Annotated in this window: 40 protein-coding genes, 1 tRNA gene and 3 rRNA genes (2 of these 44 cut by a window edge); 10 read left to right on the top strand and 34 right to left on the bottom strand. The window is 68.7% G+C overall.

Translation table 11 applies throughout. The features are described 5' to 3' along the window. The 4 genes from AB5J50_RS36410 to recA form a co-directional block, all read right to left on the bottom strand. Nucleotides 1-174, bottom strand: partial view of an FtsX-like permease family protein gene (locus tag AB5J50_RS36410; protein WP_369262763.1) — the 5' end (the start) only. Its footprint begins 2,361 nt before the window's first position; only the first 174 of its 2,535 coding nucleotides appear in the window; the start codon lies at nucleotides 172-174; its stop codon lies beyond the left edge, outside the window. Continuing rightward, complete coding sequence (locus AB5J50_RS36405; protein WP_327432178.1) at nucleotides 171-857, bottom strand: helix-turn-helix domain-containing protein; 687 nt, start codon at nucleotides 855-857, stop codon at nucleotides 171-173. Before AB5J50_RS36405 ends, AB5J50_RS36410 begins: the two co-directional genes overlap by 4 nt. 325 nt (nucleotides 858-1,182) lie before the next feature. After that, the gene (recX, locus tag AB5J50_RS36400) at nucleotides 1,183-2,142 is read right to left on the bottom strand and encodes a recombination regulator RecX (protein WP_369262762.1); all 960 of its coding nucleotides are present in this window, start codon (nucleotides 2,140-2,142) and stop codon (nucleotides 1,183-1,185) included. Nucleotides 2,143-2,145: 3 nt separating this feature from the next. Continuing rightward, complete coding sequence (recA, locus tag AB5J50_RS36395) at nucleotides 2,146-3,270, bottom strand: recombinase RecA (RefSeq protein WP_369262761.1); 1,125 nt, start codon at nucleotides 3,268-3,270, stop codon at nucleotides 2,146-2,148. 345 nt (nucleotides 3,271-3,615) lie between these two features. On the opposite strand from recA, the gene AB5J50_RS36390 reads away from it, so the two are divergent. Next, nucleotides 3,616-4,416 carry a hypothetical protein gene (locus AB5J50_RS36390; protein ID WP_369262760.1) on the top strand — a complete coding sequence of 267 codons (801 nt, stop codon included), beginning with the start codon at nucleotides 3,616-3,618 and terminating at the stop codon, nucleotides 4,414-4,416. Here the strand turns inward: AB5J50_RS36390 and AB5J50_RS36385 are convergent. Together AB5J50_RS36385 and AB5J50_RS36380 are read right to left on the bottom strand one after the other, a co-directional pair. After that, a complete protein-coding gene (locus AB5J50_RS36385) occupies nucleotides 4,406-5,620 on the bottom strand; it encodes an AI-2E family transporter (protein WP_369262759.1) in 1,215 nt (404 codons plus the stop codon). The two genes, AB5J50_RS36390 and AB5J50_RS36385, sit on opposite strands and share 11 nt — an antisense overlap. Before the next feature lie 60 nt (nucleotides 5,621-5,680). Further along, the gene (locus tag AB5J50_RS36380) at nucleotides 5,681-5,875 is read right to left on the bottom strand and encodes a DUF3046 domain-containing protein (protein ID WP_327432173.1); all 195 of its coding nucleotides are present in this window, start codon (nucleotides 5,873-5,875) and stop codon (nucleotides 5,681-5,683) included. A gap of 80 nt (nucleotides 5,876-5,955) precedes the next feature. Here AB5J50_RS36380 and AB5J50_RS36375 point away from each other — a divergent pair, with 80 nt between their 5' ends. Then, entirely contained in the window at nucleotides 5,956-6,900 is a 945-nt protein-coding gene (locus AB5J50_RS36375; protein WP_369262757.1) for a hypothetical protein, read from the top strand. A gap of 2 nt (nucleotides 6,901-6,902) precedes the next feature. Here AB5J50_RS36375 and AB5J50_RS36370 read toward each other — a convergent pair whose 3' ends face one another. From AB5J50_RS36370 to AB5J50_RS36355, 4 genes are all read right to left on the bottom strand, one after another. After that, nucleotides 6,903-8,105 (bottom strand): PucR family transcriptional regulator, encoded by a 1,203-nt coding sequence (locus AB5J50_RS36370; protein ID WP_369262755.1) that lies wholly within the window; start codon nucleotides 8,103-8,105, stop codon nucleotides 6,903-6,905. Nucleotides 8,106-8,276: 171 nt separating this feature from the next. Continuing rightward, the gene (locus tag AB5J50_RS36365) at nucleotides 8,277-8,585 is read right to left on the bottom strand and encodes an AzlD domain-containing protein (protein ID WP_369262754.1); all 309 of its coding nucleotides are present in this window, start codon (nucleotides 8,583-8,585) and stop codon (nucleotides 8,277-8,279) included. Beyond that, complete coding sequence (locus AB5J50_RS36360) at nucleotides 8,582-9,328, bottom strand: AzlC family ABC transporter permease (RefSeq protein WP_369262753.1); 747 nt, start codon at nucleotides 9,326-9,328, stop codon at nucleotides 8,582-8,584. Before AB5J50_RS36360 ends, AB5J50_RS36365 begins: the two co-directional genes overlap by 4 nt. Continuing rightward, a complete protein-coding gene (locus AB5J50_RS36355) occupies nucleotides 9,247-10,194 on the bottom strand; it encodes an AraC family transcriptional regulator (RefSeq protein WP_369262751.1) in 948 nt (315 codons plus the stop codon). The genes AB5J50_RS36360 and AB5J50_RS36355 overlap by 82 nt, the downstream gene beginning before the upstream one ends. Nucleotides 10,195-10,533: 339 nt before the next feature. Here AB5J50_RS36355 and AB5J50_RS36350 point away from each other — a divergent pair, with 339 nt between their 5' ends. From AB5J50_RS36350 to AB5J50_RS36340, 3 genes are all read left to right on the top strand, one after another. Beyond that, nucleotides 10,534-15,603, top strand: a complete 5,070-nt coding sequence (locus AB5J50_RS36350; protein WP_369262750.1) for an ATP-dependent helicase — start codon at nucleotides 10,534-10,536, stop codon at nucleotides 15,601-15,603. 105 nt (nucleotides 15,604-15,708) lie between these two features. Continuing rightward, nucleotides 15,709-16,551, top strand: a complete 843-nt coding sequence (locus AB5J50_RS36345) for an Fpg/Nei family DNA glycosylase (RefSeq protein WP_369262748.1) — start codon at nucleotides 15,709-15,711, stop codon at nucleotides 16,549-16,551. A 32-nt stretch (nucleotides 16,552-16,583) separates the two neighbouring features. Next, a complete protein-coding gene (locus AB5J50_RS36340) occupies nucleotides 16,584-17,345 on the top strand; it encodes an SDR family NAD(P)-dependent oxidoreductase (RefSeq protein WP_327432165.1) in 762 nt (253 codons plus the stop codon). A 221-nt stretch (nucleotides 17,346-17,566) separates the two neighbouring features. Here AB5J50_RS36340 and AB5J50_RS36335 read toward each other — a convergent pair whose 3' ends face one another. The 10 genes from AB5J50_RS36335 to AB5J50_RS36290 form a co-directional block, all read right to left on the bottom strand. After that, entirely contained in the window at nucleotides 17,567-17,839 is a 273-nt protein-coding gene (locus tag AB5J50_RS36335) for a hypothetical protein (RefSeq protein WP_369262746.1), read from the bottom strand. 98 nt (nucleotides 17,840-17,937) lie between these two features. Further along, complete coding sequence (locus AB5J50_RS36330; RefSeq protein WP_327432163.1) at nucleotides 17,938-18,408, bottom strand: DNA starvation/stationary phase protection protein; 471 nt, start codon at nucleotides 18,406-18,408, stop codon at nucleotides 17,938-17,940. Nucleotides 18,409-18,696: 288 nt separating this feature from the next. Beyond that, entirely contained in the window at nucleotides 18,697-19,074 is a 378-nt protein-coding gene (locus tag AB5J50_RS36325; protein WP_028802355.1) for a helix-turn-helix domain-containing protein, read from the bottom strand. Between the two features lie 109 nt (nucleotides 19,075-19,183). Then, the gene (locus AB5J50_RS36320; RefSeq protein WP_369262745.1) at nucleotides 19,184-19,729 is read right to left on the bottom strand and encodes a CinA family protein; all 546 of its coding nucleotides are present in this window, start codon (nucleotides 19,727-19,729) and stop codon (nucleotides 19,184-19,186) included. Then, entirely contained in the window at nucleotides 19,726-20,448 is a 723-nt protein-coding gene (gene pgsA / locus AB5J50_RS36315; RefSeq protein ID WP_369262743.1) for a CDP-diacylglycerol--glycerol-3-phosphate 3-phosphatidyltransferase, read from the bottom strand. Before pgsA ends, AB5J50_RS36320 begins: the two co-directional genes overlap by 4 nt. Continuing rightward, nucleotides 20,445-21,920: a 30S ribosomal protein S12 methylthiotransferase RimO gene (gene rimO, locus AB5J50_RS36310; protein WP_327432160.1), complete on the bottom strand. Its 1,476-nt coding sequence runs from the start codon at nucleotides 21,918-21,920 to the stop codon at nucleotides 20,445-20,447. Before rimO ends, pgsA begins: the two co-directional genes overlap by 4 nt. A gap of 127 nt (nucleotides 21,921-22,047) precedes the next feature. Further along, the gene (locus AB5J50_RS36305; RefSeq protein ID WP_369262742.1) at nucleotides 22,048-22,902 is read right to left on the bottom strand and encodes a helix-turn-helix domain-containing protein; all 855 of its coding nucleotides are present in this window, start codon (nucleotides 22,900-22,902) and stop codon (nucleotides 22,048-22,050) included. Nucleotides 22,903-23,213: 311 nt separating this feature from the next. Further along, complete coding sequence (locus tag AB5J50_RS36300; protein ID WP_327432158.1) at nucleotides 23,214-25,952, bottom strand: DNA translocase FtsK; 2,739 nt, start codon at nucleotides 25,950-25,952, stop codon at nucleotides 23,214-23,216. A 124-nt stretch (nucleotides 25,953-26,076) separates the two neighbouring features. Next, nucleotides 26,077-26,760, bottom strand: coding sequence for a two-component system response regulator (locus AB5J50_RS36295; protein ID WP_028802361.1), 684 nt, complete (start codon nucleotides 26,758-26,760; stop codon nucleotides 26,077-26,079). A gap of 343 nt (nucleotides 26,761-27,103) precedes the next feature. After that, the gene (locus tag AB5J50_RS36290) at nucleotides 27,104-32,605 is read right to left on the bottom strand and encodes a HAMP domain-containing protein (protein ID WP_369262741.1); all 5,502 of its coding nucleotides are present in this window, start codon (nucleotides 32,603-32,605) and stop codon (nucleotides 27,104-27,106) included. 317 nt (nucleotides 32,606-32,922) lie between these two features. Here AB5J50_RS36290 and AB5J50_RS36285 point away from each other — a divergent pair, with 317 nt between their 5' ends. Continuing rightward, the gene (locus AB5J50_RS36285) at nucleotides 32,923-35,670 is read left to right on the top strand and encodes a SpoIIE family protein phosphatase (RefSeq protein WP_369262739.1); all 2,748 of its coding nucleotides are present in this window, start codon (nucleotides 32,923-32,925) and stop codon (nucleotides 35,668-35,670) included. 66 nt (nucleotides 35,671-35,736) lie between these two features. Here the strand turns inward: AB5J50_RS36285 and AB5J50_RS36280 are convergent. The 8 genes from AB5J50_RS36280 to thyX all read right to left on the bottom strand — a co-directional run bounded on the left by AB5J50_RS36280 (nucleotide 35,737) and on the right by thyX (nucleotide 46,054). Further along, a tRNA-Thr gene (locus AB5J50_RS36280) sits at nucleotides 35,737-35,809 on the bottom strand. Between the two features lie 94 nt (nucleotides 35,810-35,903). Beyond that, on the bottom strand, nucleotides 35,904-36,566 hold the full coding sequence (locus AB5J50_RS36275; protein WP_369265606.1) for a DegT/DnrJ/EryC1/StrS family aminotransferase: 663 nt from the start codon (nucleotides 36,564-36,566) through the stop codon (nucleotides 35,904-35,906). 114 nt (nucleotides 36,567-36,680) lie between these two features. After that, nucleotides 36,681-36,797: ribosomal RNA gene (gene rrf, locus AB5J50_RS36270) — 5S ribosomal RNA — on the bottom strand. Between the two features lie 86 nt (nucleotides 36,798-36,883). Continuing rightward, a 23S ribosomal RNA gene (locus AB5J50_RS36265) occupies nucleotides 36,884-40,003 on the bottom strand. Nucleotides 40,004-40,317: 314 nt separating this feature from the next. Beyond that, nucleotides 40,318-41,843 (bottom strand): 16S ribosomal RNA (locus tag AB5J50_RS36260). Together the 16S, 23S and 5S rRNA genes form the textbook arrangement of a ribosomal RNA operon. Before the next feature lie 537 nt (nucleotides 41,844-42,380). Beyond that, a complete protein-coding gene (locus tag AB5J50_RS36255; RefSeq protein ID WP_330307688.1) occupies nucleotides 42,381-44,066 on the bottom strand; it encodes a ribonuclease J in 1,686 nt (561 codons plus the stop codon). Between the two features lie 137 nt (nucleotides 44,067-44,203). Beyond that, a complete protein-coding gene (gene dapA / locus AB5J50_RS36250; protein ID WP_327432154.1) occupies nucleotides 44,204-45,103 on the bottom strand; it encodes a 4-hydroxy-tetrahydrodipicolinate synthase in 900 nt (299 codons plus the stop codon). A gap of 210 nt (nucleotides 45,104-45,313) precedes the next feature. After that, the gene (thyX, locus tag AB5J50_RS36245) at nucleotides 45,314-46,054 is read right to left on the bottom strand and encodes an FAD-dependent thymidylate synthase (protein WP_327432153.1); all 741 of its coding nucleotides are present in this window, start codon (nucleotides 46,052-46,054) and stop codon (nucleotides 45,314-45,316) included. Between the two features lie 262 nt (nucleotides 46,055-46,316). Between thyX and AB5J50_RS36240 the strand changes: the two genes are divergently transcribed. Together AB5J50_RS36240 and AB5J50_RS36235 are read left to right on the top strand one after the other, a co-directional pair. Beyond that, on the top strand, nucleotides 46,317-46,556 hold the full coding sequence (locus AB5J50_RS36240; RefSeq protein ID WP_327432152.1) for a hypothetical protein: 240 nt from the start codon (nucleotides 46,317-46,319) through the stop codon (nucleotides 46,554-46,556). Nucleotides 46,557-46,646: 90 nt separating this feature from the next. Beyond that, nucleotides 46,647-47,204, top strand: a complete 558-nt coding sequence (locus tag AB5J50_RS36235) for a hypothetical protein (RefSeq protein ID WP_369262737.1) — start codon at nucleotides 46,647-46,649, stop codon at nucleotides 47,202-47,204. A gap of 100 nt (nucleotides 47,205-47,304) precedes the next feature. Here AB5J50_RS36235 and AB5J50_RS36230 read toward each other — a convergent pair whose 3' ends face one another. The 5 genes from AB5J50_RS36230 to rpsO all read right to left on the bottom strand — a co-directional run bounded on the left by AB5J50_RS36230 (nucleotide 47,305) and on the right by rpsO (nucleotide 52,833). Further along, the gene (locus AB5J50_RS36230) at nucleotides 47,305-47,757 is read right to left on the bottom strand and encodes a hypothetical protein (RefSeq protein WP_327432150.1); all 453 of its coding nucleotides are present in this window, start codon (nucleotides 47,755-47,757) and stop codon (nucleotides 47,305-47,307) included. Between the two features lie 31 nt (nucleotides 47,758-47,788). Continuing rightward, nucleotides 47,789-48,541, bottom strand: coding sequence for a 4-hydroxy-tetrahydrodipicolinate reductase (gene dapB, locus AB5J50_RS36225; protein WP_327432149.1), 753 nt, complete (start codon nucleotides 48,539-48,541; stop codon nucleotides 47,789-47,791). Nucleotides 48,542-48,589: 48 nt separating this feature from the next. After that, on the bottom strand, nucleotides 48,590-49,969 hold the full coding sequence (locus AB5J50_RS36220) for a M16 family metallopeptidase (RefSeq protein ID WP_369262735.1): 1,380 nt from the start codon (nucleotides 49,967-49,969) through the stop codon (nucleotides 48,590-48,592). After that, entirely contained in the window at nucleotides 49,966-52,182 is a 2,217-nt protein-coding gene (locus AB5J50_RS36215; protein WP_369262734.1) for a polyribonucleotide nucleotidyltransferase, read from the bottom strand. The genes AB5J50_RS36220 and AB5J50_RS36215 overlap by 4 nt, the downstream gene beginning before the upstream one ends. Nucleotides 52,183-52,545: 363 nt before the next feature. Then, entirely contained in the window at nucleotides 52,546-52,833 is a 288-nt protein-coding gene (gene rpsO / locus AB5J50_RS36210; protein ID WP_037741887.1) for a 30S ribosomal protein S15, read from the bottom strand. Nucleotides 52,834-53,098: 265 nt separating this feature from the next. On the opposite strand from rpsO, the gene AB5J50_RS36205 reads away from it, so the two are divergent. Beyond that, nucleotides 53,099-53,395 (top strand): DUF397 domain-containing protein, encoded by a 297-nt coding sequence (locus AB5J50_RS36205; RefSeq protein WP_330307680.1) that lies wholly within the window; start codon nucleotides 53,099-53,101, stop codon nucleotides 53,393-53,395. A gap of 98 nt (nucleotides 53,396-53,493) precedes the next feature. Here AB5J50_RS36205 and AB5J50_RS36200 read toward each other — a convergent pair whose 3' ends face one another. Then, on the bottom strand, nucleotides 53,494-54,900 hold the full coding sequence (locus AB5J50_RS36200; RefSeq protein WP_369262733.1) for a PQQ-binding-like beta-propeller repeat protein: 1,407 nt from the start codon (nucleotides 54,898-54,900) through the stop codon (nucleotides 53,494-53,496). 477 nt (nucleotides 54,901-55,377) lie between these two features. On the opposite strand from AB5J50_RS36200, the gene AB5J50_RS36195 reads away from it, so the two are divergent. Further along, nucleotides 55,378-57,671: the 5' portion of an SCO5717 family growth-regulating ATPase gene (locus AB5J50_RS36195; protein WP_369262732.1), read on the top strand. 1,231 nt of this gene lie beyond the right edge of the window; 2,294 of the gene's 3,525 nt are visible here — the first part of the coding sequence; it begins with the start codon at nucleotides 55,378-55,380; its stop codon lies beyond the right edge, outside the window.

The raw sequence follows: 57,671 nt of genomic DNA, 5'->3' as shown, positions 1-57,671 counted from the left end.
GACCACGACGGGGGCCGCGGCATAGCGTTCGCTGCGGATCGTGCCGCGCAGGCCCGTTTCCAGGAGGGTGCCGCAGGCGGTGATGAGAGCGGCCGCGCACATCAGGGCGAGAAAGGCGCCGAGAAAGCCGCCTTTGCGTGCTCGGACGCTCTGCAGGGCATAGCGCAGCATCATGAGGGGTCGCTCTCTTCTCTGTTGTGGTGCGCGTCGTGGTCCGTACCGTGGGGCGCCGGGCAGCTCTCTGGCGCTCCGTCAGGGGTCGGGAAGGCGAGGAAACGGGTGAGTACTGTGCGCGCGTCGGGCGGGGTGTCGGCTTCCGGGCGCTTGTAGCGGTTGAGGAGCGCGATGTACTCCTCGAAGAACGCGCGGAGTTCGGGCAGCGTCAGCCGGATGCTGCCGCGCGAGTAGGGGAACGCGTCGGCCCAGGGATCCTCGCCCGCGCCTGGCTGGAGCTGCATCTGCTCGAAGAGTTCGAGGTCGGCGGCGTACGCGTGATGGTTCAACTCGTCCATGACGAGCCGCATCTCGGGACTCTGGCGGCTGCGCGGCGGGAAGCGCCGGTCACCGGGGACGGCCCGCCACCAGCGCTCCCGGCCGTGGCCGTTCGCCTCGGCCTGCTCTTCCACGAAGCCGTATCGGGCGAGTTCGCGCAGGTGGTAGCTGGTGGTTCCGGTGTTGAGTCCCAGCGCTCGGGCGAGCGTCGCCGACGTGGCGGGGCCGTGCACGGTGAGGTGCTGGAGCATGCGCTGCCGCCGGGGCTGCGCGAGGGCCTTGAGCGTGGCGAGGTCGGAGAGCTCGGTGGAGGCGTGCGGCGCCTTCGGGGGTGTTTCCTCTTCTGCGCCGGGTTCCTGTGCCATGCGTACACAGTCGTCTGTGCACAGGTGTCTGTGCATTGCGGCGGCCCGGCGTCTTCAGCCGGGGGTTAACCCCACCCCGGCCACCGGGAGTTGACCGGCTCAGCCCATGCGTCCGGGCACGCGTCCGGCAGGCGACCAGGCAGGCATCCGGGCATGGGTCCAGGCATACGTCCGGGCCCTGAACGCGATCGGCGCCCCCGCGCGTCCACCGTGTTCAAGGCCCGGGATTGGGTCATGTATTTGGGATCGGATTACGGTGCAGCCGGTCAGGGCTCCGGGCCACCCCCGGGCACTCTGGGCCAACGCTCTCAGAGCCCTCATGGGGTCAGAACCCCTCGTCCCCGAGCCCCTCCGTGTCCTCGCCCTCCTCCTCCAGCGCCTGGCGGACCACGCGCAGGGCCATGCCTTCGGAATAGCCCTTGCGGGCGAGCATGCCCGCGAGGCGCCGCAACCGCTTGTCGCGGTCGAGGCCGCGCGTGGAGCGCAGCTTGCGGGCGACCAGCTCGCGCGCGGTCGCCTCCTCCTGCTCGGAGTCGAGCTGCCCGACGGCCTCGTCGATCAGCGTCGAGTCCACGCCTTTGGTCCGCAGCTCCTGGGCGAGAGCCCGCCTGGCCAGACCCCGGCCGTGGTGCCGGGACTCCACCCAGGCGTCCGCGAAGGCACTGTCGTTGATCAGGCCGACCTCCTCGAACCGTGACAGCACCTCGTCCGCCACGTCGTCCGGGATCTCGCGCTTGCGCAGTGCGTCCGCGAGCTGCTTGCGGGTGCGCGGGGTCCCGGTGAGCAGGCGCAGACAGATTGCCCGCGCCCGCTCAGCCGGGTCCCCTGGGGGCTCCCCCTTCTCGGCCCTCGACGAGGAAGGGGTGCCTCCGTCCTGTGGGTCGCCGGACGGCTCACCGAAACCGCCACGCCTGCGACGCCCTCGTCCACCACGCGCTCCACCGTCACCACGCGAGCCGCCGTCGCCAAGCCGACCGCCGCCTCGGCGTGAGGCGCCGCCCGGCGAACCGTGGCCGCCCGGCTGGCGTTCACCGCGCCGCGAGCCTCCGTCCGGCGAGGCTTCGCCGTCCGGATCACCGTCCGCACCGGCGCCCGGATCGCCGCCGTAGAACCCCTCGGCGCCGCCCTCGCCGCCGTAGAGCCCGTCGTCGGGGCCGTACGTCCCGCCGCCGTACCCCCCGTCACCGTTTCCGGCCGAGCCACTGTCGCCCCCGTGGTACCCCTGCCCTGGCCCCTCCGGGGCGACAGGGTAGGCGTACTCGGCCCAGTCGGTTCGTCGCGTCATGGACTAGCTCTTGGCCGCCGCGGTCTTGGGCTTGGTGGCCTTGGCCGCCGGAGCGGGCACCGTCTTCGCGGCCTCGCCCGGGGCGGCCGAGACCGCCGCGTCCGCGCCCGGCTCGGCGGTGGGCTCCTGCGGCCTCACACCGACGCCCAGCTTCTCCAGGATCTTCTTCTCGATCTCGTTGGCGAGGTCGGGGTTGTCCTTCAGGAAGTTGCGCGCGTTCTCCTTGCCCTGACCGAGCTGGTCACCCTCGTACGTGTACCAGGCGCCGGCCTTGCGGACGAAGCCGTGCTCCACGCCCATGTCGATCAGGCCGCCCTCGCGGCTGATGCCGTGCCCGTAGAGGATGTCGAACTCGGCCTGCTTGAAGGGCGGCGCGACCTTGTTCTTGACGACCTTGACGCGGGTGCGGTTGCCGACCGCGTCGGTGCCGTCCTTCAGCGTCTCGATGCGACGGATGTCGAGCCGCACCGAGGCGTAGAACTTCAGGGCCCGGCCACCGGTCGTCGTCTCCGGGGAGCCGAACATGACGCCGATCTTCTCGCGGAGCTGGTTGATGAAGATCGCGGTGGTCTTCGACTGGTTGAGCGCGCTGGTGATCTTCCGGAGTGCCTGGCTCATCAGACGGGCCTGCAGACCCACGTGCGAGTCGCCCATCTCGCCCTCGATCTCCGCGCGCGGCACCAGGGCGGCGACGGAGTCGATGACGATGAGGTCGAGCGCGCCGGAGCGGACCAGCATGTCCACGATCTCCAGAGCCTGCTCGCCGTTGTCCGGCTGCGACAGGATCAGGTTGTCGATGTCGACGCCGAGCTTCTTCGCGTACTCGGGGTCGAGGGCGTGCTCGGCGTCCACGAAGGCCACCTGACCGCCGGCCTTCTGCGCGTTCGCCACCGCGTGCAGAGTCAGGGTCGTCTTACCGGAGGACTCCGGGCCGTACACCTCCACTACTCGGCCGCGCGGCAGGCCGCCGACACCGAGGGCGACGTCGAGCGCGGTCGACCCGGTGGGGATGACCTCGATGGGCTCATTCGGCCGCTCGCCCAGGCGCATCACTGCGCCCTTGCCGAATTGCCGTTCAATTTGTGCGAGCGCGGCGTCCAACGCCTTCTCGCGGTCGGTTCCTGCCATGGGTTCCACCCGATTTGCTTGAGTCGATCGCTTCACGTCAAAGACGCTAACGCCTGCCACTGACAATGCGCCCCGACGCCCGTCCGGCCTGTGGATAACTCGGGCACATCTCCATGAAAACCCTGCCGAAATCCCCGTCGAGAGCTCCGCCGGAGCCTCCATCAGAATGGATGTTCGATTTTCGTGTCAAGCGCACCACGCGACACCTCCGAGAGTACGTTCGCGGTCCGACAGTGCCCCGGATTTCCCGCAGGCACGGTCGGTACCGGGCTACTCCCCCGGGCGTACGGCGGGCGCCTTCGGCCGTACGACGACGCCGTGAGGCCTGCTCGCGAGGCTTGGGGCATGGAAACCACGAGGTCCCGGTCCCGGACACCCCTGAAGTTCACGCTGACGCCCTTGAAGCTCACGCTCCGCCCGGCCGAGCGGTTCTGCTATGCGACCGGTGCCCTGCTCGTCCTCTCGGGATGCGTGCATCTGGTGGTCTTCGCCGTCGACGGTGGCCCCTGGGACGGGCCCGTCTCCTGGCGCAAGCCCGTCACCTTCGGACTCTCCTTCGGGCTGACGCTGATCGCGATCACGTGGGTCACGTCGTATCTGCGCGTCGGGCCGCGGCTGCGCACCACGCTGCTCGTGGTGTTCGCCGCCGACTGTGTCGTGGAAGTGGGCGGGATCACCCTGCAGGCGTGGCGTCGGGTGCCCTCGCATCTCAACATGGAGACCGGCTTCGACACGGCGGTGTCCATGACGCTCGCGGTGGGCGGCGGGGTTCTCGTGGTGCTGCTCACCGTGTTCGCGGTGGCCTCGTTCCGGAACCGCCCCGCAGGCCCCAAGGGGATGCCGCTCGCGCTGCGCTCCGGGTTCGCGATCCTGCTCGTCGCCCTGCTGACGGGCGCCGCGATGATCGCGCGCGGGGTCGTCCTCACCCGGACCGGCCACCAGGAGGCGGCGTACCACTCGACGGCCCCGCTCAAGCCGCTGCACGGGGTGAGCCTGCACGCCGTGCTGGTGCTGCCCGCACTGGCCTGGCTGCTGTCGCGCGCCGCCTGGAGCGACAGGACCAAGCAGCGGGTGATGTACGCGGCGGTCGGCGGCTACGCGGCGGCCGTCGTCGGCGCCGGTGTGTGGGCGGTCCTCACCTGGTGAACAGCCGCCGCACGCGCGCGAGGAAGGTGCCCGAGCCCCGTGTGCGGTGGCCGTGCACTCGGGGGTCGTCCGTGACGTCGTAGCGCTTCACGTACGCCCCCAGGAAGGCCTGCAGCGTGGCGACGGCGGGGATGGCGATCAGCGCGCCGACGGCGCCGAGGAGCGCGGTGCCCGCGACGACCGACCCGAAGGCGACCGCGGGGTGGATGTCGACGGTCTTGGCGGTCAGCTTGGGCTGCAGCACATAGTTCTCGAACTGCTGGTAGATCACAACGAAGATGAGCACCCACAGCGCGTACCAGGGGTCGATCGTGAAGGCGATCAGCATCGGCAGGGCGCCCGCGAGATAGGTGCCGATCGTAGGGATGAACTGCGAGACGAGGCCCACCCAGACGCCGAGCACGGGCGCGTAGGGCACGCCCAGGGACTCCAACAGGATGTAGTGCGCTACGCCGGAGATCAGCGCCATCAGACCGCGTGAGTACAGATAGCCGCCGGTCTTGTCGACGGCGATCTCCCACGCGCGCAGCACCTCGGCCTGCCGGGCGGGCGGCAGCACCGAGCACAGCGCGCGCCGCAGCCGCGGTCCGTCGGCGGCGAAATAGAACGAGAACAGCGCGATCGTCAGCAGCTTGAAGAGGCCGCCCAGCACCTGCGCGGACACGTCCAGGACGCCGGTGGCGCTGTTCTGTACGTACTTCCGCAGCCAGTCGGAGTGGACCAGGCTGTCCTGGATGTCCACCCGTCTCAGGTCCGTGTGGAAGTGCGTATTGATCCAGTTGATGACCGAGTCGAGGTAGTCGGGAAAGCCCTCGATCATCTTGATGATCTGGCCCGCGAGCATCGAGCCGAGCAGCGTGATGAATCCGGCGATCGCGATCGTCGCGCCGAAGAAGACGAGGAAGGTGGCCAGTCCCCTGCGCATGCCGCGCGAGGCCATCCAGCTCACCGCGGGTTCTATCGCGAGTGCCAGGAAGAACGCGATGAGAATGTTGATCAGCAGGCTGGTGAGCTGGTGGAACGCCCAACTGCCCAGCTGGAAGACAGCGACGAGCGCGAGCGCGAGCACCATGGCGCGCGGCAGCCAGCGCGGCATGCGCCCGCCGGGCGCGGCTGCGTCCCCGGCCGGGGGGCCGGTGGGCGGCGTCGTGCCGAACGGTGATGCCTGCTGGGCGACCTGTGCGGTCTCGTCTGTCGGGGCCACGGTGCAAGTCTCGCCCACGCCACCGACAATCGGCCCCCGCCCCCGGATCTTCCCGGTCCGTCAGCGGCTTTCGTACGGAACGTTCATGGTCGCGCACACCACGCGCCACACGTCCTTGGCCTCCCAGCCGGCGTTCAGCGCCTCGTGCACGGTGCGCCCGCCGAGTTCCGTCATCACATGATCGCGCGCGAAGGTATCGGCGTACCCCGCACCGAAGTGATCCGCCATCCGCTGCCAGAAGACCGTCAACCGCATGACTCCAGTATCCCGCCCCTGAGAGTGGGCCCGAGCCGGGACCGCTTGCCGAGACCGCTTTCCGTCCTACGGTCTGACGCATGGCCGAAACAGGAGCATCCCCACTCCCCCCGACGCCCCCGGCGCGCTCCCCGCTCGCACGCGCCGAGCACTTCATCTGGCTCACCGCACGCGTACTGGAGCAGCGCCGCTTCGCGTACCACTTCCTCGGCGGCGGCGCCGACGCGGTGGAGACCGCGCTGGCCGCCTACCGCAACGAGGACGAAGGGTACGGTCACGCGCTCGAACCCGATCTGCGCGGCCCGGTCAGCCAGCCGCTGCACACCGGGCACGCGCTGCGTGTGCTGGACTCGATCGGGCGCTGCGGCGGACAGCGCGTGGAGCGCGTGTGCCGCTATCTGACCTCCGTGTCGACGGCGGACGGCGCACTGCCGGCGATCCATCCCAGCCAACGCGGCTATCCGACGGCTCCCTTCGTCCCGATCGTCGACGACCCGCCGAGCGAACTCCTGGCCACCGGTCCCGTGGTCGGCCTGTTGCACCGCAACGAGGTGTGGCACGCCTGGCTGTTCCGTGCCACCGACTTCTGCTGGCAGGCGGTCGATTCGCTGGAGAAGTCCCATCCGTACGAGATCGAGGCCGCCGTCGTCTTCCTGGACTCCGCGCCCGACCGCCCGCGCGCGGAGGCGTCCGCCGACCGTCTTGGCCGCCTGGTGCGCGAGCAGCGGCTGGCGGCGCTGGACCCGGAGCACCTTGATTCGTTTCCGGTCGCCCCCGGGTACGCGCCGGGCGAGCACCACTTCCCGCACGACTACGCGAAGACGCCCGAGTCCCTCGCGCGCGCGTGGTTCACCGACGAGGAGATGACGCGCTCGCTCGACCACCTGGCGGACGAACAGGAGGAGGACGGAGGCTGGCCGATCCGCTGGCGTCAGTGGGCGCCGAGCACCGCCCTGGAGTGCCGCCCCATGGTGACGATCGAGGCGTTGCGCACGCTGCGGGCGTACGGACGGTCCATCGGTTGATGTCAGGGGCGCGTGTACGGGCCGTAGGGCGGCGTTTCCTGGGTGTCCCTGAGAAGCAGTGCCGCGATCGCCAGGGCCGCCCCTCGGGGCGACGAGAGGTCGATGCCGGACTGTTCCCCGATCTTGGCGAGCCGGTTGTCGACGGTGTTCGGGTGCAGTCCCAGCGCGGTGGCGGTGGCCCTGCGGTCCTGCTGATGCGCGAGGTGGGTGCGCAGGGTCTCCAGGAGCTCGGGGCGGTCGGCGACCGGGTCGAGCAGGGCGGCGATCTTGTGGCTGCTGGGGTCGGGCCGGGAGAGATGGAACTCCAGAAGGACGTCCTCCAGGCGGTGCAGTTCGGGCGGCAGTCCGCACGCGCGCGTGACACGCAGGATCTCCGTCGCGGTGCGGGCCGCCTCCGGGATGTCCGCGGGCCCCGCGGCCGGCACATGCGCGACCCTGACCGGTGTCCCCAGGGCCTTGCTCAGCCGCCGGGCGAGGTCGTCCGGCGGCTCGCACTCCTTGGGGACGACGGCACGGCCCAGGCCTGTGTCCAGGAGCGCCGCCACCTCCGTACCGAAGGCGTGGTCCAGGACGGTCTGCGCCCTGCGCTGCCGCCGCCGTTCGCCCACGGGACCCTCGGCCGACACTCCGAGGTCGAGGGCGAGCACCAGGGCGGGCCCTTCCAGGCGCAGCTCGTCCAGGAGCATGTGTCCGGGCTTGAGTACGCCGTCCAGTAGCCCGCGGATCAGCGAGCGGCGCTGGGCGCGGGCGTCGGCCTCCAGAGCGGTGCGCTCGTCGACGTACGTCTCGGCGACCGCGCCCACAACCTTGTGGTGCGACTCCAGGAGGAGGTCGACCAGTTCCACGAGGGCGGCCTCCTCCCCGGGCCGGGCCGTCTCGCGCAGCGCCCGCCACAGCACGTACGCGCCCAGGGAGTGCGTGCGCAGCAGCAGGTGCAGCGGCATGCCCTCCTCGGCGCGCTGAGCGGCCCGCTCGCGGAACAGACGCAGGTCCGCGCGCGCGAGATCCGGATCGCCCACGCGGCGCAGGAACAGCCGGATGCCGTGCCGGGCCGTCGCCGCGATCTCCAGATCCTTCAGATCGTCCGGGAGCTCCGCGTAGCCGGGGAGCTCCTCGAAGGACTCGCGGGTCATCCGCCGGGCCAGTTCGTTGACCCGGGGCTCGCAGCGCAGCGCGAGCGCCCTGGCGGCTGCGGAGAGGGGCACGGCGGGCTCCTGCGGGCGGGCGGCTTGTGACGCGTCACAGTACCCAGGCGGCCTGTGACGTATCGACCGCATCGCTCCGGAGGTCCCGGCCGACTGTGCTGCCTTCAACGCCTTGGAGGGGCCTTCGGCCCACACGCACGCGTGAAGGCCGACAGCGCTGTACGCCGGACGTCAGCCGGTCACCGCCCGCACCCCCGCCGTCACCACCACCGCCGCGGCGACCACGAGCAGGAAGGGGGCGCGCAGGATCAGCGCGACGGCCGCCGCGGCAAGTCCCGCGGCCTTCGCGTCCATGACCAGGACGCGCCCGTCGGCGAAGGTCTGCTGGGCCGTGAGAGCGGCGAGAAGGGCGACGGGCAGCAGGGCGGCGAGGCGCCGGACGAGGGGACGTTCCAGTACGCCGGCGGGGATCAGCAGCCCGATGAGTTTGACGGCGTAGCAGCCGACGGCGGTCGCGCCGATGGCGATCCAGATGTTCAACGATCTTCCCTTGGCACGTCATTGGCGGTCTTCGAACTGCGGCGCCCCTCTACGTAGAGGACGGCGGGAGCGGCCAGCGCGGCCACCAGTACGGGAACTCCGGCGGGCAGCACGGGCAGCAGACCGAGCCCCAGAAGGACCGCGATACCCGCGACCGTGCGCTCCGTGGTGGTCTTCAGCATCGGCGAGAGCAGCGCCAGGAAGACGGCGGGTCCGGCGGCATCCAGCCCCCACGCGTCGGTGTCGCCGATGGCTTCGGCCCCGACGGCGCCGAGCAGGGTGGTGAGGTTCCACAGCACGTAGAGGGAGAGCCCGGTGACGGTGAAGCCGATGCGTACGCTGCGGCGGGTGGGCTGGGCGAGCGCGACCGCGGTGGTCTCGTCGATGACCCACTGCGCGGCGAACGGTCGCACCGCGCGCGGGAGGGCGAGCAGTTGCGACAGGCGCAGTCCGTAGAAGGCGTTGCGCACCCCGAGAAAGAAGGCGCCCGCGGCTGCCGTGAGCGGGTTGCCTCCGGCCGCGAGCGCGCCCACGAGCGCGAACTGCGAGGCGCCGGTGAACACCAGGAGGCTGAGCGCGCAGGTCTGCAGCAGCGTGAGCCCGCTGCCCGCCGAGGTCACCCCGAAGGCGAACCCGGACAGTCCGACGGCGACCCCGACCCCTAGGGCGTCCCGGACGACGGCGGCGTCGGGTTTTCCGCCTTCTTCACTGCGTATGTCTGCGAGAGCTGTCTGTTCTGCCACGCCCTGGACGGTAGGAGCAGTGGACCGTCACCGTCTTGTACGTTCTTGCGCTCGCGCTGGTAGGCGCCCGGGGGCACGCCCACGATCCGGGTGAAGTGCCGATTGAGATGCGGCTGGTCGGTGAAGCCGACGGCGACGGCCGCCTCGGCGGGCGCGGAACCGGCGTCCAGGAGGTGGCGGGCCCGGCGTACGCGGGCGTCGGTCAGCCAGGTGTGGGGCGGCATGCCGTAGGTGTCCCGGAACGCGCGCAGCAGCGCGAACGGGCTGGTGCCGAGGTCGGCGGCGAGCCGCTCCAGGGAAGGGGGCTCGACCATCCGCTCCTCCAGCACCGCACGCGCGCGTGCTGCGACGCGGGCGCCCGCGGTGTGCACGGCCCGCTGCGGCAGCGGGCCTCCGTTCAGGCGCAGCAGCCGGGTCACGGCGGCGCGCAGCAGAGTGTCGGCGGCGAGCGCGTTGCCCTCCTCGGCGGCCCGCAGCACCTGGTGGACCAGGCCCGCCGCGTACGGGTCGTCGAGCACCGGACTGGTGAATCCGGGGGTGCCGCGGATGGTGGTGGTCTCCGCGGCGATCTCGGCCACCAGCTCCGGCGACGGATACACCGCCCCGTACCGCCAGCCCTCGGGGACGCCCGCCCGGCCCGTGTGCGGGGTGTCGGGGTTGACCAGCGCGAGGGCGCCCGGACCCGCGTACTGGTCGCCACCGCCATGGTGGAAGACCTCGACACCGTCGGTGATGGCAGCGATGACGAAGTTCTCGTGGGTATGCCGCACGAAGATCTTTTCGACATAGCTGGCACGCAGCAGATCGACACCGGGCAGTTCCGCGTACTGCCAGTGCCGCGCCCGCTCCCGTCCCGAATCCGCCACACCATCATTCTCCGCGACCACCACAACGACAGCCGCCCGATGACGCCGCACCGGACAGCTGCCACTGCCGCCCACCAGCCGACAGCCGCTGCACGCACCCCTCCCCCCACCAGCCGACAGCCGCCCACCAGCGGAAGGGGCCGGGGCGGGGGTGTCCGCCCGCAGCGGCTGGCCGTCAACACCGGCTCCTTCAAAACGCAACCGATTCCGCGCCAGACCGAGGACGGATACCCCCGCCCCGGCCGCCCCGACCCACCACCCACCGCACGCGAAATGAGCCCGCCGGCCGCGTTCCCGCAGGTCAGACGGATTGTCAGTGGCCGGGTGCAGGATGGACGCATGGTCAGCTCCGCACACCGAGCCCTCGACGGCTTCTCCCCCGCGACCCGCGGCTGGTTCACGGGGGCCTTCTCCGCGCCCACCGCGGCCCAGGCCGGGGCATGGGCGGCCATCGGCGAGGGCTCGGACGTGCTCGTGGTCGCCCCGACCGGCTCCGGCAAGACCCTGGCCGCGTTCCTCGCCGCGCTCGACCAGCTGGCCTCGACCCCACCGCCGGCGGACCCCAAGAAGCGCTGCCGCGTGCTGTACGTATCACCGCTCAAGGCCCTCGCGGTCGACGTGGAGCGGAATCTGCGCAGCCCACTGACCGGCATCCGACAGGAAGCCGTGCGGCTCGGGCAGCCCGAACCCGAGGTGAAGGTCGGCATCCGTTCCGGCGACACCCCGCCCGCAGAGCGCCGCGCGCTGGCCACACGCCCGCCGGACATTCTGATCACGACCCCCGAGTCACTGTTCCTGATGCTGACATCGGCCACGCGCGACGCGTTGACGGGCATCGAGACCGTGATCCTGGACGAGGTGCACGCGGTCGCGGGCACCAAGCGCGGCGCCCATCTCGCGCTCACCCTGGAGCGCCTCGACGAGCTGCTGCCCAAGCCCGCCCGCCGCATCGGCCTCTCCGCGACGGTCCGTCCGGTGGACGAGGTCGCGCGTTATCTCTCGCCCCAGCGCAAGGTGGAGATCGTCCAGCCGCCGTCCGGCAAGGAGTTCGACCTCTCCGTGGTCGTCCCGGTGGAGGACCTGGGCGAGTTGGGCGGCTCCCCGGTCGCCGATGGCAAGGAGGGCGCCGAGAAGCCCTCCATCTGGCCGCATGTCGAGGAGCGGATCACCGACCTCGTCCAGTCCCACCGCTCGACGATCGTGTTCGCCAACTCCCGCCGTCTGGCGGAGCGCCTCTGCAACCGGCTCAACGAGATCGCGTACGAGAGGGCGACCGGCGAGCCCCTTGAGGAGGCTCACGCCCCGGCCCAGCTGATGGGCGGCTCGGGCGCGGCGCAGGGAGCTCCGCCCGTCATCGCCCGCGCCCACCACGGCTCCGTCTCCAAGGAGCAGCGGGCGCTGGTCGAGGAGGACCTGAAGGCGGGCCGCCTGCCCGCAGTGGTCGCCACCTCCAGCCTCGAACTGGGCATCGACATGGGAGCGGTGGACCTCGTCATCCAGGTCGAGTCACCGCCGTCCGTGGCCTCCGGTCTCCAGCGCGTGGGGCGCGCGGGTCACCAGGTGGGCGCGGTCTCCACCGGCGTCGTCTTCCCCAAGTACCGCGGCGACCTCGTCCAGGCCGCGGTGGTCACCGAGCGGATGCGCACGGGCTCCATCGAGTCCCTCCGGGTGCCCGCCAATCCCCTGGACGTGCTGGCCCAGCAGCTCGTCGCCATGACCGCGCTCGACACCTGGCAGGTCGACGACCTGCTCGCCACGGTCCGCCGGGCGGCCCCCTTCGCCTCGCTCCCGGAGTCGGCGTTCACCGCCGTGCTCGACATGCTCGCGGGCCGCTATCCGTCCGACGCCTTCGCGGAGCTCAGGCCCCGCGTGGTGTGGGACCGCGTCGCCGGTACGGTCACCGGGCGCCCCGGCGCGCAGCGCCTCGCCGTCACCTCAGGTGGCACCATCCCCGACCGCGGGCTCTTCGGGGTCTTCCTCGCGGGAGCCGACCCCAAGAAGGGCGGCGGCCGGGTCGGCGAGCTCGACGAGGAGATGGTCTACGAGTCCCGTGTGGGCGACGTCTTCACGCTCGGTACCAGCTCCTGGCGCATCGAGGACATCACCCGCGACCGCGTTCTGGTCTCCCCGGCACCCGGTGTCCCGGGCAGGCTGCCGTTCTGGAAGGGCGACCAGCTCGGCCGCCCGCTCGAACTGGGCCGCGCGGTCGGCGCGTTCCTCCGCGAGGTCGGCTCACTCCCCAAGGACGACGCCCGGCTCCGACTTCTCGCCGCGGGCCTGGACGCCTGGGCAGCCGACAACGTGCTCTCGTACCTCGCCGAACAGCGCGAGGCATGCGGGCACATCCCGGACGACCGGACCATCGTCGTCGAGCGCTTCCGCGACGAGCTGGGCGACTGGCGAGTCGTCGTGCATTCCCCCTTCGGCGCCCAGGTCCACGCCCCCTGGGCCCTCGCTCTGGGCGCCAAGCTCTCCGAGCGGTACGGCATGGACGCCCAGGTGATGCACGCCGACGACGGCATCGTGCTGCGGCTGCCCGACGCCGACATCATGGGCCTCGACCTCCTCGACCAGGCACCCATGAAGGCGGGTACGGAGTACGACGCGGAGCAGGCGCCGGTCGGCGCGGCGGACGTCGCCTTCGACAAGGGTGAGGTCAACCAGATCGTCACCGACCAGGTCGGCAGTTCCGCGCTCTTCGCGTCCCGCTTCCGCGAGTGCGCCGCCCGCGCGCTGCTGCTGCCGCGCCGTAACCCCGGCAAGCGCACCCCGCTGTGGCAGCAGCGCCAGCGTGCCGCCCAACTCCTCCAGGTGGCCAGCGAGTTCGGCTCGTTCCCGATCGTCCTGGAGGCGGTCCGTGAATGCCTCCAGGACGTCTTCGACGTCCCCGGACTCACGGAACTGATGGGCGACATCGAGTCCCGCAAGGTGCGGCTCGTCGAAGTCACCACGCCCGAACCTTCCCCCTTCGCCCGCTCCCTCCTCTTCGGATACGTCGCCCAGTTCCTGTACGAGGGTGACTCACCGCTCGCCGAGCGGCGCGCCGCCGCCCTGTCGCTGGACTCGCGGCTGCTGGCCGAGCTCCTGGGTCAGGCCGAGCTGCGCGAGCTCCTCGACGCCGATGTCCTGGCCGAGCTGGAGCGGGAGCTCCAGTGGCTCACGGAGGACCGTCGCGCCAAGGACGCCGAAAGTGTCGCCGACCTGCTGCGTCTGCTGGGCCCGCTCACCGACGCCGAGCTCGCCGAGCGGGGCGCCGAGCCGCAGTGGGCCCAGGAGTTGGCCGCCGCCCGCCGCGCCATCCGGGTCCGCGTCGCCGGGGCCGACCACTGGGCGGCGATCGAGGACGCCGGCCGACTGCGCGACGCACTCGGTACGGCGCTGCCCGTCGGCGTTCCGGAGGCCTTCACCGAGCCGGTCAAGGACCCGCTCGGCGACCTCCTCGCCCGGTACGCACGCACCCACGGCCCGTTCACCTCGACGACGGCCGCCGCCCGCTTCGGTCTCGGTCCGGCCGTCACGGACGGGGCGCTGCAGCGACTCGCCGCGAGCGGCCGTGTCGTACAAGGGGAGTTCCATCCGGCGGGTATCGGCCAGGAGTGGTGCGACGCGACGGTGCTCCGCCGGCTGCGGCGCCGTTCGCTCGCGGCCCTGCGCCACGAGCTGGAGCCGGTGCCGCCCGCCGCGCTCGCGCAGTTCCTGCCGCAGTGGCAGCACGTGGGCAGCGGGCACGGGCTGCGCGGAATCGACGGACTGGTGCGCGCCATCGAGCAGTTGCAGGGCGCGTCCGTGCCCGCGTCCGCGCTGGAGAAACTCGTCCTGCCCTCCCGGGTCGCCGGGTACGCCCCCGCGATGCTCGACGAGCTCACGGCCGCAGGAGAGGTGGTCTGGGCGGGGGCAGGGTCGCTGCCGGGCAAGGACGGCTGGGTCTCGCTGTATCTGGCGGACGCGGCGCCGCTACTCCTGCCGGCCCCGCACCCCCTGGAGCCGACCGCGCTCCACCAGTCGATCCTGGACGCCCTCTCCGGGGGCTACGGCCTCTTCTTCCGCCAGATCGCCGACCAAGTGCGCGCCACCACGCATCCCGACGCCACCGATCCCCAACTGGCCGACGCCGTCTGGGACCTGGCCTGGTCAGGACGGCTCACGAACGACACGCTCGCGCCGATGCGCTCCCTCCTGGGCTCGGGACGCACCGCCGGGTCCACGGCCCACCGCGCCAAGCGCTCGGTCCCGCGCGGACGCTACGGCTCCCTGACCGGCGCCGCGCGCCCCCAGTCCCGTACGGGCCCGCCGACCGTGGCGGGCCGCTGGTCGCTGCTGCCCGAGCGTGAGCCCGATCCGACGGTGCGCGCCCACGCCCTGGCCCGCACCCTGCTCGACCGGCACGGCGTGGTGACCCGGGGCGCCGTCGCCGCGGAGGGCGTCGAGGGCGGCTTCTCGGCGGTGTACCGCATCCTGTCCGCATTCGAGGACAGCGGCCAGGCACGCCGCGGCTATGTGGTCGAAGGTCTCGGCGCCGCCCAGTTCGCGATGGACGGCGCGGTGGACCGGCTGCGCGCGGCGGCGAACGCGCGGGACCGGGGCGAAGCCCTGTCCGACCCGAACCCCCCGGACGGTTTCCCGGGCGCCTACGGATTCCCTGGCGACCGAACCCCCACGAACCCTGCCGGCTTCCCCGGCGACCGCGCCTCGGCGCACACCTCAGGTTTCCCCGGCGGCCAAGCCCCCAAGGACACCTTCGGCTACGCACCCGACCTCGACCCGGCGAACACCTCCGGCGTCCCGGACGGTTCCGCCTTGCCTGACGACTCCGGTTTCCCCGACGGTTCCGCGTACCCGGACGCCTCCGGCTTCCCGGACGAACCCGGCTTCACCGACGACCACAGCTTCTCGGCCGACTCGGCCATCTCGGCCTTCCCGGCCCGCTCCACCCACCCCAACGCCTCCACCCACCCTCACATCGCCGCCTACCCCAACACCCCAGCCTTCTCGAACAGTCGCTCCCGCCCCCGCTCAAGCTCGTCAGCCGTTGTCCTGGCCGCCGCCGACCCCGCCAACGCCTACGGCGCGGCCCTTCCCTGGCCCGAGCCCCCGACCGACGCCGGGCACAAGCCGGGCCGAAAGGCGGGCTCCTTGGTCGTGCTCGTCGACGGCGAGCTGACCCTGTACATGGAGCGCGGCGGCAAGACCCTGCTGGCCTGGCCCGCCGACCCGGACAGCTCGGTCGCCGAGGACGCGCGGCTGCACACCGCCGCCGAGACCCTCGCCGCAGCGGCCCGCGCGGGCTCCCTCGGCACGGTCACGGTGGAGCGCGTCAACGGCGCCTCCGCGCTGACCTCCCCCTTCGGCACCCTCCTGGAAGGAGCAGGCTTCATCGCGACCCCCCGCGGACTGCGCCTCCGCGCCTGAGTCCCGTACAGACGCCCCGCGCACCCTGCACCCCGCAGACCCCACCTCGACGCCCCCGACAACACCCCGACCCATGCCACGCCCCACCCATGCCACCCTGGATCCATGCCCGAAGGAGACACCGTCTGGCAGGCCGCGAGGCGGCTGCACATCGCCCTCGCGGGCAAGGTGCTGACCCGCTCCGACCTGAGGGTGCCCAAGTACGCCACAGCCGACCTCACCGGTCGCACCGTCCTGGATGTCACCCCGCGCGGCAAGCACCTCCTCGCCCGGATCGAGGGCGGAGTGACCCTGCACTCACATCTGCGGATGGACGGCTCATGGAAGGTGTACGCGAACGGCCAGCGCTGGAGCGGCGGCCCCACGCATCAGATCCGGGCCATCCTGGGCACCGCGGACCGCACGGCCGTCGGGTACCGCCTCCCCGTACTGGAGCTGCTCCGCACCACCGACGAAGGCCGAGCGGTCGGCCATCTCGGTCCCGACCTCCTGGGCCCGGACTGGAACCCGGACAAGGCTCTGGAGAACCTCCTGCGCGACCCGGCCCGCCCGCTCGGCGAGGCCTTGCTCGACCAGCGCAATCTCGCCGGCATCGGCAACGTCTACAAGAGCGAGCTGTGCTTCCTCCTGGGGGTCACTCCCTGGCTCCCCATCGGCGATGTCCCGGCCGACCGCGCCGCCCAGCTGCCCGCCCTCGCCAAGAGGCTCCTCAAGGTCAACCGCGACCGGCCCGCCCGCAGCACCACGGGCCGCCGCGACCAGAACCTCTTCGTGTACGGCCGGACACCCCGCCCCTGCCTGCGCTGCCGCACCCCGATCCGTTCGGCGAACCAGGGCGACGGTGCCCGTGAGCGCCCCACCTACTGGTGTCCGACGTGCCAGACGGGGCCCACGCCATCGCCGGGCGCCGCCCAACCCCGTACGGGTCCCCGACGTACGACTAATTGACGATCCGTCAGAAACCCTCGTACCGTCCTTTCATGCCCCTCACGGCGTACGACCTCACCGGACGCACCGCATTCGTCACCGGCGCCGCCAGCGGCATCGGCCGCGCCTCCGCCGTCCTGCTCGCTGAGGCGGGAGCCACCGTCCACTGCGCGGACCGCGACGCGCAGGGCCTGCACGAGACGGCCACCCTGATCAAGAGTCAGGGCGGTACCGCCCACACCCACCCGCTCGACGTCAGCGACCGTGCCCAGCTCCAGCAGGCCGTCGCATCCTGCGAACGCCTCGACGTCATGGCGGCGGTCGCCGGGATCATGCACAGCAGCCCGGTCCTGGAGACCCGGGACGAGGACCTCGACCGGGTGCTGAGCATCAACTTCAAGGGCGTGCTGTACGCCTGCCAGGAAGCCGCCCGCCTCATGATCGCGAAGGGCGTCCGCGGCAGCATCATCACCATGGCGTCAGGTGCCATAGACACCGGTGGCCCCGGCCTGCTCTGCTACGGCGCGGCGAAGGCGGCCGTCGTGCAGCTGACGAAGACCCTGGCGACCGAGATCGGCCCGCACGGCATCCGTGTCAACGCGGTCGCGCCCGGCTGGATCCGTACGCCGATGACCGACCGTCACGGGGAGGCGCAGGCACAGACAGAGGCGTTCATGGCGCGGCTTTCACCGTTGGGCCGGGTCGGCGAACCGGAGGACATCGCCCACGCCGTACTACACCTGGCCTCGGACGCCTCGACGTTCACCACAGGCCAGATCCTCCGCCCCAACGGCGGCGTCGCGATGCCCTGGTAGCCCCCTTCACCCGCGCACTACCGCTCCCACCGGCACACGCCGGCGCCCGCACACACCCACGCGCCCCCCTTCAGTCCTTGCACGCCCCCGGCACCCGGACACGCCCCCTGTCACACCCGAGGGGGCGCCTTCCCCTCCCCGAGCGCCCCACCCTCCAGCGCTCCACTTCCGCACACCCGCCTCGCCACACGCCCCCAACCCCTGAAGCGCGCCCCCACTCCCTAGCGCACGCCCCGCGCACGCCCCACACCAGTACCCCGCCGCCGCGACCACGCCTCCTGCCAGGACTCCCGCCACCGATCCGACCCCACGGCGCCCACCGCCCGGGCCTTCGGTACGCAGTGCACCGGCAGCAGGCTCAGCCCCCATCCCCCGGCAGCGACCGCCCCCTCCAGCACCCCGGCGTCTGGCACCAGCGCGAGCCGCAGCACGCTCCACCACCACACCGCACCGAGCGCCAGTGCAGCCCCCCAGCGCACTATTCGCCCCGCCATGGTGCCCACCTCCAGCCCGACGCTAGACCGCCGCTCTCACTCCCCGGCAGGGCGCACCAACGGCACACGGGCGCACCTAGGGCAGCACCAGCGGGCGGTCACCCGTTCTCCGCCTGGAACATCCAGTGATGCTTCTCCAGGTCGGCCGTGATCCCGATGAGGATGTCCTGGCTCACCGGATCCGCGTCCCCGGTCGCCGCCACCCGCTCGCGCATCCGTGTGATCACCGCGCCCAGCGCGTCCACGAGTGTCTTCACGGCATCGGTGTCCTTGACCCAGCCCTCGGGCGTCGGGCCGATGCCGCTGCTGACGGCCACGGTCGCGGCCCGGCCGTCCGGCGGGACACCCAGCGTCGAGGCGCGTTCCGCCACGGTGTCGGAGTGCAGTCGTGCGGTGTCCACGACCTCGTCGAGCTGGAGATGGATGGAGCGGAAGCGCGGTCCCACCACGTTCCAGTGGACCTGCTTGGCCACAAGGGAGAGGTCCAGCAGGTCGACCAGGGCACCCTGCAGTGCCTCGGCCACGGTCTTCAGGTCCGCGTCGGACAACGGGCTCTTCACGACATACATCCGCATCCTCCGATAACGACGACTACGACGATCGATCACAACGCCTGCAACGCCTGCAACGCCTGCAACGATCACGATGATCAAGGCGCACAACCGGCGTCCGTCCACCGGTCGGCCCCCGCCGCACCCCTCCACCATGGCCGCCACACCGGATACCGGCAAATGGACGCATAGAGGACACCCGTACAACGCAAAAACCCCGGCCGCACTCCTCCAGGTCTCCCTGGAGAAGCCCCGGCCGGGGCTTCTAACGAGCATCTTCAGCTCATGAGCGCGAACTCGTGAGCGTCAGGCGGCGACGACGTCGACCGCCTCGGTAGGCGCCTTGATCGTGACCCGTTCCGGTGGCACACCGGTCACCGACACGGAATTGAGCATCGGGCGACGCACCGGTGCGGGCACCGGTTCGGTGGCCGCAGCCGACTGTGCCAGCTCCGCGAGGGCGAGCTCGTCGCTCACTTCCCGCATGAGCTCGGACATCCGTACGTCCAGCGCGTCGCAGATCGCGGAGAGCAGCTCGGAGGATGCCTCCTTCTGCCCCCGCTCCACCTCGGAGAGATAGCCGAGTGAAACTCGGGCGGACGAGGAGACTTCGCGCAGAGTACGGCCCTGGCGCTGGCGCTGCCGACGCAGCACGTCACCCAGCAGGCGACGGAGCAGAATCATCGGTGGCTCCCTCCTCGGACCGCGTAGCCGCATCCTTCACGCCCCACCGTACCGCCTTGCGCCGCGGCCGTGCGGGGAGCGATGTCGTGTTCACTCAGGGCTGCAAACATCAAAACCCCCCGTTCTGTTCCGTATCCTGTGCCCGCTCATTCCCGGTCTGTTCGCCCGCAAGCTCCTTCAGGAGCAGTGCGAGTACGCTCCGTACACTCTCCATACGGATTTCCGCCCGATCGCCGTTCAACCGCAGCGGTATCACTTTCCCGCCACCAGCAGCATGAAAAGATGCTTCGGACGGCCCGTCGACGGCCACGAAAACCGTGCCGACCGGGTGTCCGTCCTGGGGATCGGGACCGGCGACGCCCGTGGTCGCGATCCCCCAGTCGGCACCGAGCGCCTTGCGCACACCCACCGCCATCTGGGCCGCGACCTGCGGATCCACCGCGCCGCGCTCGGCCAGCAGAGTGGCGTCGACGCCCAGCAGCTCGTGCTTGAGTTCGGTGGCGTACGCGGTCACGGAACCCCGGAAGGCCTTGGAGGCACCCGGCGTCGCGGTGATCTCCGCCGCCACCAGACCGCCGGTGAGCGACTCGGCGACGGCGAGTGTCTCGCCCCTCACCGTGAGTAGTCGCAGCACTTCGGCGGCCGTGGAACTCACCGCTCCGCCTCCTCGGCGGCTGCCTGCCGCTCGGCGATTCCACGCCTGCGCAGCACAATGGCCTGTCTCACATAGTCGAGCCCGGTGACGACCGTCAGGACGACCGCCACGGCCATCACCCAGAACCTCAGGGTGGCCAGCGCCCCCGTCAGCGCCAGGATGTACATCCCGACCGCCGTGCCCTGGGCCAGCGTCTTCAGCTTGCCGCCGCGGCTCGCCGGGATGACCCCGTAACGGATCACCACGAAGCGCAGCAGGGTGATCCCGAGCTCACGCCCGAGGATCACTCCCGTCACCCACCACGGCAGATCGCCGAGCGAGGACAGACAGATCAGCGCCGCGCCCATGATCGCCTTGTCGGCGATGGGGTCGGCGATCTTCCCGAAGTCGGTGACCAGGTTGTACGTGCGCGCCAGATGGCCGTCGAAGATGTCGGTGATCATGGCGACGGCGAAGGCCGCCCAGGCCCACGCGCGCATGGCGGGGTCGTACCCGCCGTCGCCCAGCATCAGCGCCACGAAGCCCGGCACGAGGACGAGCCGGATCATGGTCAGGATGTTGGCGATGTTCCAGAGGCTGGCCTGATTGACGGCCGCAGCGCCCAGCTTCCCGGCCCGCGCCGGCTTCGAGCCCCCCGGAGCACCGGATGCGCCGGGAGCGCCCGCCGCACCTTTCGCGCTGGGGGAGCCGCCCGCCGCGGATGCCGGGACTCCGGTCATCTGCCCGCCTCCTCAGTACACGGGAGCGAGCCCAGGAGCGGCTCGGCCACCAGGTCGACACCTTCCGTGCCGACCACCTTGGCCTCGACGATACGGCCCACGGTGAGACCCTCGCTGCTCGTGAAGATCACCTGGCCGTCCGTCTCGGGCGCCTGGTGGGCGGCGCGGCCGATCGCGCCCTCCTCGTCGTCGATCGACTCGACGAGCACCTGCACGGTCTCGCCGACGCGCTCCTCGGCGCGCTGCGCGACCAGTTCCTCGGCGAGCCGGGACACGCGCGCGAGGCGCTCGTCGACCACGTCCTGGTCGAGCTTGTTCTCGTACGTCGCCGCCTCGGTGCCGTCCTCGTCGGAGTACCCGAAGACGCCGATCGCGTCGAGGCGCGCGCCCGTGAGGAACCGCTCCAGCTCAGCGAGGTCGGCCTCGGTCTCGCCGGGGAAGCCCACGATGAAGTTGGACCGCACACCGGCCTGCGGAGCCTTGGAGCGGATCGTGTCGAGCAGCTCCAGGAAGCGGTCGGTGTCGCCGAAGCGCCGCATCGAGCGCAGCACGTCGGGTGCGGAGTGCTGGAAAGACAGGTCGAAGTAGGGCGCGATGTCCGGCGTGGAGGTCAGGACGTCGATGAGTCCGGGGCGCATCTCGGCGGGCTGCAGGTAGCTGACCCGCACGCGCTCGATGCCGTCGATCTCGGCCAGCTCGGGCAGCAGGGTCTCCAGGAGGCGGATGTCGCCCAGGTCCTTGCCGTACGAGGTGTTGTTCTCGGAGACCAGCATGACCTCCTTGACGCCCTGCTCGGCGAGCCAGCGTGCCTCGTTCAGTACGTCGCTGGGGCGGCGCGAGATGAACGAGCCGCGGAAGGACGGAATGGCGCAGAAGGAGCAGCGCCGGTCGCAGCCGGAGGCGAGCTTCACCGAGGCGACCGGGGAGCCGTCCAGGCGGCGGCGCAGGGGCGCGCGGGGGCCGGACTCCGGGGCCACGCCCTCCGGGAGGTCCGTGGGGGCGCCGTGGCCGGGAAGGGCCACTTCCTCGCCGGCGCTCTGCCGCTCGGCCGGGCTGATCGGCAGCAGCTTGCGCCGGTCACGCGGGGTGTGGGAGGCGTGGATGCCGCCGTTCAGGATGGTCTGGAGGCGGTCGGAGATGTCGGCGTAGTCGTCGAAACCGAGCACGCCGTCGGCCTCGGGCAGCGCCTCGGCGAGCTCCTTGCCGTACCGCTCGGCCATGCAGCCCACCGCCACGACGGCCTGGGTTCTGCCATGCCCCTTGAGGTCATTGGCTTCGAGGAGGGCGTCGACGGAGTCCTTCTTGGCGGCCTCGACGAAGCCACAGGTGTTGACGACGGCGACGTCCGCTTCTTCGGCGTCCTCCACGAGTTGCCAGCCGTCCGCCTCCAAGCGGCCTGCGAGCTCCTCCGAGTCCACCTCGTTACGGGCGCAGCCAAGGGTGACGAGTGCGACGGTACGGCGTTCAGGCATGGGCTCAAGACTACTTCGTCCCACTGACAGCCCACGTCGACGGGGTTGGCCGATCTTGGCCAACCCCGTACCGGCATACCCCTTCGGACCGCTATTCGGCCTGGGGCCGTTGTCCGAGCTGGGGCCGTTACCCGACCTGGGGGTCGCCCTTCGTATACGTGAGGCGCTCGACAGCGCCGGGCTGGAAGTCGTCCTCGATCTTCTTGCCGTTCACGTACAGCTGGATCGCGCCGGCGTCACCGAGGATGAGGTTGATCTTCGAGCTGTCCTGGAAGGTCTTGGAGTCGCCCTTCTTGAGCAGCCCGTCGAAGAGCATCCGGCCGTTGTGGTCCTTGGCCGAGATCCAGCTGCGTCCGTCCGCGGCACTGACCTGCACGGTCACCTTGTCCTGCGGGGCGGCCGCGATCGCGCTGTCGGAGGGGTCCGGCTTCGGATCGGCGGGCTTGCTGGTCTCCGACTTGGGCGAGGCCGACGTACTGGTGGTCGGCGTGGACCCCTCGGCGACCTGCGTCTTCGTGTCGTCCCCGCCGCTGCCCTTGACCACGGTGAACCCGACGAAGCCGATCACCGCGACGATCGCGGCGACCATGGCGGCGGTCCAGTTCGGCCCGCGCCGCTCGGGGCGGATACGTTCCGCCTCGAAGAGCGGGGCGGCCGGCGTCGGCGCCGGCCGCCCGCCGTGGTCGGCGTCGTACCGGGCGAGCAGCGGGGCAGGATCGAGACGGACGGCGCGTGCCAGGGTCCGGATGTGACCGCGCGCGTAGACGTCGCCGCCGCAGGGGGCGAAGTCGTCCTGCTCGATGGCGTGGACGATGGCGATGCGGACCCGGGTGGCGTTGCTGACGTCGTCGACAGTCAGCCCGGCGTCGATGCGTGCCTGCCGCAGGGCACGGCCGATCGAGAACTGCTCGGCCTCGCGGTCGTCTTCGAACGGACGCTCGTCTTCGGGGGAGTTGCCGTCAGGGGAGTTGCCGATGGACACGGGGGCGCCTTTCGAGCGTGTAGCCACCTGTGCTGGAGGTTCAGTCTAGGGGGGGTACGAAAGGGTGGGGCAACCGGGCGGTGGGACTTTGTACGCCATCAGAATGGCCGGTCATCCTGATGCTGGGACATATGTGCGTCCCTTCGCTCAACTTGACGTATGCCGAAGGGAAACGGTTGCCCGCCGTTCCCTTACGGGTGAGTCACGTTCGAATATCAACGAACCGCCGCCGGCCGGCCCGCTCCATGGCCGTCCGCCGTGAACCCACCCGTACGGTGACCGGCCTGTCCCGTTTTCCTCCGCCGGAGGCACTACGCGTCAGCCTCCCCACGAATCACGGCGAGCACTCCATCCAGTTCGTCGCCCTTCACCAGTACGTCACGCGCCTTGGAGCCCTCGCTGGGGCCGACGATGCCGCGGGACTCCATGAGGTCCATCAGCCGCCCGGCCTTGGCGAAGCCCACGCGCAGCTTGCGCTGGAGCATCGAGGTGGACCCGAACTGCGAGGTGACGACCAGCTCGGCGGCGGCGCACAGCAGGTCGAGGTCGTCGCCGATGTCCTCGTCGATCTCCTTCTTCTGCTTGGTGCCCACGGTGACGTCGTCCCGGAAGACCGGCGCCATCTGGTCCTTGCAGTGCTGCACGATCGCCGCGACCTCGTCCTCGGTGACGAAGGCGCCCTGCATACGGGTGGGCTTGTTGGCGCCCATCGGCAGGAACAGCCCATCGCCCTTGCCGATCAGCTTCTCGGCGCCCGGCTGGTCGAGGATGACCCGGCTGTCGGCGAGCGAGGAGGTGGCGAACGCGAGCCTGGAGGGCACGTTCGCCTTGATCAGACCCGTGACGACGTCGACCGACGGCCGCTGTGTGGCGAGCACCAAGTGGATGCCGGCCGCGCGCGCGAGCTGCGTGATGCGCACGATCGAATCCTCGACGTCCCGTGGTGCGACCATCATCAGGTCGGCGAGCTCATCGACGATCACCAGCAGATACGGATAGGTCTTGAGCTCCCGCTCGCTGCCTTCCGGCGTCTTGAGCTTGCCGTCGCGGATGGCCTGGTTGAAGTCGTCGATGTGCCGGTAGCCGAACGCCGCGAGGTCGTCGTAGCGCAGATCCATCTCCCGTACGACCCACTGCAGCGCCTCGGCGGCCCGCTTCGGGTTGGTGATGATCGGCGTGATCAGGTGCGGAATGCCCTCGTACGCGGTCAGCTCGACCCGCTTGGGGTCGACGAGGACCATACGGACGTCCTCGGGGGTCGCACGGACCATGACGGACGTAATCAGGCAGTTAATGCATGACGATTTGCCGGAACCGGTGGCTCCGGCGACCAGCACGTGCGGCATCTTCGCCAGGTTGGCCATCACATAGCCGCCCTCGACGTCCTTGCCGAGCGCGACCAGCATCGGGTGGTCGTCCTCGGCGGCATCGGCCAGCCGCAGCACATCCCCCAGGTTGACCATCTCGCGGTCGGTGTTCGGGATCTCGATGCCGACCGCGGACTTGCCGGGGATCGGGCTGATGATCCGCACGTCGGGGCTGGCGACGGCGTACGCGATGTTCTTGGTGAGCGCGGTGATCCGCTCGACCTTCACGGCGGGGCCGAGCTCGACCTCGTAGCGCGTGACCGTCGGACCGCGCGTGAAGCCGGTGACCGCGGCGTCGACCTTGAACTCCATGAAGACGTTCTGCAGCGAGGCGACGACCGCGTCGTTGGCGGCGCTGCGCGTCTTGCCGGGGCCGCCGCGCTCCAGGAGGTCGAGCGACGGCAGGGAGTAGGTGATGTCGCCGGAGAGCTGGAGCTGTTCCGCGCGCGGGGGCAGGTCGCGGGGCTCGGCGGGCGCGGCCTTGGTGAGGTCGGGTACGACCGACTCGACCGGCAGGGCCTCCTGCTTGGGCCGCTTGGCGCCCGGGGGAACCTTGGCGCGCGCGGCCGGTACGGGCGTCGTCTCCTCGTATCCGTCGCGCTCCACGGTGACGCCCTGCGTCAGGTCGGCGACCAGAGGCGAGGGCGGCATCCCGTGCAGCACGGCTCCGTCGAGCGCGGCTGCGGCGGCCGCCGCGACGTCCACCGCGTCCATCGGCCGGTTCATGTCGGGCTGCTGCACCGCGGGGCGTCTGGGGCGGCTCCGGCGCTTGGTGAGCGCCTCCTGCTCGGCACTGTCGGGGTCGTACTCCTCAGGGGCGCGCGAGCGCCTCCGGGAGCGCGCGGGGAGCGCCTCGCGCCACTGCTCGTCGTAGCGCTCGTCGTCCTCGCCCAGTTCGTCCTCGTCGAGGTCGGCGTGGACGACGCCCAGTTTCTGGCCGAGCAGCCGCAGCCGCTGCGGAATCGCGTTGACCGGGGTCGCCGTGACGACGAGCAGCCCGAAGATCGTGAGCAGCACAAGGAGCGGAACGGCGAGGACGTCGCCCATCGTGTACGTCAGCGGGGTGGCCGCGCCCCAGCCGATCAGACCGCCGGCGTCCCTTATCGCCTGCATGCCGTCGCTGCGCGCGGGCGCCCCGCACGCGATGTGGACCTGGCCGAGGACGCCGATCACGAGCGCGGACAGGCCGATCACGATGCGGCCGTTGGCGTCGGGCTTCTCGGGGTGCCGGATGAGCCGGGCCGCGATGACGCCGAGCAGTATCGGGACGAGCAGGTCGAGGCGGCCGAAGGCACCGGTCACCAGCATCTCGACGAGGTCGCCCACCGGGCCGCGCAGATTGGACCACGTACCCGCCGCGACGATCAGCGACAGGCCGAGCAGCAGGAGCGCGACACCGTCCTTGCGGTGCGCCGGGTCGAGGCCCTTCGCGCCCCGCCCTATACCGCGGAACATCGCCCCGACGGCGTGCGCGATACCCAGCCACACGGCGCGTACGAGTTTGTACACGCCCGCGGTCGGGTTGGGCGCCGGCGCGGGAGCGGGCTTCTTCGCCGCGGTCTTCTTGGCGGGCGCCTTCTTGGCGGCTGCCTTTTTCGCGGGGGCCTTCTTCGCCGGAGCCTTCGTCGGAGCGGCCGCCTTCTTCGCGGGCGGCTTCTTGGCTGCGGACTGACGTGAGGCCATGTGTGTGAGGTTACCGGTGGAGACGACAGCGGACACGTGTGCCCAGTGCTTCACCCGTTCGTGTCGCCCTTGCCGGGGACCAGAACTGACGCCTGCTCACTCAGAACTCATGGCTCGGTGGCGCTCAGTTCTGCGACGGCACCGAAGGTGCCCCGCTCCCCGTGCCCGGCTCCAACGCGTCCAGCGCCCTGCGCAACCCCGTGAGTTTGCGTTCGAGATGGGCCGCGGTCGCCACCGCCGCCGCGTCCGCCGAGTCGTCGTCGAGCTGCTTGGACAGCGCCTCGGCCTGCTCTTCAACGGCCGCGAGCCGCGCGGAGAGTTCGGCGAGGAGTCCGGCGGGCTCCTTGGCCTCGCCGAGTGCCGCCTTGCCGCCGCCCTCCAGCTGAAGCCGCAGCAGGGCCGCCTGCTCCCGGAGTTGGCAGTTCTTCATGTAGAGCTCGACGAAGACGGAGACCTTCGCGCGCAGCACCCATGGGTCGAACGGCTTGGAGATGTAGTCCACCGCACCCGCCGCATACCCCCGGAAGGTGTGGTGGGGGCCGTGGTTGATGGCAGTGAGGAAGATGATCGGGATGTCCCGGGTCCGCTCTCGCCGCTTGATGTGCGCGGCGGTTTCGAAACCGTCCATGCCCGGCATCTGGACGTCCAGCAGAATGACCGCGAAGTCGTCCGTGAGCAGCGCTTTGAGCGCTTCCTCCCCGGACGATGCCCGTACCAGTGTCTGATCGAGCGCGGAGAGGATCGCCTCCAGCGCCAGCAGATTCTCCGGCCGGTCATCGACCAGGAGGATCTTGGCCTTCTGCACCATGGCCCGCCCTCCTCGCCCCGGCATGGGGCCTCCCCTGTCCGCAGGACTTGGGGAAGCACCGGGCGCCGCCCCAGGGGACGACTCCCTTGCGCCGCCCGTCCTTGTGCCGGTCATGGTAGCCGCACCCCGCCTGTCGCCACACCCTGTCACCGCGATGTCACTGTGCACGTAGCAGAAACGTAGCGGGAGACCAGAAGGTTCCCCGAATCCCGTACTTCTACACGGCTTCGGCCACAGTCAGTTATGCGCGGTCCGGCCTGCCGCACCGCCGGTTCGGCGTGCACGGCCCGGCGTTCCGGTCATCGACATCGCGTCGCGACCGGACTCGCCGGACATGAGTCTGTCACCCCTCACGCATCCACTGCTCCATCACAGAGAGCAGGTGATCGGGATCGACCGGTTTCGTCACGTAGTCGGAAGCACCTGACTCAATTGCCTTCTCCCTGTCGCCCTTCATGGCCTTCGCCGTGAGCGCGATGATCGGCAGCCCGGCGAACTGCGGCATACGCCGAATCGCCGCCGTCGTTGCATATCCGTCCATCTCGGGCATCATGATGTCCATCAGGACGACCGTCACATCGTCGTGCTGCTCCAGGACTTCGATGCCCTCGCGGCCGTTCTCGGCGTACAGCACCGAAAGGCCGTGCTGCTCAAGGACGCTCGTCAGCGCGAACACATTGCGGATGTCGTCGTCGACGATCAGCACCTTCTCGCCCTCGAACCGGATGCCGCGGCGAGGCTGCGGCGCCGCGTCCTGCTGGCCCGGAGCCGCCCACGGCTCCTGAGCCGCGCCCCCGGCGCCGTTCGGCTGGCCCGGCAGCGCGGTTCGCTGGTCGACCGCTGACACCGCCCTGCGTCGCCTCCTGAAGAGTGCGGCGGGCCCGTTCTGGGTCTCCTGGTACGACTTCACCTCGGCCGGAGTCTCGATGCCGACCCCGGACAGCTCGGCCTCGGAGGCCAGCAACTCCCCGGCCTCCAGCGCCGGCGCAAGCTGCCCGTAGCCCTGGGGCGGCAGTTCGCTGGGGTGCAGCGGCAAATACAGCGTGAACGTGGAACCGCGTCCCGGCTCGCTCTGCGCGTGGATCTCGCCGCCCAGGAGCCGCGCGATCTCCCGCGAGATGGACAGCCCCAGCCCCGTACCGCCGTACTTCCTGCTTGTCGTGCCGTCCGCCTGCTTGAAGGCCTCGAAAATGACCCGCATCTTGCTGGCCGCGATGCCGATGCCGGTGTCCGTCACGGAGAACGCGATCAGATCGGCGTCCGCGTCCCGCAGTGAACCGGCCTCCAGGAGCTGTTCCCGGATCGCCACCGGAACGTCCGCCCCGGCGGGCCGGATCACCAATTCGACCGCTCCGGAGTCGGTGAACTTCACCGCGTTCGAGAGCAGGTTGCGCAGCACCTGGAGGAGGCGCTGTTCGTCGGTGTGCAGCGTGGCGGGCAGTTCCGGCGAGACCCGTACGGAGAAATCGAGGCCCTTCTCCGCGGTCAGCGGACGGAAAGTGGCCTCTACGTAGTCGACGAGTTGGACCAGCGCGATGCGTGTCGGCGACACGTCCATCTTGCCCGCCTCGACCTTCGACAGATCGAGGATGTCGTTGATCAGCTGGAGCAGGTCGGAGCCCGCGCCATGGATCGTCTCGGCGAACTCGACCTGCTTCGGGGTGAGGTTCGTGTCCGCGTTGTCGGCGAGCAACTTGGCGAGGATCAGCAGGGAGTTGAGCGGTGTGCGCAGCTCGTGCGACATGTTCGCCAGGAACTCGCTCTTGTAGCGCATGGAGACCGCGAGCTGTTCGGCGCGCTCCTCCAGGACCTGCCGGGCCTCTTCGATCTCGGTGTTCTTGACCTCGATGTCACGGTTCTGCTGAGCCAGCAGCTCGGCCTTCTCCTCCAGCTCCGCGTTGGAGTCCTGGAGCGCCTTCTGCCGGTTCTCCAACTCGGCCGACCGCTCGCGGAGTTGTTCGGTGAGCTCCTGCGACTGCCTGAGCAGCACCTCCGTCTTGGTGTTGACGGAGATGGTGTTGACGCTCGTCGCGATCATCTCGGCGATCTGGTTGAGGAAGTCCTTCTGGATCTGTGTGAACGGTGTGAAGGACGCCAGTTCGATGACGCCGAGCACGGTCCCTTCGAAGAGCACCGGAAGCACGATCACCTGCGCCGGGGGCGCCTCGCCGAGCCCGGACGAGATCTTCAGATAGCCGCTCGGCGCGTTCTCCACGAGGATCGTGCGCTTCTCCTGGGCGGCCGTCCCGATCAGCGCCTCACCGGGCCGGAACGACGTCGGCATGGATCCCATCGAGTAGCCGTACGACCCGAGCATGCGCAGCTCGTACGCGTCCTCGTGCTCGGCGACCGCCTCCTTGCCGTCGACCAGCGGCATCGAGAGGAAGAACGCGCCGTGCTGCGCGGAGACGACGGGTGTCAGCTCGCTCATGATCAGCGAGGCCACGTCGTCGAGGTCGCGGCGCCCCTGCATCAAGGCCGAGATGCGGGCGAGGTTGCCCTTGAGCCAGTCCTGCTCCTTGTTGGCGATGGTGGTGTCGCGCAGGTTGGCGATCATTTTGTTGATGTAGTCCTGAAGTTCCTGGATCTCGCCGGAGGCGTCCACGTCGATCTTCAGGTTCAGGTCGCCGCGGGTCACCGCGGTCGCCACGCGCGCGATGGCACGCACCTGCCGGGTCAGGTTCCCGGCCATCTCGTTCACCGACTCGGTGAGGTCTCGCCAGGTGCCGTCGACGTCACGCACGCGTGCCTGGCCGCCGAGCTGCCCCTCGGTGCCCACCTCGCGGGCGACTCGGGTGACCTCCTCCGCGAAGGACGAGAGCTGGTCGACCATCGTGTTGATGGTGGTCTTGAGCTCCAGGATCTCGCCGCGCGCGTCAATGTCGATCTTCTTCGTCAGGTCACCCTTGGCGATGGCCGTCGTGACCATCGCGATGTTGCGCACCTGGCCGGTCAGGTTGGACGCCATCCCGTTCACGGACTCGGTGAGGTCCTTCCACGTACCGGACACGCCCGGCACGCGCGCCTGCCCGCCGAGGATGCCGTCCGTGCCCACCTCGCGGGCCACCCGGGTGACCTGGTCGGCGAACGAACTCAGCGTCTTCACCATCGTGTTGACGGTGTCGGCGAGCTGGGCGACCTCGCCACTGGCCTCGACGGTGACCTTCTTGGTGAGGTCGCCGTTGGCCACCGCCGTCGCGACCTGGGAGATGTTCCGCACCTGGCTGGTCAGGTTGTTGGCCATCAGGTTGACGTTGTCGGTCAGGTCCTTCCAGATGCCTGTGACACCGGGCACCCGCGCCTGCCCGCCCAGGTTGCCGTCGGTGCCCACCTCGCGGGCCACCCGGTTCACCTGCTCGGCGAAGTTCGACAGCTGGTCGACCATCGTGTTGACGGTGGTGACGAGTTCGAGGATCTCGCCCTTCGCGTCGACGGTGATCTTTTTGGACAGATCACCCTTGGCGACCGCGGTGGTCACTTCGGAGATGTTGCGCACCTGGATGGTCAGGTTGTTCGCCATGAAGTTCACGGACTGCGTGAGGTCTTTCCAGGTGCCGGAGACACCCTGCACCTCGGCCTGACCGCCGAGGATGCCCTCGGTGCCCACCTCGCGGGCCACCCGCGTCACCTGGTCCGCGAAGCTCGACAGCTGGTCCACCATCGTGTTGATGGTGTTCTTCAGCTCCAGGATCTCCCCGCGCGCGTCCACGTCGATCTTCTGCGACAGGTCGCCTCGGGCCACCGCCGTGGAGACCTGCGCGACGTTGCGCACCTGAGCGGTCAGGTTGCCCGCCATGCTGTTCACGGAGTCCGTCAGGTCGCGCCACACACCGGCGACGCCGGGCACCTGCGCCTGACCGCCGAGACGGCCCTCCGTACCCACCTCGCGGGCCACCCGGGTCACCTGGTCCGCGAAGGCGGAAAGCTGGTCGACCATCGTGTTGATGGTGTTCTTCAGTTCCAGGATCTCGCCGCGCGCGTCGACATCGATCTTCTGCGAGAGATCGCCGCGGGCCACCGCCGTGGTGACCTGGGCGATCTGACGTACCTGCGAAGTCAGGTTCCCCGCCATGAAGTTGACGGAGTCGGTGAGTTCCTTCCAGGTGCCGCTCACACCGTCCACGCGGGCCTGACCGCCGAGGCGGCCCTCCGTGCCCACGTCCCGGGCCATCCGCGTCACCTGGTCGGCGAAGCTCGACAACTGATCCACCATCGTGTTCACGGTGTTCTTCAGCTGGAGCATCTCGCCGGAGACATCGACCGTGACCTTCTGCGACAGATCACCGTTGGCGACCGCCGTCGTCACCTGCGCGATGTTGCGCACCTGACCCGTCAGGTTCTGGAACGCCGTGTTGACGGAGTCGGTGAGGTCCTTCCAGGTACCGGCCACACCCGGGACCTGCGCCTGGCCGCCCAGCTCACCCTCGACACCGACCTCGCGCGCCACGCGCGTGACCTCGACACCGAACGACGACAGCTGGTCGACCATCGTGTTGACGGTGTTCTTCAGCTCCAGCATCTCGCCGGCGACCTCGACGCTGACCTTCTGGGAAAGGTCACCGTTGGCCACGGCCGTGGTCACCGCCGCGATGTCGCGCACCTGGGTCGTCAGGTTCCGGAAGACCGTGTTGACGGAGTCCGTCAGGTCCTTCCACGTCCCCGCCGCGCCCGGCACGTTGGCCTGCCCGCCGAGCCGCCCCTCGCCGCCGACCTCGTTGGCCACACGCGTGACCTCGTCCGCGAACGTCCGCAGCGTCTCGGTCATCTGGTTGATGGTCTCGGCCAGTTGCGCGACTTCCCCGCGCGCGCTGACCGTGACCTTCTGCGACAGATCACCGCTGGCGACCGCCGTCGTCACCTGAGCGATCCCGCGCACCTGGGCCGTGAGGTTGCCGGCCATCAGGTTCACCGAATCGGTGAGGTCCTTCCACACACCGGCCACACCCGGCACCTGCGCCTGGCCGCCCAGCTCACCCTCGGTGCCCACCTCGCGCGCGACACGCGTCACCTCGGAGGAGAAGGAGGACAGCTGGTCCACCATCGTGTTGACGGTGTTCTTGAGCTCCAGCATCTCGCCGGCCACGTGAACCGTGACCTTCCGGGACAAGTCACCCTTGGCGACCGCCGTCGTCACCAGAGCGATGTCACGCACCTGGGCCGTCAGCCGGTACGCCATGGTGTTGACCGAATCCGTGAGGTCCTTCCACGAACCGGACATCCCGCGCACCCGGGCCTGCCCGCCCAGCTTGCCCTCGGTACCCACCTCGCTGGCCACCCGCGTGACCTCGTCGGTGAACGTCGACAGCTGGTCGACCAGATTGTTGACCGTCCGCCCGACCTTGAGGAACTCCCCGCGCAGCGGATGCCCGTTGCCGTCCGGCGCCTGCGCCCGCAGCTCCATGCGCGGCGACAAGTCGCCCTCCGCGACCGCGGACAGCACCCGGCCGACCTCGGAGACAGGCCGTACGAGATCGTCGACGAGCGCGTTGGAGGCGTCGATCGCCGCTGCCCACGAGCCCTCACAGGCGCCCGTCTCCAGCCGCTCCGTGAGCTTTCCCTCACGCCCGACCATGCGCCGTACACGCGACAGCTCACCCGTCAGATGCAGATTACGGTCGGCCACTTCATTGAAAACCGCCGCAATCTCGGACATCACGCCGTCGCCGGAAACCGTGAGCCGCTTACGGAAGTTGCCGTCCCGCATCGACACCAAAGCCACGAGCAGCCGGTTCAGGGCCGCCGTGTCCACCTCAGTGGTGCCATTGCGCGGTGTGCGCCCGTTGTCCAGGGACTGTCCGCCTTTCGCGCGCGTCTTATTGCCCCGCGTCGCTGCGCCAGACTCCACTGTGTCCCTCCCGCAAGGGTCGACCATTACTGCTCGGCGTACTCGGGTACTTCTGCTCTGCGTGCTGGAAGGCGTTCAGCCTGCCCGGACCTTCTCCTGGAGCTTGCCCAGTGTTTCACCCCGGCTGAACCAGGCCATAACAGTTCGGCAGCTTCGCACATCGTCCGCACACCTCTGGGCGGAAACACAGGCGACCGGCATCCGCATGGACGGCGAAGGTAAGTAACCTTGCATGCGGCTGTCCAGCGGCGCCGGTCCCGTCCGGCCTGGGCGGTGGCACGAGCACGAGCGGGCAGGCATCGGAGGGGCGCCGCACCATGACCACCGGACTGCATCCTGGGGGATCGTCCCAGGATCCCCGGCCGACGGGGAACCACGCCCTGCCCCGGCAGGAGCAAGTCGGCCACGGAGCGCTGCACGCCGACAACCGGACGAGGAGTTCTGTGATCACCGCGCGCGCGGCCGCCAGTTTCGAGCCCCTGGGGCGATCCGTCGCGACCGCCCGCTCCTTCGTCCGCGACACCCTCCAGGGCTGGGGCTTCGCCGACGTCGTCGACGACGCCGTAGTCCTCACCAGCGAACTGGTCACCAATGCTGTCGTGCATGCGGGCACCTCCGCGGACGTCCTGTGTCTGCGCAGCGACGACGGCGTACGCATCGAGGTGGCTGACCGCTACCCGGAACGTGAAATTCCACTCCAGGCGACGGCTGTGAATATGGGCAGCCCCGACCGCGAGGGCGGCCGCGGCCTCCAGTTGTGCGCAGCCCTGGCCGGCCGCTGGGGCGTCGAGTACACGCCCACCCACAAGCAGGTCTGGTTCCAGATCGACCTCCCCGAGCGCCCGGTGGGCACTCGCACCGCCGGCCCTTCCCTCCCCGCCGACCTCCTCCCGCTCGCCGACGGCCGCGTCCGCGTCGCGGTCGTCCAGATCGACCGGGTCGGCGCCATCAACGCCTGGAACGAGGACGCGGAAGAACTCTTCGGTTACGCCGCCGAGCAGGTCACCGGCAAGCCGCTCACCGACCTCGCGGCCTGGCCGCACACCCCCGGCACCAGCACCGGCATCGTCGAGGCGCTCCAACTCTCCCGCTGGGAGGGCACGTACGGCATCCGCGCCGCCACCGGCCGCGTCACCCCCGTCTACGCCTCACACCTTCGGGTACGCGACACGGGCGGCGAACCCTCCACGGTCTGCCTCCTCGTACGCGACCACGAACGCGCCGTCCTGCAGACCCCGTTGCGCATCTCGGCCACCGACACGACCACCAGCTCCGAAGGCCAGGCCTCCGACCCCTTCGAGGTCTTCATCGGCTCCCCGGCCCCCGACGACCTGGACGGCCTCCTCCAGCGCACGGTGGAGCGCGCCCGCGACATGCTCGACGGCGACTCCGCCTTCCTGCTCCTGGCGACCGACGACGAAACGGAGTTGGAGGTACGAGCCTCGACGGGCCTCCCCTCCGCCCGCCAGCGCTTCGCCCGCGTCCCCGTCGAGGCGGGCCCCGGCCGCTACGGCTCGGCCCGCATGCCCGCCGTGCACGAGGACCTGATGGTGGTCCCCGGCGCCGTCCCCCTGCTGAGCGGCACCGGCATGCGCTCGGTCGTCACGGTCCCGCTGAAGGTCGAGGGCCGCCTCACCGGCTCGCTCGGCGTCGCGGCCGAGTCGCCCGGCAGATACTCCAACGAGGAGGCCCTGCGCCTCCAGTTCGCCGCCGACCGCATCGCCCTGGCGGTGGAATCGGCCCGTCTGGGCGAGCTGGAACGCCTGCGCCGCGGCTCGCTGTCCTTCCTCGTCGAGGCCTCCGACCTCCTCGCCGGCACTCTGGACCGCGACCAGACCCTGGCCCTGATGGCCCAGATGACGGTCCCGACCCTGGCCACCTGGTGCGCCGTCTACACAATCGCCGACCAGGCCTCGGACCCGTATCTCTCGTACGTCCTGCACGAGGACGAGGAACGCATCGACGGCCTCAAGGCGTTGCTCTCGAAGATCGCCCCGCCGGACCCGGTCCCCACCCCGGGCGCCCGCGTCTGGTCGGCACCCGCCGAAGCGGCCCACCAGGCGGCCCTGCGCACGTCCATGCGCAGCCTGGGCCTCGGCGAGCCCACTTCGGTGAGTTCCGGCATCGGTACGACACTGGCGACGGCCGCGGCAGTCGGCGGCGAGACGGTCGTACTCCCCCTCGTGGCCCGCAACCGCGTCATCGGCATGCTGACGCTCGGCAAGCCGTCGGACGAACACTTCCGCCAGGAAATCCTGGAACTGGCCGAGGACCTGTCCCGCAGGGCCGCCCTGGCACTCGACAACGCCCGCCTGTACTCGGAGCGCATGGCCATCAGCCAGTCCCTCCAGCGCAGCCTCCTGCCCCCGGAGCTCCCGCACATCGACGGCGTCGAGGTCGAGGTCATCTACCGCGCGGCCGGCGAGGGCAACGAGGTCGGCGGCGACTTCTACGACCTCTTCCCGATCCGCGACGGCGCGTACGGCTTCGCCATCGGCGACGTGTGCGGTACGGGCCCGGAGGCGGCCGCGGTCACGGGCCTGGCCCGGCACGCGCTCAGGCTCCTGGCCCGCGAGGGCTACGGTGGCCCGGCCGTCCTGGAGCGCCTGAACTCCGCGATCCTCGACGAGGGCGCCCGCAGCCGCTTCCTGACGCTCCTGTACGGCGAGTTGTGGCCCCAGGAGGACGGCAGCGCCGTACTGAAGGTGGTCTGCGCCGGCCACCCGCTCCCGCTGCGCCTGCGCCAGGACGGCACGGTCGAACCGGCCGCCGAACCGCAGCCGCTGCTCGGCGTCATGGAAGACCTGGAGCTGTACGAGCAGACGATCACGCTGGACCCGGGCGACGTCCTGCTGTGCGTCACGGACGGCGTCACGGAGCGCCGCGAGGGCACCCGCATGCTCGGCGACGACGGCCTCACGGACGTCCTCACCACCTGCACGGGCCTGACGGCGGGCGCGGTCGCCGCCCGCATCATGCGCGCGGTCGAGCGCTTCGCCTCCGACGCCCCGTCCGACGACATGGCGATTCTGGCGATGCGCGTTCCCGGCCTCCAGAAGAACTGAGGCCGGGCTTCATTCGGGGTACGAGAAAGGCCCCCGCCTGTAAGGGCGGAGGCCTTTTCTTGCTTGAGCCCCCCAACGGAATCGAACCGTTGACCTTCTCCTTACCATGGAGACGCTCTGCCGACTGAGCTAGGGGGGCCAGTCGCCTTCTCGAGGTTTCCCTCGCGGCAACGAAATAGATCATACCCCGAACAGAAGCGTGCTCCCAACCCGTCCCGCTGAATCCGGCTGAATCAGAAGGCGGGCTGCAGCAATCCGCCCAGCGCGTTGCACGCGGAGACGATCCGATGCATCTCCCGCTTCGTCAACGACGCGTCCACGGGAAGCGCAAGGGTCTCGTCCGCGGCCCGCTCGGTCTCCGGAAGATGCACGTCCCGACGGAACGCGGGTATGCGGTGCACCGGCGTCTTCACCGGCACCCGGCACTCAACTCCCCGAGCCCGTACGGCCCGTGCGAAGGCGTCCCGGTCCGGCCGCCCGTTGCCCGGCACCCGCACGACGTACTGCTGGTACGTGTGGCCATCACCGCCATCGGGCGTCCACACACCGCTGAGCCGCCCGTCCAGATACGCGGCCCGCTCCCTGCGCTGCGCGATCTCGTCGTACGGCGCCTCGGACTCACCCTGCTCCAGCAGCAGGAGGCCGAGCCGCTGCCCAACCTCCCGCAGCCGCACCATGTCTGCCGTCCGCCCGAAGCGGTGTACGACAACCAGAGCCGCCGTCCGGGGAGTTGCGGCGAAGTCGACCGCACTCGCGTCCAGGCAGTAGGTCGCCGGGTCTATGTCGGCGAAGACAACCGTCGCACCGGCCTGCGTCACGGCCTCGGCGACCTCGACGTTCCCGAACGCCGGCACGATGACCTCGTCACCGGCTCCGACACCCGCGGCCCTGAGCATTGCAGCAGTACCCATGCTGCGGATGTTTGTCGCGCAACGTGAACTACAAGTGACGCAAAACAAAAAAGAGCTGGTCCCTGAACCGAAGTTCAGGGACCAGCTCTATTAATAATAGTTCGGCGGCGTCCTACTCTCCCACAGGGTCCCCCCTGCAGTACCATCGGCGCTGTGAGGCTTAGCTTCCGGGTTCGGAATGTAACCGGGCGTTTCCCTCACGCTATGACCACCGAAACACTATGAAACTGTCAACCGGAGCCGTGGCATAGCTACGACGGTTGTTCGTGGTTTCAGAACCAACACAGTGGACGCGAGCAACTGAGGACAAGCCCTCGGCCTATTAGTACCAGTCACCTCCACCCGTTACCGGGCTTCCAGATCTGGCCTATCAACCCAGTCGTCTACTGGGAGCCTTACCCTCTCAAGGAGGTGGGAATACTCATCTCGAAGCAGGCTTCCCGCTTAGATGCTTTCAGCGGTTATCCCTCCCGAACGTAGCCAACCAGCCATGCCCTTGGCAGGACAACTGGCACACCAGAGGTTCGTCCGTCCCGGTCCTCTCGTACTAGGGACAGCCCTTCTCAATATTCCTACGCGCACAGCGGATAGGGACCGAACTGTCTCACGACGTTCTAAACCCAGCTCGCGTACCGCTTTAATGGGCGAACAGCCCAACCCTTGGGACCGACTCCAGCCCCAGGATGCGACGAGCCGACATCGAGGTGCCAAACCATCCCGTCGATATGGACTCTTGGGGAAGATCAGCCTGTTATCCCCGGGGTACCTTTTATCCGTTGAGCGACGGCGCTTCCACAAGCCACCGCCGGATCACTAGTCCCGACTTTCGTCCCTGCTCGACCCGTCGGTCTCACAGTCAAGCTCCCTTGTGCACTTACACTCAACACCTGATTACCAACCAGGCTGAGGGAACCTTTGGGCGCCTCCGTTACTCTTTAGGAGGCAACCGCCCCAGTTAAACTACCCATCAGACACTGTCCCTGATCCGGATCACGGACCCAGGTTAGACATCCAGCACGACCAGACTGGTATTTCAACGACGACTCCACAAACACTGGCGTGCCTGCTTCAAAGTCTCCCAGCTATCCTACACAAGCCGAACCGAACACCAATATCAAACTGTAGTAAAGGTCCCGGGGTCTTTCCGTCCTGCTGCGCGAAACGAGCATCTTTACTCGTAGTGCAATTTCACCGGGCCTATGGTTGAGACAGTCGAGAAGTCGTTACGCCATTCGTGCAGGTCGGAACTTACCCGACAAGGAATTTCGCTACCTTAGGATGGTTATAGTTACCACCGCCGTTTACTGGCGCTTAAGTTCTCAGCTTCGCCACCCCGAAGAGTGACTAACCGGTCCCCTTAACGTTCCAGCACCGGGCAGGCGTCAGTCCGTATACATCGCCTTACGGCTTCGCACGGACCTGTGTTTTTAGTAAACAGTCGCTTCTCGCTGGTCTCTGCGGCCACCCCCAGCTCAAGGAGCAAGTCCTCTCACCGGTGATGGCCCCCCTTCTCCCGAAGTTACGGGGGCATTTTGCCGAGTTCCTTAACCATAGTTCACCCGAACGCCTCGGTATTCTCTACCTGACCACCTGAGTCGGTTTAGGGTACGGGCCGCCATGAAACTCGCTAGAGGCTTTTCTCGACAGCATAGGATCATCCACTTCACCACAATCGGCTCGGCATCAGGTCTCAGCCTCATGTGCGACGGATTTGCCTATCGCACGGCCTACACCCTTACCCCGGGACAACCACCGCCCGGGATGGACTACCTTCCTGCGTCACCCCATCACTCACCTACTGCAGGTCTGGTCCGTCGGCTCCACCACTCCCCTTTGCCCGAAGGCTCCGGGGCGGCTTCACGGACTTAGCATCGCCTGGTTCAATGTTTGACGCTTCACAGCGGGTACCGGAATATCAACCGGTTATCCATCGACTACGCCTGTCGGCCTCGCCTTAGGTCCCGACTTACCCTGGGCAGATCAGCTTGACCCAGGAACCCTTAGTCAATCGGCGCACACGTTTCTCACGTGTGTATCGCTACTCATGCCTGCATTCTCACTCGTGAACCGTCCACCACTGCCTTCCGGCGCGGCTTCACCCGGCACACGACGCTCCCCTACCCATCACAGCGGGCGTTGGCCCTATTGCTGCAATGACACGACTTCGGCGGTACGCTTGAGCCCCGCTACATTGTCGGCGCGGAATCACTAGACCAGTGAGCTATTACGCACTCTTTCAAGGGTGGCTGCTTCTAAGCCAACCTCCTGGTTGTCTGTGCGACTCCACATCCTTTCCCACTTAGCGTACGCTTAGGGGCCTTAGTCGATGCTCTGGGCTGTTTCCCTCTCGACCATGGAGCTTATCCCCCACAGTCTCACTGCCGCGCTCTCACTTACCGGCATTCGGAGTTTGGCTAAGGTCAGTAACCCGGTAGGGCCCATCGCCTATCCAGTGCTCTACCTCCGGCAAGAAACACACGACGCTGCACCTAAATGCATTTCGGGGAGAACCAGCTATCACGGAGTTTGATTGGCCTTTCACCCCTAACCACAGGTCATCCCCCAGGTTTTCAACCCTGGTGGGTTCGGTCCTCCACGACCTCTTACAGCCGCTTCAACCTGCCCATGGCTAGATCACTCCGCTTCGGGTCTTGAGCGCGCTACTGAATCGCCCTATTCGGACTCGCTTTCGCTACGGCTTCCCCACACGGGTTAACCTCGCAACGCACCGCAAACTCGCAGGCTCATTCTTCAAAAGGCACGCAGTCACGAGATATGTGCAAGCACATATCCGACGCTCCCACGGCTTGTAGGCACACGGTTTCAGGTACTATTTCACTCCGCTCCCGCGGTACTTTTCACCATTCCCTCACGGTACTATCCGCTATCGGTCACCAGGGAATATTTAGGCTTAGCGGGTGGTCCCGCCAGATTCACACGGGATTTCTCGGGCCCCGTGCTACTTGGGTGTCTCTCAAACGAGCCGTTGATGTTTCGACTACGGGGGTCTTACCCTCTACGCCGGACCTTTCGCATGTCCTTCGCCTACATCAACGGTTTCTGACTCGCCTCACAGCCGGCAGACTGTGAAAGAGAGATCCCACAACCCCACATGCGCAACCCCTGCCGGGTCTCACACGCATATGGTTTGGCCTCATCCAGTTTCGCTCGCCACTACTCCCGGAATCACGGTTGTTTTCTCTTCCTGCGGGTACTGAGATGTTTCACTTCCCCGCGTTCCCTCCACATACCCTATGTGTTCAGGTATGGGTGACAGCCCATGACGACTGCCGGGTTTCCCCATTCGGAAACCCCCGGATCAAAGCCTGGTTGACGGCTCCCCGGGGACTATCGTGGCCTCCCACGTCCTTCATCGGTTCCTGGTGCCAAGGCATCCACCGTGCGCCCTTAAAAACTTGGCCACAGATGCTCGCGTCCACTGTGCAGTTCTCAAACAACGACCAACCACCCATCACCCCCGGTTACCACCGGAGTTCACTGGGGCCGGCACTGAAGGCAGCCGTATCGGCCGTACCTTCAGACACCCAACAGCGTGCCCGACACCCTCGCCACTCATGATCAGCTTTCCACGCCCCGAAGGACAGTACTCACAGCCCGAGATGACTGACGGTGCCGAATAATCAACGTTCCACCCATGAGCAACCAGCACCGGACATTCGCCGATGTACTGGCCTCTGACCTCACCCCGAAGGGATCGGTAAGAAGTGCTCCTTAGAAAGGAGGTGATCCAGCCGCACCTTCCGGTACGGCTACCTTGTTACGACTTCGTCCCAATCGCCAGTCCCACCTTCGACAGCTCCCTCCCACAAGGGGTTGGGCCACCGGCTTCGGGTGTTACCGACTTTCGTGACGTGACGGGCGGTGTGTACAAGGCCCGGGAACGTATTCACCGCAGCAATGCTGATCTGCGATTACTAGCAACTCCGACTTCATGGGGTCGAGTTGCAGACCCCAATCCGAACTGAGACAGGCTTTTTGAGATTCGCTCCGCCTCGCGGCTTCGCAGCTCTTTGTACCTGCCATTGTAGCACGTGTGCAGCCCAAGACATAAGGGGCATGATGACTTGACGTCGTCCCCACCTTCCTCCGAGTTGACCCCGGCAGTCTCCTGTGAGTCCCCATCACCCCGAAGGGCATGCTGGCAACACAGAACAAGGGTTGCGCTCGTTGCGGGACTTAACCCAACATCTCACGACACGAGCTGACGACAGCCATGCACCACCTGTACACCGACCACAAGGGGGCGACCATCTCTGGCCGTTTCCGGTGTATGTCAAGCCTTGGTAAGGTTCTTCGCGTTGCGTCGAATTAAGCCACATGCTCCGCTGCTTGTGCGGGCCCCCGTCAATTCCTTTGAGTTTTAGCCTTGCGGCCGTACTCCCCAGGCGGGGAACTTAATGCGTTAGCTGCGGCACCGACGACGTGGAATGTCGCCAACACCTAGTTCCCACCGTTTACGGCGTGGACTACCAGGGTATCTAATCCTGTTCGCTCCCCACGCTTTCGCTCCTCAGCGTCAGTAATGGCCCAGAGATCCGCCTTCGCCACCGGTGTTCCTCCTGATATCTGCGCATTTCACCGCTACACCAGGAATTCCGATCTCCCCTACCACACTCTAGCTAGCCCGTATCGAATGCAGACCCGGGGTTAAGCCCCGGGCTTTCACACCCGACGTGACAAGCCGCCTACGAGCTCTTTACGCCCAATAATTCCGGACAACGCTTGCGCCCTACGTATTACCGCGGCTGCTGGCACGTAGTTAGCCGGCGCTTCTTCTGCAGGTACCGTCACTCTCGCTTCTTCCCTGCTGAAAGAGGTTTACAACCCGAAGGCCGTCATCCCTCACGCGGCGTCGCTGCATCAGGCTTTCGCCCATTGTGCAATATTCCCCACTGCTGCCTCCCGTAGGAGTCTGGGCCGTGTCTCAGTCCCAGTGTGGCCGGTCGCCCTCTCAGGCCGGCTACCCGTCGTCGCCTTGGTGAGCCACTACCTCACCAACAAGCTGATAGGCCGCGGGCTCATCCTTCACCGCCGGAGCTTTTAACCCCCACCCATGCGGGCAGGAGTGTTATCCGGTATTAGACCCCGTTTCCAGGGCTTGTCCCAGAGTGAAGGGCAGATTGCCCACGTGTTACTCACCCGTTCGCCACTAATCCACCCCGAAGGGCTTCATCGTTCGACTTGCATGTGTTAAGCACGCCGCCAGCGTTCGTCCTGAGCCAGGATCAAACTCTCCGTGAATGTTTACCCGTAATCGGGTGGACACCACGAGAGCGGAACCTCCCGAGGAATAATCGGAAGGTTCACAGCGTCCTCGCTGTGCGCCTACCAGGCAGTGCCCGGCAGGACTTTTTCAAAGGAACCTCGCCCCAGCCGATCGGCCGGAGACGGGGTATCAACATATCTGGCGTTGATTTTTGGCACGCTGTTGAGTTCTCAAGGAACGGACGCTTCCTTTGTACTCACCCTCTCGGGCTTTCCTCCGGGCGCTTCCCTTCGGTCTTGCTTTGTTTTTGTTTCGTTCTTGCGTTTCCGACTCTATCAGATCGTTTCCGGTCCGATTTTCCTCGGTGCTTTCCAGGTTTCCGCTTTCGCGTTTCCCTTTCCGGCGGCTCCGACTTTATCAGAGATTCTGAGTCGGAATTTCCGTCCCGCTCGGGGTGGTCCAGGCACACGGTTGTGCTGGGTTCCCGTTCAGGTGGAGACGTAAACGTACTGGAGCGGGGAGCCTCGATGCAAATCGAGGCTCCCCGCTCCGGAGTTGGCGCGTGCGAGGGGTCAGACCTCGACGACGACCGGGAGGATCATCGGGCGTCGGCGGTAGTTGTCCGAGACCCACTTGCCCAGCGTGCGGCGGATGAGCTGCTGCATCTGGTGGGGCTCGACGACGCCGTCCTGGGCCGACTTCTCCAGGACTTCCCTGACCCTCGGGATGACGTCCCCGAAGGCGGAGTCGTCGATGCCGGAACCCCGGGCCTGGACGTGCGGGCCGCCGGTGATCTTGCCGGTGCTGGAGTCCATCACCACGAAGACCGAGATGATGCCCTCGTCACCGAGGATCTTGCGGTCCTTGAGCGCGGGCTCGCCGACGTCGCCGACCGAGAGGCCGTCGACATACACGTATCCCGCCTGGACCTTGCCGGAGATCTTGGCCTTGCCCTCGATGAGGTCGACGACGACGCCGTCCTCGGCGATGACGATGCGGTCGTGCGGGACGCCAGTGAGGGCGCCGAGCTCGGCGTTGGCCCGAAGGTGGCGCCATTCGCCGTGGACCGGCATCAGGTTCCGCGGCTTGCAGATGTTGTAGAAGTACAGGAGCTCGCCCGCGGAGGCGTGGCCGGAGACGTGCACCTTGGCGTTGCCCTTGTGGACGACGTTCGCGCCCCAGCGGGTCAGGCCGTTGATGACGCGGTAGACCGCGTTCTCGTTGCCGGGGATCAGGGACGACGCCAGGATCACCGTGTCGCCCTGGACGATCCGGATCTGGTGGTCGCGGTTGGCCATCCTCGACAGGGCCGCCATCGGCTCGCCCTGGGAACCCGTGCAGACGAGCACGATCTGGTGGTCCGGGAGGTCGTCCAGCGTCTTGACGTCGACCACCAGGCCCGGCGGGACCTTGAGGTAGCCGAGATCCCGTGCGATGCCCATGTTGCGGACCATCGAGCGGCCGACGAAGGCGACCCGGCGGCCGTACTCATGAGCCGCGTCCAGGATCTGCTGGATGCGGTGGACGTGGCTGGCGAAGCTCGCCACGATGATCCGCTTGTGTGCGCCGGCGAAGACCTGGCGCAGCACGTTCGAGATGTCGCGCTCGGGCGGGACGAAGCCCGGGACCTCGGCGTTCGTGGAGTCCGAGAGAAGGAGGTCGATGCCCTCCTCGCTCAGCCGTGCGAAGGCGTGCAGGTCCGTGAGGCGGCGGTCCAGCGGGAGCTGGTCCATCTTGAAGTCGCCGGTGTGGACCACCATGCCCGCAGGGGTGCGGATGGCGACCGCGAGGGCGTCCGGGATGGAGTGGTTGACCGCGACGAACTCGCAGTCGAAGGGGCCGATGCGCTCGCGATGACCCTCGGCCACCTCAAGCGTGTACGGCCGGATGCGGTGCTCCTGGAGCTTCGCCTCGATCAGGGCGAGGGTCAGCTTGGAGCCGATCAGCGGGATGTCCGGCTTCTCGCGGAGAAGGAACGGGACACCGCCGATGTGGTCCTCGTGGCCATGCGTGAGGACGATGCCCTCGATGTCGTCGAGGCGGTCCCTGATGGACGTGAAGTCCGGCAGGATCAGGTCGATTCCGGGCTGCTCCTCCTCTGGGAAGAGCACTCCGCAGTCGACGATCAACAAGCGACCGCCGTACTCGAAGACGGTCATGTTTCGGCCGATTTCACCGAGGCCGCCGAGCGGGGTGACCCGCAGGCCACCCTTCGGAAGCACCGGCGGTGCGCCGAGTTCAGGATGCGGATGACTCAAAAGACTCTCCTCACCACGCGCGCCACGTACCTGGCAAGGCACGTGGCGCGCGTGACGTTCGTGCAGTAGCAGTTGTCTGTGTGGGGTGCAGGCCGGTGGCCTGCGGGGTCTTACGTATTCAGTTGTGAAGTCTGTGGCTAGAGCTCTACCCCGCCGGCGGCAAGATCGATCTTGAGCTGGGCGGTCTCCTCGGGCGACAGCTCGACCATCGGGGCGCGCAGCGGTCCGGCGGGCAGGCCCTGGAGGGCGAGCGCGGCCTTGGTCGTCATGACGCCCTGGGTGCGGAACATGCCGGTGAAGACGGGGAGCAGCTTCTGGTGGATCTCGGTCGCCTTCTGCACGTCACCCGAGACATACGCGTCGAGCATGGCACGCAGCTCCGGGGTGACGACATGGCCCACGACGGAGACGAAGCCGACCGCACCCACGGAGAGCAGCGGCAGGTTCAGCATGTCGTCGCCGGAGTACCAGGCGAGGCCGGAGCGGGCGATGGCCCAGCTGGCCCGGCCGAGGTCTCCCTTGGCGTCCTTGTTCGCGACGATACGCGGGTGGTCGGCGAGCCGCACCAGTGTTTCGGTGCTGATCGGTACGCCGCTGCGGCCGGGGATGTCGTAGAGCATCACCGGCAGTTCGGTCGCGTCGGCGATGGCCGTGAAGTGCCGGTAGAGGCCCTCCTGCGGGGGCTTGTTGTAGTACGGCGTCACGGTCAGCAGGCCGTGCGCGCCGGTCTTCTCGGCGGCGCGGGCCAGTTCGATGCTGTGGTGGGTGTCGTTCGTACCGACGCCGGCGACGATGTGGGCTCGGTCGCCCACCGCCTCCAGTACGGCTCGTACGAGATCCGATTTCTCCGCGTCGCTGGTGGTCGGGGACTCACCGGTGGTGCCGTTGATGATCAGGCCGTCGTTGCCTGCGTCCACCAGGTGGGTAGCGAGCCGCTGAGCGCCGTCGAGGTCGAGTGCGCCGTCCGCCGTGAAGGGCGTGACCATGGCGGTGAGGACCCGCCCGAAGGGGGTCTGCGGAGTGGAGGTCGGAGCCATGGGTAACACGCTACTCGCTGCTCAACACGTGGTCTGCCCTCGGGGGACACGACAAAGCACGACAAATGTGGAGCCCGGCACTGCCTGCTCGGGGGTTCAAGCAGTGCCGGGTCCGTTTGATCAGGCTAGATGAACTTCTCGAAATGCCGCAATACGGACACTTCGCTCGGCTGATCCGTACATCAGTGCCGGAAGGCGTGCGGAAGCGCGCTAGGGCGCCACGCGCCCGTTGCCGTTGAAGGCCGCGTACGTGAGCGGCATGAGCTTGGCCCACTCCGCTTCCATCTTCTCCCCGACCATCTCGATCTCGCGCTGCGGGAAGGACGGGACTTTGGCCAGCTCATGCTGGGTGCGCAGGCCGAGGAAGTGCATCAGCGAGCGTGCGTTGCACGTGGCGTACATCGAGGAGAAGAGGCCGACCGGCAGGACCGCACGGGCGACCTCGCGGGCTACACCGGCGGCGAGCATCTCCTGGTACGCCTCGTACGCCTGTCGGTATGAGTCCTCCATCACACGGCCCGTGAGCTCCTGCTGGGCCTGGGTGCCCTCCACGAAGACGTACTTGCCGGGGCGGCCCTCCTGGACCAGCTTGCGGGACTCGTCCGGGACGTAGAAGACGGGCTCGAGCTCCCTGTACCGACCCGATTCCTCGTTGTACGACCAGCCCACGCGGTGCCGCATGAACTCGCGGAAGACGAAGATCGGGGCACTGATGAAGAACGTCATCGAGTTGTGCTCGAAGGGGCTGCCGTGCCGGTCCCGCATCAGGTAGTTGATCAGGCCCTTGGAACGCTCCGGGTCCTTCTTCAGCTCGTCCAGGGACTGCTCCCCGGCGGTGGAGACACGGGCGGCGAACAGCACATCGGCGTCGGACGCCGTGTGCTTGATCAGCTCGACGGTGACATCGCTGCGGAAGCTGGGCTTGAGGTCGTCGGCGGGGGTGTCGGTCACGGTGCGCAGGGTCCTTCCCATCACAGGCTCGGGCGGCGCCCACTCTACGGCCCGGCACTGACAACGGGGCGTTCGGTACCTTGCCGCGACATTCGTCGGCGAACTTCTGCGAATTCGGTGATTCCGGGCACCTCTTGGGGCATTCGCTCGTCTGTATTGGTGACGGCGATTTCGTTCGAGCCGCCGTCACCAGACACCAGATCCACGGGTCCATAGGCCCATAGATCCATCGCTACGAGTCTCCTGAGGAGAAGCAGCCCCCATGTTCCGTCGGCGCGAGCCCGTCCCGTTCGCCTTCATCGCCGAAGCCGACCAGTTCCGCAGCAATGTCGCACCGCCGCCGCGCGAGCGTGCGTCCGCCGGGCAGATAGCCGGCCGGTGGCTCATAGGGCTCACCGTGGTCGCCGGGCTCGCCGGATCCTTGATCCTCGGCATGCCCGCCCTGTCACAGGATCAGTCACCTGCGAAGACGCAGCATTCCGAGGCGTCGGACGGCCGCTGACCCTTCCGGACCCCCAAGGGTGGTGAGCAGACACACGTCTCGATAGCCTCACCGGGCACAGCCCATGCATGGATTGAGTGAGGTTCAGTCGTGCCCCTGCCCTTCCTGACGGCGGACCGCGCCTTTGACGAGGCGGCGGACGGTCTCGCGCTGCCGTTCGACGACCGTGACCGCTGGCGGCGTCCCTACCGGCCCGGACCGTGGCGGGTGGGCGCGGCAGCGCTCGTCCTGCTGCTCGCCTCGTACGTGCTCGTGGCCGCGGTGGTCATCGCGCTCACCGGGACCCTGACCGCGGCGGCGTCCTGTCTGGCCGGGGCCCTGGCGGCCATACTGTGCGCGCTGCGGCTGCTGCGCGTGGGCGTGTGGGTGAGCGCGCGTGGGCTGCGCCGGGTCGGCTTCTTCCTCACCCGTACGACGCCGTGGGAGCAGGTCGTCACGGTGCGGACGGTGCAGCAGCCGGTCCGCTGGCTGGGCCTGCCGCGCACCGTTCAGGGACAGGCGCTGGTCCTCGTACGCAAGGATCGCGCGCTTGACGCCGTGCCGCCGCTGCTGACCACGCACAACGCCGACTTCCTGGCCCGTACGGAAGCCTTCGACCGGGCCGCGGACGCCATCGAGGTGTGGGCGGACGAGTACCGGCGGAGCTGAGGCCCGTACGCCTCCCACGCACAGGAAAGGGGCCGGTCCGCATCACGCGGACCGGCCCCTTCCGTGTCACCACTTGAGCGCGTACGGCCCTCGGGTGCCCTCAGGCCTCCAGCGGCCTGCCCTCGCGCAGAGCGATGGCCCGCTGCATCGCCTTGCGGGCGCGCGGGGTGTCGCGGGCGTCGTGATAGGCGATCGCGAGGCGGAACCAGCTGCGCCAGTCGTCCGGGGCGTCCTCGGTCTCCGCCTTGCGCTTGGCGAAGACCTCGTCGGCGGAGTCACGGTCGATGCGGCCACCGGCGGTGCGCCTCAACTCGTCGACGGGCAGGCCGCCTTCGGCATCGAGCTCGGCGGCGAGCCGGTTGGCCTTCCGGACGAACTGGGTGTTCTTCCAGAGGAACCAGATGCCGATGACCGGCAGGATCAGCACCGCGACACCGAAGGTGACGGTGATCAGGGTGCCGTTCTGGATGAGCAGCACGCCGCGGCTGCCGACCAGGACGAAATAGACGACCAGGACGGCGGCCGTGACGGCGTAGGTGATCTTCGCGCGCATGTCTGCCAGCTATCTGTGTCCGTGCCTCGGCTCAGCCGAGGTCCAGGAAGTGTTCCAGGCCGAAGGTGAGGCCCGGCGTGGTCACCACTCGGCGTACGCCGAGCAGGATGCCCGGCATGAAGCTGCTGTGGTGGAGGGAGTCGTGGCGGATGGTGAGGGTCTCGCCCTCGCCGCCGAGCAGGACCTCCTGGTGGGCCAGCAGACCGCGCAGGCGGACCGCGTGCACCGGCACCCCGTCGACGTTCGCGCCACGGGCGCCGTCCAGGCCCGTCACCGTGGCGTCGGGCTGCGGGGCGCTGCCCGCGCGCTCCCGGGCCGCCGCGATGAGCTGAGCGGTGCGGGTGGCGGTGCCGCTGGGGGCGTCCACCTTGTTCGGGTGGTGCAGTTCGACGACCTCGACGGACTCGAAGTACGGCGCGGCCACCTCGGCGAACTTCATGGTCAGTACGGCCCCGATGGAGAAGTTGGGCGCGATGAGCACGCCTGTCTCCGGGGACGCTGCCAGCGAGGTGTTGAGCTGCGCCAGACGCTCGTCGGTCCAGCCCGTCGTACCGACCACCGCGTGGATGCCGTGGCGCACGCAGAAGTCGAGGTTGCCCATGACGGAGGCCGGCGTGGTCAGTTCGACGACGACCTGGGCGCCCGCGTCGACCAGCGTCTCCAGTTTGTCGCCCCGGCCGAGCGCGGCCACCAGCTCCATGTCCTCGGCGGCCACGACGGCTCGTACCGCCTCGGCTCCGATGCGGCCCTTGGCACCGAGGACCGCCACGCGCAGCTTGCTCATTGCTTCGTTCCTTACAGAGACCTTGCAGAGACCTTGCGGAGAAAGGAGTTACGCGACCGCGTCGTGCAGCCGCGACGCCTGCTTGTCCTTGAGCGGGCCGATCACCGACAGCGAGGGCCGCTGTCCCAGGATGTCGCGGGCGACCTCGCGGACCTCGTCCGGGGTGACCGACGCTATCCGGGTCAGCATGTCGTCGACGGACATCTGCTCGCCCCAGCACAGCTCGCTCTTGCCGATACGGTTCATCAGCGCACTGGTGTCCTCCAGGCCGAGGACGGTGGACCCCTGGAGCTGGCCGATGGCGCGGCCGATCTCGTCATCCGAGAGGCTGTGCTCGGCGACCTGGTCGAGCTCGTCGCGGCAGAGCTTGAGCACGTCGTGGACCTGGCTGGGACGGCAGCCGGCGTACACGCCGAAGAGGCCGCAGTCGGCGAAGCCCGAGGTGTACGAGTACACGCTGTAGGCCAGGCCGCGCTTCTCGCGGACCTCCTGGAAGAGGCGGGAGGACATGCCGCCGCCGAGGGCGGTGTTCAGGACGCCCAGGGCCCAGCGGCGCTCGTCGGTGCGGGCCAGGCCCGGCATGCCGAGGACGATGTGGGCCTGCTCGGTCTTGCGGCCGAGCAGTTCGACGCGGCCCGCGGTGCGGATGGCGCGGCTGCCGTCGCGCGGGGCGATCGGCTCGGCGACGGCCTCCTTGAAGGCGCCCGCCTTCTCGAAGGCGGCGCGGACCTGGCGTACGACCTTGTTGTGGTCGACGTTGCCCGCGCAGGCCACGACCAGGTGTGTCGGGTCGTAGTGCTTCTTGTAGAAGCGGCGGATGCGGTCGGCGGTGAGGCCGTTGACCGTGTCGACCGTGCCGAGGACCGGGCGGCCGAGGGGGGTGTCGCCGAGCATGGTGTGCGCGAACAGGTCGTGCACACAGTCGCCCGGGTCGTCCTCGGTCATCGCGATCTCTTCGAGGATCGCGCCGCGCTCGACGTTGACGTCCTCCTCGACGATGAGTGAGCCGGTCAGCATGTCGCAGACGACGTCGATGGCGAGCGGCAGGTCGTTGTCGAGCACGCGCGCGTAGTAGCACGTGTACTCCTTCGCCGTGAACGCGTTCATCTCGCCGCCGACCGCATCGATGGCGGAGGAGATGTCCAGGGCGGACCTGCGCTGCGTGCCCTTGAAGAGCAGGTGCTCCAGGTAGTGCGTCGCGCCGTTCAGGGTCGGCGTCTCGTCGCGGGAGCCGACGTGCGCCCAGATGCCGAAGGTCGCGGAGCGGACCGAGGGCAGGGTCTCGGTGACGATGCGCAGGCCGCCCGGGAGGGTGGTCTTGCGGACCGTACCGATGCCGTTCTGGCCCTTGACGAGGGTTTGGGTACGGGCGACGGCCCGCGCCTCCGAAGAGGTGCGGGCCGTCGCCGTGGAGCTACGAGACGTCACTTGTCGGTGTCGTCCTTCTTGTCGTCGCCCTCTTCGCCCTCGATCACGGGGATCAGGGAGAGCTTGCCGCGGGAGTCGATCTCGGCGATCTCGACCTGGACCTTGGCGCCCACACCGAGTACGTCCTCGACGTTCTCCACGCGCTTGCCGCCGGCGAGCTTGCGGATCTGCGAGATGTGCAGCAGACCGTCCTTGCCCGGGAGCAGCGACACGAACGCACCGAAGGTCGTCGTCTTCACGACGGTGCCCAGGTAGCGCTCGCCGACCTCCGGCATGGTCGGGTTGGCGATCGAGTTGATCGTGGCGCGCGCGGCCTCGGCCTGCGAACCCTGGGCGGCACCGATGTAGATGGTGCCGTCGTCCTCGATCGTGATGTCGGCGCCGGTGTCCTCCTGGATCTGGTTGATCATCTTGCCCTTGGGGCCGATGACCTCACCGATCTTGTCCACGGGGATCTTGACGGTGATGATCCGCGGGGCGTTGGGGGACATCTCGTCCGGCGTGTCGATCGCTTCCATCATCACGTCGAGGATGTGGAGGCGGGCGTCGCGGGCCTGCTTGAGGGCCGCGGCCAGGACGGAGGCCGGGATGCCGTCCAGCTTGGTGTCGAGCTGGAGGGCGGTCACGAACTCCTTGGTGCCGGCGACCTTGAAGTCCATGTCACCGAACGCGTCCTCCGCACCGAGGATGTCGGTGAGGGCGACGTAGTGCGTCTGGCCGTCGATCTCCTGGGAGATCAGACCCATGGCGATACCGGCGACGGGGGCCTTCAGCGGCACACCGGCGTTCAGCAGCGACATGGTGGAGGCGCAGACCGAGCCCATGGACGTCGAGCCGTTGGAGCCGAGGGCCTCGGACACCTGACGGATCGCGTAGGGGAACTCCTCGCGGGACGGCAGGACCGGCACGATCGCGCGCTCGGCGAGCGCGCCGTGGCCGATCTCGCGGCGCTTCGGGGAGCCGACGCGGCCGGTCTCACCGACGGAGTACGGCGGGAAGTTGTAGTTGTGCATGTAGCGCTTGCGGGTCACCGGGGAAAGGGTGTCCAGCTGCTGCTCCATACGGAGCATGTTGAGGGTGGTGACGCCCAGGATCTGAGTCTCGCCACGCTCGAACAGCGCCGAGCCGTGCACGCGCGGGATGGCCTCGACCTCGGCGGCCAGCGTACGGATGTCCGTGACGCCGCGGCCGTCGATGCGGACCTTGTCCTTGATGACGCGCTCGCGGACCAGCTTCTTGGTCAGCGCGCGGTAGGCGGCGGAGATCTCCTTCTCGCGGCCCTCGAAGGCCGGGAGGAGCTTCTCGGCGGCGATCTCCTTGACGCGGTCCAGCTCGGCCTCGCGGTCCTGCTTGCCGGCGATGGTGAGCGCCTGGGACAGCTCGCTCTTGACCGCGGCGGTCAGGGCCTCCAGGACGTCGTCCTGGTAGTCGAGGAAGACCGGGAACTCGCCGGTCGGCTTGGCGGCCTTGGCGGCGAGGTCGGCCTGGGCCTTGCAGAGCACCTTGATGAAGGGCTTTGCGGCGTCCAGACCGGCGGCGACGACCTCCTCGGTCGGCGCCTCGGCGCCGCCCGCGACCAGCTGGATGGTCTTGTCGGTGGCCTCGGCCTCGACCATCATGATCGCGACGTCGCCGTCCTCCAGGGCGCGGCCCGCGACGACCATGTCGAAGACGGCGTCCTCGAGCTCGGTGTGCGTCGGGAACGCGACCCACTGGCCGTTGATCAGCGCGACGCGGACGCCGCCGACCGGGCCGGAGAAGGGCAGACCGGCCAGCTGCGTGGACGCGGACGCGGCGTTGATCGCCACGACGTCGTACAGGTGGTCGGGGTTGAGCGCCATGATCGTCGCGACGACCTGGATCTCGTTGCGCAGGCCCTTCTTGAAGGACGGGCGCAGCGGACGGTCGATGAGGCGACAGGTGAGGATGGCGTCCTCGGAGGGACGGCCCTCGCGGCGGAAGAAGCTGCCGGGGATCTTGCCGGCGGCGTACATCCGCTCCTCGACGTCCACCGTGAGGGGGAAGAAGTCGAGCTGGTCCTTGGGCTTCTTGGAGGCGGTGGTGGCCGACAGCACCATGGTGTCGTCGTCCAGGTACGCCACGGCGGAACCTGCGGCCTGCTTGGCCAGGCGGCCCGTCTCGAAGCGGATGGTGCGGGTGCCGAAGGAACCGTTGTCGATAACGGCCTCGGCGTAGTGGGTCTCGTTCTCCACTAGCGTTTTCTCCTCGTCTTCGTCCCGTCCTGCCCGTGTGGCAGGGGGACGGTGGCGGAGAGGCGCTCCTTCTGGTGCGGGCCGGTCTTCGATCGAAGCACCCGGGTTCGCAATCCCCCGGGGGCCACTACCGAGGACCGGCGGCGGCGAGGTGCGCGTCTCCTCGTTCGTTGTCGTGACGGTGCCCTACCCGGCGGGTACGGCGTCGTCACGCTGTGTCGTACGTGCTGCGTCCTGCGTATTGCGTTGTGCTACCACAGTACAAAGCGTCAGTGACACTCCGCACGTACAGAGCACTGACAGCAGCACGTACAGCAAAAGGAGCGGCTCCCAAGAAGTGGGAACCGCTCCCTTCACGGCGTCTTACTTGGCGCCCGCCGCACCGCGGCGGATGCCCAGGCGGTCGACCAGCGCACGGAAGCGCTGGATGTCCTTCTTGGCCAGGTACTGCAGCAGCCGGCGGCGCTGACCGACCAGGATCAGCAGACCACGACGGGAGTGGTGGTCGTGCTTGTGGGTCTTGAGGTGCTCGGTCAGGTCCGAGATGCGGCGCGAGAGCATGGCGACCTGGACCTCGGGGGAGCCGGTGTCGCCCTCCTTCTGACCGAACTCGCTGATGATCTGCTTCTTCGTAGCGGCGTCGAGCGACACGCGTACTCCTCGTAGTCTCTGAGTAGCCACCGAGTGCCCCTGGTCCACATCTCAGGGGAGCTTCCGTTACTCGGGAGGCGGGGATCCGCTGGGCGCGGCCTCCAGAGCGGTGAGCTCCAGGGGTGCGTACACAAACGGCCGTCACACAGCGTACCAGCCTGGGCGGACGCGTCCGCCCGGGTCTCCGAACCTGCCGAAGGCCACCGACCTGGCCACTAGTGTGACCGCACAGGTCATTCGTACGTGGGGAAGGGGCCGCCGGAACATGGCCGAGGAAACGGACAAGGACGTCAAGGCGCGCAAGGAGCGGGAGAAGGACGAGCTCTACGCCCTCGACATCTCGGGCGTCGAATGGCACAGCGCGCCGGGCACGGAGGAGCACGAGGAGCGGGTCGAGATCGCTTATCTGCCCGAGGGCGCGGTGGCCATGCGTTCGTCCCTCGACCCGGACACGGTCCTGCGGTACACGGAGGCCGAGTGGCGGGCCTTCGTGCTGGGGGCCCGGGACGGGGAGTTCGATCTGGAGCCGGCGCCGCACAATGGCGGGCTCGTGGCGGAGTAGGCACGACGGAGACGGCAACGGAGACGGCAGCAGAGCGGGAACGGTAAGGGGCCGACGCGGACAGTTCTCCGCGTCGGCCCCTTATTGCGTGTGTCGTGTCAGTGGAAGCTTCCGATGGCCACCGCGGCCAGTACCGGGTCGTCCGGGTGCCCGGAGGGCGCCGAGAGCTGGCGGGGCGAGAAGAACGCCGTGCCGTGTTCGACGAGGATGTCGGACCATTCGGGGGTTTCCATGCGGGTGGCGTCGTCCGGCAGGTTGAAGAAGAGGAACGGCGTCTGCTTGCCCGTGGCGGGATCGATGCTCACGATGGCGGCCGGTCCGACGTTGTCGGAGCTCGGCCGGTAGGCCAGGAGCTTGCCCCCGCTCACCTTCACGGGCCAGAGCGGCTGCAGGGACCGTCCGTCGAACTTCCGCAGGGTCTTGCCCGTCTTCGCGTCGAACCCGGCGATCCAGTTCTCCGGCTGGCCGATGTCGCCGTCCGCCTTGCTCGCGACGAAGATCTTGCCGTCCCCGACGACCATCGCGTAGCAGTTCTCCATCACGCCGAAGTACTCCGTGCCGTCGGACGAGCTGCCGCACATCGGGTCGAAGCGTCCGCCCTGCATGGAGATCGTGGTGGCGTACCGGCCCTGGTCGTCGAGGGTGATCAGGTCGGTCACGCCGTAGTCACCGGCCCCGACGGCGAGCACCGGCGGGTCCGAGGAGGGCATGTAGACGCCCGTGAGCCCGTCCTTGAGCTTGTACGTCCATTGCGGCTTTCCGGTGGCGGGATCGAGCTTCTGCACCCGGTACGCGTGCGTGGACTCCTCGCCGCAGCGGAGCAGGACAAGAAGGCTGCGGCCGCCCGCGAAGCCCGTGTCCTCACAGGCGGAGACAGTGGTGCTCTTCCACAGCTGCTTGCCGTCGCTCATGCCGTAGGCCACGGACCCGTTGCCCCACGCCACCGCGACCGTGCCGCGCGCCATGGTCAGGTTCGTGTTCGTCACGTACGCGGTCTTCGCGTCCGGCATCGTCGCCGTCCACAGCTTCTTGCCGGTGTCGAGGTCGACGAAGACCACCTCGTCACACATGCTCTCGTCCTTGGTGCCCTTGCGCTTGGCGGGCTGGACGACGACGGCGGTGCGGCCGTCCGCGGTGACGTGCTTGGTGGTCGCGCAGATGTGGCCGTCCAGCTTGAGGGTCCACGCCGTCTCGCCGTCGGCCAGCTTGAAGCCCATGAGGCGGTTCCTGATGCCCTTGGCGAAGATCTTGTCGGTCGCCCAGGTGCCGGGGGCGTACCGGGTCTCGTCGTCCGGCAGCTTGTCCTCGCTGTACTCGACGAGGAGTTCGCCCTCGGGCGTGCTCGGGAGCTTCTCGACCGTCTCCCTGATGTCGTCGGGAGCCTGCGGAGCAGCCGTCGGCTTGCTGTTCGCCGGGGTGTTGTCGCCGGTCCCGTACATCAGAAGCCACCCGCCCACGCACAACACCACGACGAGTACGGCGGCCACGGCGCCGAACAGTCTCATGCGGCGCTGTCTTCGGTCGGTGTCCGCCGCCAACGCGGATTGGGTGTACGGAGAAGGAGGCGGGCCGAAGCTCACGCGCGGGAGTCCTTTCAGTGAAGGCCGTTCGGTCTCGGGGGAGCCCCCTACTATGCCCGCTCGTTGATCGTGTACATGCAGGGGGCAACGCGACTGTCTCGATAGCTTTGTTTGTCCGCTTTGGTGGTCAATAGTGGGCGTGCGTACGCCACTTCTGGGCAGGGTGTGACGTAGCGGGCAGTCGCGGTGGGGTGGACAGGCCTGCCGCAGTGACAGTCATGGTGATTAGGCTGGGACCGGGCGCGACGCCAGAACCCGTGGACGGGTCGGCCGCGTTCCAGGGGGAGCCGGGTCAATTCGGACGACCTCGAACGACTTCGGACGACTACGGGCGTCTACGGACGACAGAAGAACGGTCGCCCCGGCACGGCTTGAGGGTGCTCGACCACATCAGGAGGAATTGTGAACAGCGATCGGGACGGGATCCGCGGGGGCTGGGCCACACCCGGCGATGACCAGTCCGACGCGGAGTCCGCCGTCGAGACGACGGGCGAGTTCACCATCGACTACGCGCCGCCCGCCTGGTACACGCAGAACGCGTCGGGGAGTTCAGGGGATTCGGGGAACTCGGCGGATTCGGCGGATTCGGGAGTCGGGTCCTCGGAATCCGGGGCGGCGTCGGGGACTTCGGAAGCGGCTGCTCCTTCGGAGCCCCCGGCTGTGTCGGCTGGCTCGGCTTCGGAAACGCCTGCCGCTCCGGAGGCTTCGGTTCCGGTCAGCCCTGTGCTGCCTCCCGTGCCTGCGGCCGGCAGTCCCGTCGCGGTGCCCAAGTTGCCTGTGGGCAGCGGGTTCGAACCGGTGGCGGCTACGCCGGACGTGACGGAGCCGGAGACTCCGGCCGTGGCGCCGGTCGTGGCACCGGTCGCCGATGCGGGCAGTCCTACGGCTCTGCCGAACTTTCCCGTGAGTGGGTTTCAGGCCCAGTGGGCCCCTCCGGTCGCGCCGGTCGCGCCGGTCGCCGCTTCCGAAGAGGCGGAGTCCGGGAACGGGGACCTGGAGAGTGGCGCGACCATGCGGATCTCCGCTGTCGCCCTGAAGCGGGAGGTCGCGGAGCGGGCGGCTGCGGCCTCGGGGGCTCCGGAGGTTACGGAGGCGCCGGCTGAGCCTGAGGGCGAAGCCGTGGTCGAGTCCGAGTCTGTGGTCGAGGTCGAGGTCGAGGTCGAGTCTGCGGTCGAGGCCGGGGCGCAGTCGGTGGAGAGCTCCTCCGACGGTGATGACGTAGTAGCCGCGGGACGGGAAGAGACCGGGGCTGAAGTGGCCTCCCCAGCCGCGGATTCCGCCGATGAGTTGAGCGATGCCTCCGGGGAGGAGCACGTCGCCGACGTCGTGGAGCTGCGCCGCGCGGACGACGTCGACGCGGCCGCCGAGGTCAGCGATGCCGAGCCGCGGGACGACGTCAGCGATGCGGTGCCGCCGCAGGCCGCCGTGCACGACTCTGAGCCGGAGGATGCCGAGCCCCAGGGCGACGAGCCTCAGGACGCGGTGCCCGAGGCCGGGTCGGACGAACCCGAGGTCGTGCAGGACGCGCCCCCGGCCTGGGCTCCGCCGCCGCTGCCGCAGGGTGGGCTGCCGCCGTTGCCGCCCGCGTATCAGCCCGCGGCGCCCGCTCCCGCGGCCCAGTGGCCCGCATCCACGGAGCCAGCGGCTGCCGATCCCGTCCAGGCGCAGATTCCGGCACAGGCTCAGCCGCCGGTGGTGGCGCCGGGCCAGCCGTTCCAGCCGCCCGCACCGCAGCCGGGCCAGCCCTTCCAACTGCCCGCACCGCAGCCCGGCCAGCCTTTCCAGCCCCCCACGCCTCCGGCATGGCCCTCCTCCCCCAGCGCGCCTGTCTCGACGGATCCGGCTCAGGGGCCCGTGTCATCGCCCCCGCCCGCCTTCGAGAACCCGGTTCCGGTTCCGGCCCCGCGCACCGACGCTCCGGCACCGGCACCGCAGGGGAGTTACGGCTACCCGCAGCCTGGTGCTCCGACTCCGGGCCCCACCCCGCAGGGCGGCTACGGATTCCCGCAGCCCGGCACGCCGGCCCCGACGCAGGCCCCCGTTCCGGCCACCGAAGCACCCGCTCCCGCCCCGCACACCGACGCACCGGCACCGCAGGGAAGTTACGGCTTCCCGCACCCCAGCACCCCGGCTCCGAGCGTCACCCCGCAGGGCAGCTACGGATTCCCGCAGCCCAACATCCCTGCACCGACTCCGACCCCTGCCCCTGCCCCTGCCCCTGCCCCGGTCACCCCACCCGCACAGGGTTCCGGTTACGGATTCCCCCAGCAGCAGAGCGCCCCGGCTCCGGCTCCCTCCCAAGCGCAGCCTTCGCCCAACCCCTCTGCTCCGGGGCCCGGTTACGGCTTCCCCCAGTCGGCGACGCCCCCGGCGAACCCCGCGGCGCCGCAGCCCCCCGCCCCGCAGCAGGGATACGGTTTCCCGCCGCAGGCGCCCAACGCCCCGGCACCGCAGCCGGGTTACGCCTTCCCCCAGCAGCCCCCGGCCCCCGCGCAGGTGCCTCCGCCGTACCCGCAGCAGGCTCAGCCACAGCCGCAAGCGCAGCCGCAGCCGGGCCCCCAGCCCGTGCAGCAGCAGCCCGCGGCTCCCGTCGACCCCCGCACCGGGTCCGCCTGGCCGCAGCCCGTGCAGCACGACCAGCGCCAGCCCATCAACCCCGGTGCCGCCCCGCTCGGGTACACCGCCGCGGTGGAGCT

It is taken from the genome of Streptomyces sp. R35, assembly GCF_041053035.1.
Classification (GTDB): Bacteria; Actinomycetota; Actinomycetes; order Streptomycetales; family Streptomycetaceae; genus Streptomyces; species Streptomyces lutosisoli.
The sequence above is the reverse complement of the archived record's forward strand: the minus strand, read 5'-3'. Positions and strand labels throughout refer to the sequence as shown.

What these genes read in the sequence shown, in the direction of transcription:
- pgsA (WP_369262743.1), bottom strand. Translation starts at nt 20,448, where the DNA reads ATGACCGGAGTCCCGGCATCCGCGGCGGGCGGCTCCCCCAGCGCGAAA.
- dapA (WP_327432154.1), bottom strand. Translation starts at nt 45,103, where the DNA reads ATGGCTCCGACCTCCACTCCGCAGACCCCCTTCGGGCGGGTCCTCACC.
- dapB (WP_327432149.1), bottom strand. Translation starts at nt 48,541, where the DNA reads ATGAGCAAGCTGCGCGTGGCGGTCCTCGGTGCCAAGGGCCGCATCGGA.
- AB5J50_RS36285 (WP_369262739.1), top strand. Translation starts at nt 32,923, where the DNA reads ATGACCACCGGACTGCATCCTGGGGGATCGTCCCAGGATCCCCGGCCG.
- AB5J50_RS36325 (WP_028802355.1), bottom strand. Translation starts at nt 19,074, where the DNA reads ATGATTCTGCTCCGTCGCCTGCTGGGTGACGTGCTGCGTCGGCAGCGC.
- AB5J50_RS36205 (WP_330307680.1), top strand. Translation starts at nt 53,099, where the DNA reads ATGGCCGAGGAAACGGACAAGGACGTCAAGGCGCGCAAGGAGCGGGAG.
- AB5J50_RS36350 (WP_369262750.1), top strand. Translation starts at nt 10,534, where the DNA reads ATGGTCAGCTCCGCACACCGAGCCCTCGACGGCTTCTCCCCCGCGACC.
- AB5J50_RS36240 (WP_327432152.1), top strand. Translation starts at nt 46,317, where the DNA reads ATGTTCCGTCGGCGCGAGCCCGTCCCGTTCGCCTTCATCGCCGAAGCC.
- recX (WP_369262762.1), bottom strand. Translation starts at nt 2,142, where the DNA reads ATGACGCGACGAACCGACTGGGCCGAGTACGCCTACCCTGTCGCCCCG.
- AB5J50_RS36275 (WP_369265606.1), bottom strand. Translation starts at nt 36,566, where the DNA reads ATGCTCAGGGCCGCGGGTGTCGGAGCCGGTGACGAGGTCATCGTGCCG.
- AB5J50_RS36295 (WP_028802361.1), bottom strand. Translation starts at nt 26,760, where the DNA reads ATGGTGCAGAAGGCCAAGATCCTCCTGGTCGATGACCGGCCGGAGAAT.
- AB5J50_RS36380 (WP_327432173.1), bottom strand. Translation starts at nt 5,875, where the DNA reads ATGCGGTTGACGGTCTTCTGGCAGCGGATGGCGGATCACTTCGGTGCG.
- AB5J50_RS36330 (WP_327432163.1), bottom strand. Translation starts at nt 18,408, where the DNA reads ATGTATGTCGTGAAGAGCCCGTTGTCCGACGCGGACCTGAAGACCGTG.
- rimO (WP_327432160.1), bottom strand. Translation starts at nt 21,920, where the DNA reads ATGCCTGAACGCCGTACCGTCGCACTCGTCACCCTTGGCTGCGCCCGT.
- AB5J50_RS36340 (WP_327432165.1), top strand. Translation starts at nt 16,584, where the DNA reads ATGCCCCTCACGGCGTACGACCTCACCGGACGCACCGCATTCGTCACC.
- AB5J50_RS36390 (WP_369262760.1), top strand. Translation starts at nt 3,616, where the DNA reads ATGGAAACCACGAGGTCCCGGTCCCGGACACCCCTGAAGTTCACGCTG.
- AB5J50_RS36345 (WP_369262748.1), top strand. Translation starts at nt 15,709, where the DNA reads ATGCCCGAAGGAGACACCGTCTGGCAGGCCGCGAGGCGGCTGCACATC.
- AB5J50_RS36300 (WP_327432158.1), bottom strand. Translation starts at nt 25,952, where the DNA reads ATGGCCTCACGTCAGTCCGCAGCCAAGAAGCCGCCCGCGAAGAAGGCG.
- recA (WP_369262761.1), bottom strand. Translation starts at nt 3,270, where the DNA reads ATGGCAGGAACCGACCGCGAGAAGGCGTTGGACGCCGCGCTCGCACAA.
- AB5J50_RS36405 (WP_327432178.1), bottom strand. Translation starts at nt 857, where the DNA reads ATGGCACAGGAACCCGGCGCAGAAGAGGAAACACCCCCGAAGGCGCCG.
- AB5J50_RS36200 (WP_369262733.1), bottom strand. Translation starts at nt 54,900, where the DNA reads ATGAGACTGTTCGGCGCCGTGGCCGCCGTACTCGTCGTGGTGTTGTGC.
- AB5J50_RS36375 (WP_369262757.1), top strand. Translation starts at nt 5,956, where the DNA reads ATGGCCGAAACAGGAGCATCCCCACTCCCCCCGACGCCCCCGGCGCGC.
- AB5J50_RS36335 (WP_369262746.1), bottom strand. Translation starts at nt 17,839, where the DNA reads ATGGCGGGGCGAATAGTGCGCTGGGGGGCTGCACTGGCGCTCGGTGCG.
- AB5J50_RS36230 (WP_327432150.1), bottom strand. Translation starts at nt 47,757, where the DNA reads ATGCGCGCGAAGATCACCTACGCCGTCACGGCCGCCGTCCTGGTCGTC.